Annotated in this window: 46 protein-coding genes (1 of these 46 running past the window's edge); 22 read left to right on the top strand and 24 right to left on the bottom strand. The window is 68.2% G+C overall.

From position 1 onward, the window contains the following. The 3 genes in view from V7Q48_RS13485 to V7Q48_RS13475 are tightly spaced (at most 5 nt apart) and all read left to right on the top strand, a layout consistent with a single transcriptional unit that may run on beyond the window. On the top strand, positions 1-2,206 hold the 3' portion of the coding sequence (locus tag V7Q48_RS13485) for a TonB-dependent receptor plug domain-containing protein (protein WP_333838774.1). 377 nt of this gene lie to the left of the window's left edge; 2,206 of the gene's 2,583 nt are visible here — the last part of the coding sequence; its start codon lies off the left edge, out of view; the stop codon is at positions 2,204-2,206. Further along, entirely contained in the window at positions 2,115-3,743 is a 1,629-nt protein-coding gene (locus V7Q48_RS13480) for a flavin monoamine oxidase family protein (protein WP_333838773.1), read from the top strand. Before V7Q48_RS13485 ends, V7Q48_RS13480 begins: the two co-directional genes overlap by 92 nt. 5 nt (positions 3,744-3,748) lie before the next feature. Then, the gene (locus V7Q48_RS13475; RefSeq protein WP_333838772.1) at positions 3,749-4,327 is read left to right on the top strand and encodes a RidA family protein; all 579 of its coding nucleotides are present in this window, start codon (positions 3,749-3,751) and stop codon (positions 4,325-4,327) included. Positions 4,328-4,370: 43 nt separating this feature from the next. On the opposite strand, the gene V7Q48_RS13470 is transcribed toward V7Q48_RS13475, so the two are convergent. Genes V7Q48_RS13470 through V7Q48_RS13460 form a run of 3 tightly spaced genes read right to left on the bottom strand, consistent with a single transcriptional unit; the run spans position 4,371 to position 9,291 of the window. Then, the gene (locus tag V7Q48_RS13470) at positions 4,371-5,702 is read right to left on the bottom strand and encodes a dicarboxylate/amino acid:cation symporter (protein ID WP_333838771.1); all 1,332 of its coding nucleotides are present in this window, start codon (positions 5,700-5,702) and stop codon (positions 4,371-4,373) included. Between the two features lie 60 nt (positions 5,703-5,762). Next, positions 5,763-6,758 (bottom strand): ABC transporter substrate-binding protein, encoded by a 996-nt coding sequence (locus tag V7Q48_RS13465; protein ID WP_333838770.1) that lies wholly within the window; start codon positions 6,756-6,758, stop codon positions 5,763-5,765. After that, positions 6,718-9,291, bottom strand: coding sequence for a TonB-dependent receptor plug domain-containing protein (locus tag V7Q48_RS13460; protein WP_333838769.1), 2,574 nt, complete (start codon positions 9,289-9,291; stop codon positions 6,718-6,720). The genes V7Q48_RS13465 and V7Q48_RS13460 overlap by 41 nt, the downstream gene beginning before the upstream one ends. A gap of 304 nt (positions 9,292-9,595) precedes the next feature. On the opposite strand from V7Q48_RS13460, the gene V7Q48_RS13455 reads away from it, so the two are divergent. Together V7Q48_RS13455 and V7Q48_RS13450 are read left to right on the top strand one after the other, a co-directional pair. After that, complete coding sequence (locus V7Q48_RS13455) at positions 9,596-10,924, top strand: LLM class flavin-dependent oxidoreductase (RefSeq protein WP_333838768.1); 1,329 nt, start codon at positions 9,596-9,598, stop codon at positions 10,922-10,924. A 122-nt stretch (positions 10,925-11,046) separates the two neighbouring features. Then, positions 11,047-12,426 (top strand): FAD/NAD(P)-binding protein, encoded by a 1,380-nt coding sequence (locus tag V7Q48_RS13450; protein ID WP_333838767.1) that lies wholly within the window; start codon positions 11,047-11,049, stop codon positions 12,424-12,426. Between the two features lie 67 nt (positions 12,427-12,493). On the opposite strand, the gene V7Q48_RS13445 is transcribed toward V7Q48_RS13450, so the two are convergent. From V7Q48_RS13445 to V7Q48_RS13425, 5 genes are all read right to left on the bottom strand, one after another. Continuing rightward, positions 12,494-13,306 carry a class II aldolase/adducin family protein gene (locus V7Q48_RS13445; protein WP_333838766.1) on the bottom strand — a complete coding sequence of 271 codons (813 nt, stop codon included), beginning with the start codon at positions 13,304-13,306 and terminating at the stop codon, positions 12,494-12,496. A 13-nt stretch (positions 13,307-13,319) separates the two neighbouring features. Then, on the bottom strand, positions 13,320-14,405 hold the full coding sequence (locus V7Q48_RS13440; protein WP_333838765.1) for an LLM class flavin-dependent oxidoreductase: 1,086 nt from the start codon (positions 14,403-14,405) through the stop codon (positions 13,320-13,322). A gap of 107 nt (positions 14,406-14,512) precedes the next feature. Further along, complete coding sequence (locus tag V7Q48_RS13435) at positions 14,513-15,466, bottom strand: NAD(P)-dependent oxidoreductase (RefSeq protein WP_333838764.1); 954 nt, start codon at positions 15,464-15,466, stop codon at positions 14,513-14,515. Next, positions 15,463-16,635 carry an acyl-CoA dehydrogenase family protein gene (locus V7Q48_RS13430; RefSeq protein ID WP_333838763.1) on the bottom strand — a complete coding sequence of 391 codons (1,173 nt, stop codon included), beginning with the start codon at positions 16,633-16,635 and terminating at the stop codon, positions 15,463-15,465. Before V7Q48_RS13430 ends, V7Q48_RS13435 begins: the two co-directional genes overlap by 4 nt. 3 nt (positions 16,636-16,638) lie before the next feature. Further along, on the bottom strand, positions 16,639-17,637 hold the full coding sequence (locus tag V7Q48_RS13425) for an ABC transporter substrate-binding protein (RefSeq protein ID WP_333838762.1): 999 nt from the start codon (positions 17,635-17,637) through the stop codon (positions 16,639-16,641). 179 nt (positions 17,638-17,816) lie between these two features. Between V7Q48_RS13425 and V7Q48_RS13420 the strand changes: the two genes are divergently transcribed. Together V7Q48_RS13420 and V7Q48_RS13415 are read left to right on the top strand one after the other, a co-directional pair. Further along, a complete protein-coding gene (locus V7Q48_RS13420) occupies positions 17,817-20,228 on the top strand; it encodes a TonB-dependent receptor (protein ID WP_333838761.1) in 2,412 nt (803 codons plus the stop codon). Between the two features lie 50 nt (positions 20,229-20,278). After that, complete coding sequence (locus tag V7Q48_RS13415; RefSeq protein ID WP_333838760.1) at positions 20,279-21,580, top strand: LLM class flavin-dependent oxidoreductase; 1,302 nt, start codon at positions 20,279-20,281, stop codon at positions 21,578-21,580. 204 nt (positions 21,581-21,784) lie between these two features. On the opposite strand, the gene V7Q48_RS13410 is transcribed toward V7Q48_RS13415, so the two are convergent. Beyond that, positions 21,785-23,392 carry a PAS domain-containing protein gene (locus tag V7Q48_RS13410; RefSeq protein ID WP_333838759.1) on the bottom strand — a complete coding sequence of 536 codons (1,608 nt, stop codon included), beginning with the start codon at positions 23,390-23,392 and terminating at the stop codon, positions 21,785-21,787. A 307-nt stretch (positions 23,393-23,699) separates the two neighbouring features. Here V7Q48_RS13410 and V7Q48_RS13405 point away from each other — a divergent pair, with 307 nt between their 5' ends. Together V7Q48_RS13405 and V7Q48_RS13400 are read left to right on the top strand one after the other, a co-directional pair. Continuing rightward, positions 23,700-24,575: a diacylglycerol/lipid kinase family protein gene (locus tag V7Q48_RS13405; protein ID WP_333838758.1), complete on the top strand. Its 876-nt coding sequence runs from the start codon at positions 23,700-23,702 to the stop codon at positions 24,573-24,575. Next, entirely contained in the window at positions 24,572-25,588 is a 1,017-nt protein-coding gene (locus tag V7Q48_RS13400) for a phosphatase PAP2 family protein (RefSeq protein ID WP_333838757.1), read from the top strand. The genes V7Q48_RS13405 and V7Q48_RS13400 overlap by 4 nt, the downstream gene beginning before the upstream one ends. On the opposite strand, the gene V7Q48_RS13395 is transcribed toward V7Q48_RS13400, so the two are convergent. The 4 genes from V7Q48_RS13395 to V7Q48_RS13380 form a co-directional block, all read right to left on the bottom strand. Next, entirely contained in the window at positions 25,582-29,802 is a 4,221-nt protein-coding gene (locus V7Q48_RS13395) for a translocation/assembly module TamB domain-containing protein (RefSeq protein WP_333838756.1), read from the bottom strand. The genes V7Q48_RS13400 and V7Q48_RS13395 overlap by 7 nt on opposite strands. Further along, a complete protein-coding gene (locus V7Q48_RS13390; protein ID WP_333838755.1) occupies positions 29,802-31,985 on the bottom strand; it encodes an autotransporter assembly complex protein TamA in 2,184 nt (727 codons plus the stop codon). Before V7Q48_RS13390 ends, V7Q48_RS13395 begins: the two co-directional genes overlap by 1 nt. Positions 31,986-32,004: 19 nt before the next feature. Then, positions 32,005-32,904 carry an arginyltransferase gene (locus tag V7Q48_RS13385; RefSeq protein WP_333838754.1) on the bottom strand — a complete coding sequence of 300 codons (900 nt, stop codon included), beginning with the start codon at positions 32,902-32,904 and terminating at the stop codon, positions 32,005-32,007. Between the two features lie 236 nt (positions 32,905-33,140). Further along, positions 33,141-34,394: a threonine ammonia-lyase gene (locus V7Q48_RS13380; protein ID WP_333838753.1), complete on the bottom strand. Its 1,254-nt coding sequence runs from the start codon at positions 34,392-34,394 to the stop codon at positions 33,141-33,143. A gap of 157 nt (positions 34,395-34,551) precedes the next feature. Between V7Q48_RS13380 and V7Q48_RS13375 the strand changes: the two genes are divergently transcribed. Both V7Q48_RS13375 and V7Q48_RS13370 read left to right on the top strand, forming a co-directional pair. After that, positions 34,552-35,454 carry an NAD(P)-dependent oxidoreductase gene (locus tag V7Q48_RS13375; protein WP_333838752.1) on the top strand — a complete coding sequence of 301 codons (903 nt, stop codon included), beginning with the start codon at positions 34,552-34,554 and terminating at the stop codon, positions 35,452-35,454. After that, a complete protein-coding gene (locus V7Q48_RS13370) occupies positions 35,451-37,172 on the top strand; it encodes an amidohydrolase (protein ID WP_333838751.1) in 1,722 nt (573 codons plus the stop codon). The genes V7Q48_RS13375 and V7Q48_RS13370 overlap by 4 nt, the downstream gene beginning before the upstream one ends. An 80-nt stretch (positions 37,173-37,252) precedes the next feature. On the opposite strand, the gene tatC is transcribed toward V7Q48_RS13370, so the two are convergent. The 9 genes from tatC to V7Q48_RS13325 all read right to left on the bottom strand — a co-directional run bounded on the left by tatC (position 37,253) and on the right by V7Q48_RS13325 (position 44,912). Then, positions 37,253-38,083 (bottom strand): twin-arginine translocase subunit TatC, encoded by an 831-nt coding sequence (tatC, locus tag V7Q48_RS13365; protein WP_333838750.1) that lies wholly within the window; start codon positions 38,081-38,083, stop codon positions 37,253-37,255. Continuing rightward, the gene (gene tatB / locus V7Q48_RS13360; protein WP_333838749.1) at positions 38,080-38,523 is read right to left on the bottom strand and encodes a Sec-independent protein translocase protein TatB; all 444 of its coding nucleotides are present in this window, start codon (positions 38,521-38,523) and stop codon (positions 38,080-38,082) included. Before tatB ends, tatC begins: the two co-directional genes overlap by 4 nt. 28 nt (positions 38,524-38,551) lie before the next feature. Next, a complete protein-coding gene (gene tatA / locus V7Q48_RS13355) occupies positions 38,552-38,866 on the bottom strand; it encodes a twin-arginine translocase TatA/TatE family subunit (RefSeq protein WP_333838748.1) in 315 nt (104 codons plus the stop codon). An 82-nt stretch (positions 38,867-38,948) separates the two neighbouring features. Continuing rightward, a complete protein-coding gene (gene scpB / locus V7Q48_RS13350) occupies positions 38,949-39,560 on the bottom strand; it encodes an SMC-Scp complex subunit ScpB (RefSeq protein WP_333838747.1) in 612 nt (203 codons plus the stop codon). Beyond that, the gene (locus V7Q48_RS13345; protein ID WP_333838746.1) at positions 39,557-40,375 is read right to left on the bottom strand and encodes a segregation and condensation protein A; all 819 of its coding nucleotides are present in this window, start codon (positions 40,373-40,375) and stop codon (positions 39,557-39,559) included. The genes scpB and V7Q48_RS13345 overlap by 4 nt, the downstream gene beginning before the upstream one ends. 4 nt (positions 40,376-40,379) lie before the next feature. Beyond that, positions 40,380-41,393, bottom strand: coding sequence for a beta-N-acetylhexosaminidase (gene nagZ, locus V7Q48_RS13340; protein WP_333838745.1), 1,014 nt, complete (start codon positions 41,391-41,393; stop codon positions 40,380-40,382). Positions 41,394-41,585: 192 nt separating this feature from the next. After that, positions 41,586-42,284 (bottom strand): SPOR domain-containing protein, encoded by a 699-nt coding sequence (locus V7Q48_RS13335; RefSeq protein ID WP_333838744.1) that lies wholly within the window; start codon positions 42,282-42,284, stop codon positions 41,586-41,588. A gap of 4 nt (positions 42,285-42,288) precedes the next feature. After that, positions 42,289-44,052 (bottom strand): arginine--tRNA ligase, encoded by a 1,764-nt coding sequence (argS, locus tag V7Q48_RS13330; RefSeq protein WP_333838743.1) that lies wholly within the window; start codon positions 44,050-44,052, stop codon positions 42,289-42,291. 185 nt (positions 44,053-44,237) lie between these two features. Next, positions 44,238-44,912: a hypothetical protein gene (locus V7Q48_RS13325; RefSeq protein WP_333838742.1), complete on the bottom strand. Its 675-nt coding sequence runs from the start codon at positions 44,910-44,912 to the stop codon at positions 44,238-44,240. Between the two features lie 157 nt (positions 44,913-45,069). Between V7Q48_RS13325 and ispH the strand changes: the two genes are divergently transcribed. The 4 genes from ispH to V7Q48_RS13305 all read left to right on the top strand — a co-directional run bounded on the left by ispH (position 45,070) and on the right by V7Q48_RS13305 (position 48,073). Continuing rightward, a complete protein-coding gene (gene ispH, locus V7Q48_RS13320) occupies positions 45,070-46,059 on the top strand; it encodes a 4-hydroxy-3-methylbut-2-enyl diphosphate reductase (protein ID WP_333838741.1) in 990 nt (329 codons plus the stop codon). An 11-nt stretch (positions 46,060-46,070) separates the two neighbouring features. Continuing rightward, positions 46,071-47,060, top strand: a complete 990-nt coding sequence (gene thrB, locus V7Q48_RS13315) for a homoserine kinase (RefSeq protein ID WP_333838740.1) — start codon at positions 46,071-46,073, stop codon at positions 47,058-47,060. Further along, positions 47,057-47,488, top strand: coding sequence for a ribonuclease HI (gene rnhA, locus V7Q48_RS13310; protein WP_333838738.1), 432 nt, complete (start codon positions 47,057-47,059; stop codon positions 47,486-47,488). Before thrB ends, rnhA begins: the two co-directional genes overlap by 4 nt. A 129-nt stretch (positions 47,489-47,617) precedes the next feature. Then, positions 47,618-48,073: a hypothetical protein gene (locus tag V7Q48_RS13305; protein WP_333838737.1), complete on the top strand. Its 456-nt coding sequence runs from the start codon at positions 47,618-47,620 to the stop codon at positions 48,071-48,073. Positions 48,074-48,091: 18 nt separating this feature from the next. On the opposite strand, the gene V7Q48_RS13300 is transcribed toward V7Q48_RS13305, so the two are convergent. After that, positions 48,092-49,189 carry an NAD(P)/FAD-dependent oxidoreductase gene (locus V7Q48_RS13300; RefSeq protein WP_333838736.1) on the bottom strand — a complete coding sequence of 366 codons (1,098 nt, stop codon included), beginning with the start codon at positions 49,187-49,189 and terminating at the stop codon, positions 48,092-48,094. 56 nt (positions 49,190-49,245) lie between these two features. Then, positions 49,246-50,205, bottom strand: coding sequence for an alpha/beta hydrolase (locus V7Q48_RS13295; RefSeq protein ID WP_333838735.1), 960 nt, complete (start codon positions 50,203-50,205; stop codon positions 49,246-49,248). A gap of 101 nt (positions 50,206-50,306) precedes the next feature. Between V7Q48_RS13295 and V7Q48_RS13290 the strand changes: the two genes are divergently transcribed. The 7 genes from V7Q48_RS13290 to V7Q48_RS13260 all read left to right on the top strand — a co-directional run bounded on the left by V7Q48_RS13290 (position 50,307) and on the right by V7Q48_RS13260 (position 57,609). Continuing rightward, complete coding sequence (locus V7Q48_RS13290) at positions 50,307-50,780, top strand: A24 family peptidase (protein WP_333838734.1); 474 nt, start codon at positions 50,307-50,309, stop codon at positions 50,778-50,780. A 64-nt stretch (positions 50,781-50,844) separates the two neighbouring features. Next, positions 50,845-51,873, top strand: a complete 1,029-nt coding sequence (gene cpaB, locus V7Q48_RS13285) for a Flp pilus assembly protein CpaB (RefSeq protein WP_333838732.1) — start codon at positions 50,845-50,847, stop codon at positions 51,871-51,873. Between the two features lie 95 nt (positions 51,874-51,968). Further along, positions 51,969-53,528, top strand: a complete 1,560-nt coding sequence (locus V7Q48_RS13280; protein WP_442947140.1) for a type II and III secretion system protein family protein — start codon at positions 51,969-51,971, stop codon at positions 53,526-53,528. 29 nt (positions 53,529-53,557) lie between these two features. Beyond that, a complete protein-coding gene (locus tag V7Q48_RS13275; protein ID WP_333838731.1) occupies positions 53,558-54,268 on the top strand; it encodes a CpaD family pilus assembly protein in 711 nt (236 codons plus the stop codon). Between the two features lies 1 nt (position 54,269). Further along, positions 54,270-55,550 carry a pilus assembly protein CpaE gene (locus V7Q48_RS13270; RefSeq protein ID WP_333838730.1) on the top strand — a complete coding sequence of 427 codons (1,281 nt, stop codon included), beginning with the start codon at positions 54,270-54,272 and terminating at the stop codon, positions 55,548-55,550. 60 nt (positions 55,551-55,610) lie between these two features. Further along, positions 55,611-56,582: a type II secretion system F family protein gene (locus tag V7Q48_RS13265; protein ID WP_333838729.1), complete on the top strand. Its 972-nt coding sequence runs from the start codon at positions 55,611-55,613 to the stop codon at positions 56,580-56,582. Between the two features lie 16 nt (positions 56,583-56,598). Then, positions 56,599-57,609 carry a type II secretion system F family protein gene (locus tag V7Q48_RS13260; RefSeq protein ID WP_333838727.1) on the top strand — a complete coding sequence of 337 codons (1,011 nt, stop codon included), beginning with the start codon at positions 56,599-56,601 and terminating at the stop codon, positions 57,607-57,609. Positions 57,610-57,671 lie beyond the last annotated feature (62 nt).

Here is a 57,671-nt window from a genome sequence, read left to right as displayed (position 1 = left end):
CACCGCCAATCTCGCGGTCCTGGGTGGGAGCCCCTATTCGGGCGCGGCGACGACCGATCTCAGCTTCATCCCGACCGGCTCGATCGGACGCGTAGAGGTTCTGCAGGATGGCGCGGCGGCGCAATACGGTTCGGATGCCATCGCCGGTGTCGTCAATATCATCCTGCGCAACGATGACCACGGCGGCCAGCTCTCGCTGACCGGCGGGCAGTTCTACAAGGGCGATGGCAAGACCGTCGAAGCCAGCTTCAACAACGGCTTCAAGCTCGGCGATCGCGGATTCCTCAATGTCACCGGCGAGTACCGTTTCCACGACTATACCCAGCGCGGAACCTACGATTATCGCTTCTTCAACCCCGATGGCTCGCTGCGCAGCACGGTCAGTGCCTTGAATGCCGCCGGCCTCAAGGGCGCGCCGAACTATCCCTACGTCAACCGCATCCTGGGCGATGCGCGGTCCCAGCTGTGGAACCTGGCGTTCAACGCCGGCTACGACGTGACGGATGGCGTCCACGCCTACGCTTTTGGCAATTACGGCCGCCGCACCGCCTCTGCCCGGCAGAACTATCGCGCGCCCAGCCGCTACACCGGCACCGATGCCAACGGACAGACGGTCGTGCCTTTCCCGAACGGCTTCACCCCGCGCATCGCGCTCGACGAGGAAGATTTCTCGTTGACCGCGGGGCTGTCGGGTGAAGCGGATGGCTGGACTTGGGACGGCTCGCTGACCTACGGCCGCGTGGCGGACGCGCTCTACACCCGGGACTCGATCAATGCCGCGGTCTGGCTTCCCGTGCAGAAGGCGAGCGCCGCGCCGGTACGCCCGCAGACCAACTATTACGATGGCACGCTCACCAACAGCGAGTGGGTCGCGGACCTTGGCCTCACGCACGAGGTCGACCTCGGGCTGGCCAAGCCACTGACGCTGGCGATCGGCGGGCAGTACCGCGACGGCAAGTACGGCATCCAGAACGGCGAACTGGGCGCCTATTACCAAGGCGGTCCTGCAGCTTACCCGGGTTTTGGCCCGAGTGATGCTGGCACGAACGGGCGCCGGACTTGGGCCGGATATATCGATGCCGCCCTTGACCCGGTCGAGGGGCTGCACGTCGACCTGGCCGGGCGCTACGAGCACTATTCCGATTTTGGATCGGTCTGGACCGGCAAGGCGACGGCCCGCTACGATTTCAGCCCCGCGTTCGGTCTGCGCGGTACGGTGTCGAACGGCTTCCGTGCCCCCACGCTCGCCGAGCAATACTATTCGTCCACCAACGTCAGTCCGAACTCGATCTACGCGCAACTCGCGCCGAATTCGCCGGCGGTGGCGGCGCTGGGCTTCGGCAAGCTCAAGCCAGAGAAATCGACCAACCTGTCCGCCGGCTTCGTCGCTCATCCCGGTGGCAGTCTGCAGCTGACGGTCGATGCCTATCAGATCAAGATCACCAATCGCATCGTCGCCTCGGGCGGGATCGTCGGCTACTCGGCCGGCTTCGGCAGCAACGGTGTCGTAGCGCCGGCGGTCCTTGCGACCCTGGCGGCGCGCGGTCTCATCGCCAGCACCGACCCGGCGGTCGTGGCGGCCAGCGGCTACAGCTTCTTCGGCCTCAACCTCTTCACCAACGGCGCCGACACGCGCACCCGCGGGATCGAGGCGACGCTGAACGCGACCACCCGCCTCGACGGCGGCGATCGCATCGACTGGTCGCTCGGGTTCAATTACAACCGGACAAAGGTCACGCGCGTCGCCAGCCTCCCGGCGGCGGTCTATAACGCCGCTTTCGGCCAGACCACGCTGCTCACGCGTAACGCCCTCGACGCACTGACCACGGCGACGCCGCGGGTGAAGGTCATCGCCGGCGCGCTGGTCAATCACGGCCCGCTGTCGTTGAACCTGCGCGAGACGCTCTATGGCGTCACCCGCCAGCATGTCAGCCTGGATGGCACGGGTTCGGGCAACACCGTCGTCGGGACGCCCACGACGCTGATTACCGACATCAACCTGGGGTGGAAGGCCACGTCTGCCTTCCGCATCGACGTGGGTGCCAACAATCTGCTCAACCACAAGGCGACCACGGCACCTTCGGTGGTCAACGGCGGGGTGGCGCAGCCGGTCGATGGCAGCAACGTCCTGGAACGGCCGCTGTCGCTGGCGCCGTGGGGCATCAACGGGGGCTATTACTACGCCCGCGTCACGCTCTCGTTCTGATCCCTCGCAGCAAGGACAAGACGCCATGATCGACCGGCGATCCCTGTTGACCGCGCTGGGCGCGGCCACCGTCACGCTCGGCCTGCCCGGCCGCAGCCTGGCCAAACCGCTCGTACCCGGCAAGGCACCACCGCGGGTGGTGGTGCTGGGCGCAGGGATCGCCGGCCTCGTCGCCGCCCGGGAACTCGAACGGTCGGGTGCCAGCGTGACCGTGCTCGAGGCGCGAAGCCGCGTCGGCGGACGCGTCTGGACCGTTCGCGGCGGCGACCGATTCACCGATACGGACGGCAACACGCAGACCGTCGGCTTCTCGCCCGGTCTGTACCAGAACGCCGGCGCGGCGCGGTTGCCCAGCCATCACGAAGGCGTCCTCGGCCTGATCCGCGAGCTTGGCGTACCGATCGAACCCTTGGTCAACGCCAGCCGCAGCGCGTACCTTTCCGACGAGCACGGCACCTTGCGTCTGCGCGAGGCAAGCTACGACTTGCGCGGCCACCTCTCGGCGCTGCTGGAGCAGGCGCTGCGCAAGGGCACGTTCGACGTCGATCTCGATACCCCCACGCGCCAGGCGCTGGCCAAGTTCCTGACGGCCTATGGCGATCTGGGTGACGATGGCCTGTTCCACGGGACGGCGCGCGCGGGCCTGCTCAGCCCGCCCGGGGCCACACCGCGCGACCTGCAACGGGCCGTCGCACCGCGCAGCCTTGACGACATTCTGGCTCATCCGGCCTTGCCGTTCATTCTCTTCGACGACGACATCCTGATGCAGACCACGATGGTCGCGCCGCGCGGCGGGATGGATGCCTTTCCCAAGGCGCTGGCCGCCAGCCTGCGCCATCCCGTGGTGCGCGAGGCGCAAGTCACCGCGATCCGGCGTGCCGGAGATGGCGTGCGTATCGAGTGGCGCGACGCAGCCGGCCGAGCGCAGGCGACGCTGGCGGATCGCGCCGTTGTCACGCTGCCACTGCCGATCCTCGCGGCGATCCCCTCGGATTTCACAGCGGCTGTCAGCGCGGCGATCTCCGGCGTGCGTCTGGCCGATTCGGTCAAGGTGGCCTTCGAAAGCACACCATTCTGGGAGGCCGACCAGATCTATGGCGGGCTGTCGTTCGTGGGCGGAGAGACCGGCGTGATCTGGTATCCCTCCGACCGGTTCCAGGCGCCCAGGCAGGTCCTGCTCGCGGCCTATACCGCGACCCCGGCTGGTGCCCATGCCTTTGCCGCGCGCCCTGTCGCAGAACAAATCGCGCTTTCCCGCGCGGCGGTCGAGAAACTTCACCCTGGCCATGGCAAAGACCTCGTCAACCCCGTGGTGATCAACTGGCGCAAGCAACCCTTCAGCCTTGGCCCGTGGCTCGAATGGGGACGCGACGGCAACGATCCCGCAATGCTCGACCGCCTGAACCAGGGCGATGGTCCCTTCGTTTTCGCCGGCAGCCACCTGTCTGCCTATAGCGGTCACTGGCAGGAGGGCGCGGTATTGTCCGCCCGGCGTGCGGTGGGCCTGCTGACCAATCCCGTTTCCCAGGCATCGTGAAGGAGATGACGACCATGCCGATCCTGAAGTTCGCCCGCAAAGTCTGGGCCTTGCCCGCACTGATCCTCCCGCCCCTGGCGCTCGCCGCGCCGCTCGCGCCTGCTGCGGCGGCCGAACGAACGGCTCCGCCTGCAAAGACGGGAGCACGCGCTTCGATCGTGCGCCATCCCGCCGCCGATCCCGCCGCGCCGATTTTGGTCGGCGTAACCCTGCCCGCCGGCGCCGAGACGCTGCTGTTGAGCGGGCAGGTCCCCGCGCCCGTCGCAGCTGGAGGCGACCCTGTCGCGATCGCGACCTATGGTGACACACAGACGCAAACAGTCAGCGTTTTGCGCAAGATCGAGGCTGCCTTGAAGGCGCAAGGCTACGGCTTGGCCGATGTGGTCAAGCTAACGGTCTATCTTGTCGGTGACCCGGCCAAGGGCGGGAAACTGGATTTTGCCGGATTCTCGCAAGGCTATGCGCAGTTCTTCGGCACGCCTGGCCAGCCCAACAAGGTTGCGCGCACCACCGTGCAGGTGGCGGCGCTGGCCAATCCGGGCTTCCTGGTGGAAATCGAGGCAACCGCATCTAAGGCGCCCTGACGCCGACTTGCCCAATCGGTCGATCTGGACCCCGGTGCCGCTTTTACGGTGCCGGGGTCGGTTTCTGTGCATTGGCTGCGGCATACAGTTTCGCATCGAGAAGCCCCTCGCGCCGGGCGACGATGACCGGCACCAGAATCTGACCCGCGACGTTCACCGCCGTGCGCCCCATGTCGAGGATCGGATCGACCGCGAGCAGCAGGCCGACGCCGTCCAACGGCAGGCCGAGGGTAGACAGCGTGAGCGTGAGCATCACAGTAGCACCGGTCACGCCGGCCGTGGCCGCTGAACCCAGCACTGACACCAGAACGATCAACAGATAATCGCTGGGCACCAGGGGCAGATGGTAGAACTGCGCGATGAAGATCGCCGAAACCGCGGGATAAACTGAGGCACAGCCATCCATTTTCGTCGTGGCCGCGACTGGCACGGCAAAGGCGGCATAGGCTTCGGGAACACCGAGCCGGTCGACCGTCACGGACTCGGCCAGCGGCAGCGCCGCGATCGACGAGCGCGACACGAAGGCCAGTTCGATGGCTGGCCAGGCCTTGGCGAAGAAGCGCAACGAGTTCAGCCCGTGCGCCTGCAGCAGCAGGGGATAGACGACGAACAGCACCAGGCCGAGGCCAATGTAAAGCGTCAGCGCGAACTGGCCGATGCCGACCAGCGTTCCCCAGCCATAGGTCACCACGGCATTGCCGATCAGCCCGGCGCTGCCGATCGGCGCGAGGCGCACGACCCACCCCAGCAGCCGGCGCAGCACGACGAGGACATGGCCCGCGCCGCGCAGCACCGCATCGCCGGCCTCCCCGCTCGCCAGTGCCGCAAAGCCCAGCGCAAGGCCGATGACCACGAGCTGCAGGATATTGAACCCGATGCTCGTCTTCGCGGCATCCCCGTCGACTTGAGTCGATGCGGTAATGCCGAGGAAGTTGGAAGGGATCAGCCCCTTGAGAAAATCCAGCCAGCTGCCGACCGTATGCGGCGGAGCCGCGTCTGCCAGAGAGACGCCGGTGTGCTCGCCGGGCCTTATGACGAGGCCCAGCGCGATCCCGATCGACACGGCAATCAGCGCCGTGATGGCGAACCACAGCAAGGTCTGCCCCGCCAGCCGCGCGGCATTGTTGAGATCGCGCAGCCGACCGATGCTGGCCATGATCGCGGCCAGAACCAGGGGGGCGACCAGCGCCTTGAGCAACTGGACGAAGCTCGAGCCGACGAGCGCCAGGGTGAGCGAAAGCGCATTGGGGGCACCGGCGGCGTCCGTGCCGATGGCCCGGGCGACGAAGCCGAGAGCAAGCCCCACCCCCATCCCGACGACGACCTGCAGACCAAAGCGGCCGCCCGCCGCGCGTCTCGACGAGGAACTGGTCATGGATGCTTCTCCGTAGCGGCTGCCAAGGTACCGACTGGTCGCATGTTCGTCTCCTCCACCTTACGCCGCTCGCGCAGTCAGCAAGGTGGAATCGCAGAAATCGGGGACATGCACGCGCCGGGGCAGCATGCCGTATTCGGCGAAGCGATCGGCGGCGTGCTGCACCGCGCTGAGGAACGCGTCGTCCGGCGCGGTCAGGGCCGGGCGCTCGCGGGCGACCAGTGTCCGTGCGAGCGCGCCGTCCACGCCGGTCTGGCGGGCATAGACCTGCGCATATTGATCGAGGTGGCCCCGCGCCCAGGTGTTGGCGCGCTGCAGGCGGATCAGAACATCGCCGATCGCCCGGCGCTTGTCGGGATTGGCCAGCGCTGCGTCAGATGCCGTGACGAGGGTATAGCCCGGCCCGATCCCGCGTCCGTCGCGCAGCACGCGTGCCCCGGCGGCTTCGGCACGCGCCTGGAACAGGCCAAAGGTTGCCCAGGCGGCGATCTGGCCGCTGGCGAATGCTGCGCTCGCCTCGGTCGGCAGCATGAAGCCGATCTTGACCTTGTCGAGCGGAACGTCGGCCTCCTGCAGCGCCTCGAGCAGAAGATAGTGCGCGATGCTGCCGCGGGCGCTCGACACGATGACCTGCTTGCCCGCAAGGTCGGCAATGCGGCGGATCGGCGAATTGCCCGGCACGATCACGCCCATGCTTTCGGGCGCATTGCTGCTGACGGCGACGACCTTGAGCCGGCAACCCGCCGCCACGGCGAGCACCACGGGCAGGTCTCCCGCCGGCGCAGTATCGACTGCCCCGGCGTTGAGCGCCTCGAGCAACGGCGCTGCACCGGGAAAGCTGGCCCAGGTGTAGCGGTATGATACGCCGTCGAGCGCATGCGCCGCCTCGAGCTTGGCCTGCATCAGGTGGACCTGGTCTCCCAGCACCAGACCGCCGCCCGACGTAGCGCGGCCGCACCCGCCGAGCGCGAGGGCGCCGAGGCCGGCAACGGCCCCGGCAAGCACGCCACGCCGATCAGAACTGAACGGAAATCCGGCCATAGTAGTGTCCGCCATCAGGGTTGAAGGGCGAGGGACCGTAATACCCCTGGCCGGTCTGCGGGCTACCCGGGCCATTGGTCTCGGGTCGCACGTTGAACAGGTTGGTCGCGCCGGCTTGTGCCGTGACGAAGTCGGTCACGCCCAGGCTCACGCTGGCGTCCGTGATCCACTTGTCGGCAAAGCGGCGATCGTCCCCTGCCGCGGTCCGCTGGACATAGGCGCCATACCGGGTGACCGTGGTGGACAGCCCGATGCGGCCACGCATCCAGCTGCCATTGAGCACCAGCTTGGTCGTCGGGTTGATGACGGTCAGCTCGCCCTGCTTGTCGCCGCCGAAGAAGGCCGAGCCGGCCCCCAGCAGCGACGCGCCACCCGCGCCGAACAACTGCGCCGGGACCGTGGGCAGGCGGTCGAAATGGGTCTTGTTGTAGTTGAGTGCCGCGCTGAGGTCGACGTCACCCCAGGTGCCGAGACCGTGATGATACTGCGCCACGGCGTCGAGGCCCCAGGTCGAAGTATCGGCCGCGTTGAAGAAGTATTCCACCTGCTCCACGCCGGTCAGGCCGTTCGCATTGAGGATCGCGGTGATCCCGGCGCCGAACAAGCGGCCGGTCCGCTCGATCCGATCCCGGATCTTGATGTAGTAGCCATCGACCGTCAGGTTGAAGCCCCGACCGGGATTGACCACGAAGCCCAGCCCTGCGTTCCAGCTATGCTCGGCCTTGAGGTGGCGTGCCCCCAGCAAGCCACCCAGCCGCGAGTCCGGCGTCACCAGCTTTGCGACCGTCGGCACGGCCTCGGTCAGCCCCGTCGCGGGATTGAGCACCAGCGCGGTGCGCCCGTCCGTCTGGGCATACGCGGATTGCGTGAGGGACGGCGCGCGGAAGCCCGTGCCGACCGTGCCGCGCAGGGCGAAGACCGGGCTCAGGTCCCAGCGCGAGTTCAGCTTGACGCCCACCGGGCTGCCCGAGCCGTCGCTGTAGTGCTCGGCGCGGATCGCGAGACCGAGATACCAGTCCTCGAGCGGGTAAAGCCCGAGGTCGACATAACCGGCATAGACGCGGCGCTTGGCATCGGCCTGGTCGGCGGGCGACAGCACGATGGCCCCCTGCACCACCGGCGATGCCGCCAGCCCGACGTTCCAGTCGTATTGCTGGTCACCGGGCTTGATGATGTAGCTGGCGGTCTTCCACGCCAGTTCCTGCCCGGCGAAAGTCTGGAAGCGATCGAGCCGGTATTCCGCCCCGAACGAGAATTGCAGCGGCTTGGCCAGCCCCAGATCCACCTCGCGCGTCACGTCGAGGTTGTGCGTCCATTCGGTGAAGCGGAAATTGGCAAGACTGTCCCACGCGCTCGGGCTGGTCGGGCCGAGCGCGGGGCGGATCGAGAGCTTGGAATACTGCCGGCTGCGGTTGCGGCCAAAGCTGCTCGAGGCGTCGATGTGCCAGTCGCCGATCAGCCCCTTAAAGCCGGCCGTTGCCTGGACATCGTTTTCGGAGATGTTGTTGACCGGGTAATAGCCGTTCGGAAATAGGGCGGTGAAATCCGCCGTGCCGTTGGGCCTGCGGAAATTGTTGCCGATCTGCACGTCGCGGTGGCCGAACGTTCCGAACGAGTAAAGCGTCCAGTCGGTGCCCAGCGGCAATTCGCCATTCCAGCCTGCATTCCAGGCGTGGACCTGCGGATCGCCATTGTGCGCGCCGTCCTTGTTCCACGCCGCATTGCGGGCATTGGCGGCGGTGATGTTGGCTTGGACCTGGTCGAGCGACAGACCGCTCTTGGCCGCGACCTGCGCCGGCGTGCGGTTCGAGGGGATCGAGTAGATGTTGGTGTCGGTGGCCGGCAGGTTCCACCAATTGCCGCCGCGCTCGCGGTATTCGGCCGAGAGGCGCAGGAACCCGCCGTCTCCGACTTTGAATCCATAGCCGCCCTGGATACGCCAGCTGGTGCGGTCCCCGTTGCCGATGTACTGCCGGCCATACTGCGCCGTGGCATCGAAGCCGATGCGCTTGTCCAGCTGGACATTGACGACGCCGGCGATCGCATCGGTGCCGTATTGCGCCGCGGCGGAATCCTTCAGCACCTCGATCCGCCCGATCGCACTGGTCGGGATCATGTCGAGATCGACCGCGTTCACGCCGCTCGTGTCCTGCACGGTGTTGGTCATGAACGCGCTGTTGTGCCGGCGCTTCCCGTTGACCAGCACCAGCGTATAGGCCGGGCTCAGACCGCGATTGCTGACCGGGCGCACGACCGAGAAGATGCCCGCATGCGTGCTGGCGAAGTTCATCGAGGGCAAGACGCGGGTCAGGGCCTCGCCGAATTCGGCCGCACCCGTGGTCTTGAGCTTGTCGGCGCTCACCACGTCGATCGGCGCCGGACTTTCCGCGACGGTGCGCTGCGGCCCGCCACGCAGGCCGGTGACGATAATCGCGCCGGCACCGCCACCGCTGTCGCCTATGCCGCCTTCGGCATCGGCCCCCGTCACGGCTGGTGTGCCCGGCACCGACTGTGCCCAGCTGTCCTGAACCCCCACCAGAAACGCCATGGCCGCCCCGCTCCCCAGCAGGGCCGCCCGAATTCCCCCATTACCCATGTCAAACTCTACTATATTAGTTGATAATGCCGCATCGCAATACGAAGCGTTGCGGGCCGGCACCAATGATTTGCGCACGAGGATGATTGAGCATCGCCAATGTGTGCCGTTCAGGCTGCGCGGGATGGTGAGCGCCTTGCCATCGGCGACCGTTGCGGCGGAGACCTGTCAAACTCGATTTGCTTGGCGATCGATCAAAAAGTCTCAAGGGCGCGCTTGGTTGAAATGACACCGGCCCCGCCGCACCTTCGGCGGCATGACAGCACCTCGGCAACTGCATCTCGGCGCCTTCATGCGCCCGATCTCGATCCACACCGGCGCATGGCGCTATCCGGGTGCGGTTCCGGACGCGAACTTCAACCTGGGGTTGCAGGTAGAGCTCATCCGCCGGCTCGAAGCGGCCAAGTTCGACGCGTTCTTCATGGCCGATCACCTTGCAGTGCTGAACATGCCGATCGACGCGCTCAAGCGCAGCCATACGGCCACCTCGTTCGAGCCGTTCACGCTGCTCTCGGCCCTTGCCATGGTGACCGAGCGCATCGGGCTGGTCGCCACGGCCTCGACGACATACGACGAGCCCTATCACATCGCGCGCCGCTTCGCCTCGCTCGATCACATTTCCGGCGGCCGCGCCGGGTGGAACGTGGTGACCACGGGCAACCCCGATAGCGCCGCCAATTTCGGGCAGGACGACCACCTCGAACACGCCACCCGGTACGCCCGCGCGCGCGAGTTCCACCAGGTCGTGACGGGCTTGTGGGACAGCTGGGCGGACGATGCCTTCGTGCGCGACGTGGACAGCGGCGTGTTCTTCGATCCCGGCAAGGTCCACACCCTCAATCACCAGGGCGACTTCCTGCGCGTCAAAGGCCCGCTCAACATTGCGCGACCCGTGCAAGGGTGGCCGGTGATCGTTCAGGCCGGTGCTTCGGACGCGGGCCGCCAATTGGCGGCGGAAACCGCGGAAGTCATCTTCGGCGCGTCGGACAGCCTTGCTGCCGGGCAGGAATTCTATGCCGACGTCAAAGGCCGCATGGCGGCGATCGGCCGCCACCCCGACAGCCTCAAGATCCTGCCGGCCGCGTTCGTGGTGGTGGGCGACAGCCTCGCCGAGGCCGAGGACAAGCGCGCGCGGCTCGACAGCCTCGTGCATTACGACAGCGGCATCCGCTCGCTGTCGATCATGCTCGGCCATGATGTCTCGGGCTTCGATCCCGACGGCCCCTTGCCCGATATTCCCGAGACCAACGCCAGCAAGTCGGGGCGTGAGCGGACCATCGCGCTGGCCCGCCGCGAAAACCTGACGATCCGCCAACTGGCCGCCCGCGCCGGCAGCTACGCCGGCCTGGCCTTCGTCGGCACGGCCACAACCATCGCCGATGCCATGCAGCAGTGGCTCGAGGAGAAGGGCTCGGACGGGTTCAACGTGATGTTCCCCTACGTGCCCGAGGGGGTGTTCGACTTCACCGACAAGGTCGTACCCGAACTGCAACGCCGTGGCCTGTTCCGGACCGAATACACCGGCACGACCTTGCGCGATCACCTTGGCCTCCGCCGCCCCGCGAACCGGTTCTTTCCCGGCTAGCCTAAAGAGGCCTTCGGCGGTGGACTCCGGTGACCTGCCTTGCCGAGGCCACCGGCTAAAGAAGGGCTATTGACCACAAAGGACAAACTTGTCAGCCTCAACTCAACTGGAAGGGTTGAGTTATGACGAAGTCGGTTCCGCATGACGGTATTCGCCCGGATGATCGCCCGATTGCCGTCATCGGCGGCGGTTTCAGCGGAACCCTGCTGGCGATCCATCTCGCCCGGCGGGGATCACGAGTCGTGATCGTCGAGCGGGACCCGCAGGCGCTCGGGCACGGTCTGGCCTACGGCACATGCGGGCCACAGCACCTGCTCAACGTCCGCGCCGGCAACATGAGCGCGTTTGCCGACGATCCCGGCCATTTCCTGCGCTGGCTGGGGGTGGACGAAGCCGACGCCGCCAATCGCTTTGCCACGCGCGCCACTTACGGGACGTATCTGTCGAGCCTGCTGGCGACGGCGCGCGCGACGATGCCCGATCGCATTGCGGTGGCCATCGCTGTCGCCCGCGATATCGCCCCGGCGCCGGGCGGGACGCTGGATGTCCAGTTGGATGATGGCACCATCCTGAACGCTCGTGCAGTGGTGCTGGCACAGGGCAATCTGCCGCCGCAGCGCCATCGCGCGCTCGACGGACTGGCAGGATCCGATGTGGTGCCCGATCCCTGGGCGCCGGGCGCGCTCGATGCCGTCTCACCGGACGCGCGGGTGCTGCTCGTGGGTACCGGCCTCACGGCGGTCGACGTGATCCAGACCCTGCAGGCGCGGGGACACAAGGGGCCGATCATGGCTCTGTCGCGTCGCGGGCTGATGCCGCGCGCCCACGCCGCCAGCGGGCCCAGCGTGACGCCGCAGCCGATGCCGACGGCGCGCGGCAGCGATCTGTTGCGAGCCATCCGCGCGCGCGCCACGCAAGTCGGCTGGCGCCATGCGATCGACGAACTGCGCCCGCATACGCAGGCGCTGTGGCAGGCCCATGATGGTGCGGCGCAGGCGCGCTTCCTGCGTCATGCGCGGCCATGGTGGGATGTGCATCGCCACCGCATGGCGCCGGCGCTCGCCACCCGGATCGAGAGCCTCAGGGCGCGAGGCGACCTGACGGTCGTGGCCGGCGATTTGCGACGGGTAGAGCGCGCCGCCGACGGCACGCTCGACGTAGATTGGCGGCGCCGCGGCACGAACGGGTCCGTCCGCACGGCAGTGGATGCGGTCGTCGTCTGCACGGGCCCTGGTGGCGATCCCTCGCGCAGCCGCGATCCCTTGCTGCAGACGTTGCTGGGGAAGGGATTAGCCCGCCCCTGCCCGATGAATCTCGGACTGGATGTCGACGCGCACTGGACCTTGCGCGATGCCGGGGGACAGGCCGCACTGCCCATCCACGCCATGGGCGCGCTGTCGAAGGGGCTGAACTGGGAAATGGTGGCGGTGCCCGACATCCGGCTTCAGGCGCAGCGGCTGGCCGAGCACTTGTGCCGCACCCAGGGCGCGGTTCCAGCATGAGGCTTCTAGCCCCGCCGCGTGCCGCTGTGGCACCCGGCGGGACCCGAAGCCGCACGCCGTGGATCGATCAGATGGCGTAGCCGGGCAGGTCGCGGCCGACGCGGCGCAGGACCGCGTCCCAGGCGAGCTGGTGATGCGCCTTGCGCCCCTGCGCGGCGCGGGCGACCGAGGATTGCTGGGCGATCTGGCGCAAGGCTTCCTGCTGCGCCTCTTCTGGCGCCAGCAGCACATGATCGCGCCCTCCGGCCAGCGCCGCCACTTGTGCGGAGCAGGCTTCCTCCAGCTGGTAGATCGCGGCCCATGCCTCTCCCGGCGTGCGGCCGAGTGCGAGGGTGCCGTGATTGCGCAACAGCAGGAACTGCTTGTCGCCCAGGTCCGCCACCAGCCGTTCGCGCTCGTCGAGATTGAGCGCCACGCCCTCGTAGTCGTGATAGCCCAGCCGCGGGATTATATAGAGCGCGCGCTGCGACAGCGGCAGCAGCCCTTCCTTGTGCGCCGAGGCGCCCATGCCGTCGCGGGTGTGGAAATGCGCGATCCAGTGCGCATCGTCGCGCGCGGCATGGATCGCCGAGTGGATCACGTAGCCGGCATAATTGATGCCCCACTCGCTCTCGCCGATGATGTTGCCATCGAGATCGACCTTGACCAGGCTCGAGGCGGTGATCTCGTCGAAGGCCAGGCCGAAGGGGTTGATAAGGAAATGCGCGTCTGGCCCCGGCACGCGCGCGGTCACGTGGGTGTAGAGGAAATCGTCGTAATCATAGATCGCGGAGATGCGGTAGAACGCCGCGAGATCGACCCGCGTTGCCCACTCGGCGTCGGAAATGCCGTGGGGGCGATCGTTGGCGTCCGCGACCGGACGCTCGAGGACCGAAGCCATCTTGGTTGTTCCTTCAGCTGGCCAGCGCGACGGGCGCGGCCTGGCGCTGCGCGTGCTTGGCATGGACGAGCGGGATCAGGTGTTCGCCATAGGCGATGGCATCGCCCAGGGGATCGAACCCGCGGATGAGGAAGTGGTCGATGCCGAGGTCGGCATAGGCCAGCATGGCATCGGCCACCTGCTCGGGCGTACCGACGAGGCCGGTGCTGTTGCCCTGCGCGCCGGTCAGCGCGGCAACGCCGGTCCACAGCCGCGCGTCGCGGCGATTGCCCGAAGCGGTGTCGAGCAGGCGCAGCGAGCCGGCGTTGGGCGGACGATGGCCGCTGGTCGGCAGCCCCGCCGCCTCACGCACGGCGCGCACCTGATCCTCGATTTCGCGCGCCTTGGCCCATGCGGCTTCCTCGGTATCGGCGATGACCGGGCGCAGCGACAGCGAGAAACCCGGCTTGCGCCCGTGCCCGGCTGCGGACTGACGCACCTGGCGGACGGCGTCGGCGACTTGCGGCAGCGTCTCGCCCCACAGCGCATAGACGTCGGCGTGGCGACCGGCGACGGTGATCGCCTCGGGCGACGAACCGCCAAAGAAGACCGGCAGGTTGCTGGGCTTGATCGCGCTGAAACCCTGGCGCACCTCGAAGAAGCGGCCCTTGTGATCGAACGGCTGGGCCGAGGTCCATTCCTGCTTGAGCACGTCGAGATATTCGTCGGTGCGCGCGTAGCGTTCCGCCTTGGTCGGGCCGACGTCGCCGTCGCGCGCCATTTCCTCGTCGGCACCGCCCGTGATGATGTGCACGGCGACGCGCCCGCCCGACAGCTGGTCCAGGGTTGCCAGCTGGCGCGCGGCGAGCGTCGGCTGGGTGAACCCCGGCCGATGCGCGACGAGGAACCCGAGCTTCGTGGTCAGCGCGGCGGCATGCGCGGCGACGATCTGGCTTTCGGGCGAGTTGGAGCCGAAGGGGATCAGGACGCGGTCGAACCCGCCCGCTTCCTGCGCCCGTGCCGCATCCTCGACATAGGCACGGTCGAGCACGCGGCGGACCGGTCCGTGGATTTCGGAGGTATTGTTGAAGCCGATATAGCCGATGAACTTGATGGCCATGGCATGATGCCCCTTGTGGCTGAAACACGTGGCGGACGTTGTCCGCCCTCATGTCTATCTAATCAATTGACTTTTGAGCCGGACCTATTGGCATTGCTCAACACCACTCAATAGCCGCGCGCCGGCTCCACCAGATCGCGCGGCGCCTGCCCGCCGGCGAACAGCGTGATATCGTCGAAGATCTTGGCCATCAGCTTGTCGCGGGCCACCAGATAGTTGGCCGACAAGTGCGGGGTAAGCCGCACGCGCGGATGGCTGTAGAGCCGATGACCGGCAGGCAGCGGCTCGGGGTCGGTGACGTCCAGCGTCGCAAAGCCCAGGTGCCCGCGGTCGAGCGCCTCGAGCAGGGCGGCCTGGTCGACGACGCTGCCCCGCGCCACGTTGACCAGATGCGCCCCCGGCTTCATCCGCGCCAGCAGCGTCGCATCGATCATGTGCCGGGTTTGCGGGGTTGCCGGCACCGCCAGGACCAGGTGGTCGGCACGCTCGGCGACGGCCTCGACACGGGTGACCAGTTCGATCCCTTCCAGCCCCGGTGGCGGCGGCCCCTCGCTGCGGCGCACGGCGACGACGCGGGCTCCTAGGGCCAGCATCCGGCGCGCCACCGCCTGGCCGATCGCGCCGAGGCCGATGAGCCCTACCGTGCTGCCCAGCACTTGTCCGAGCTGGGTATAGTGCCAATCCTCCGGCCCCTTCGGCGCAACCGAATCGAGGTCTTTCGCCTGCCGATAGATCGCGGTGACGACATAATCGGCGATCTCTTCCGACGCCGTGCCGCGCGCACAGCTCACCAAGGGTCCGTCGAGCAGCCAGCCGGGGTAGAAATCGATCCCTGCCGACGCACTGCAGACCCAGCGCAGCCGTCCGGGCCAGATCGCCGGTGCCGGCGCCGCGCGTGCCGGCGCCCAGGCCGGCGACGGGCGGATGACCAGCACGTCGGCATCTGCTGCCGCCTGCCATGGCTCGTGCTCGGGCGCAGCAATGACCTGCGGGCGCGTGGGATGTTCGGCCAGCAGCGCGTTCAGCCGCGGCTCGAGCTGGCTGGCGATGACCAGGCTCACTGGCCCAGCCCCGCGCGGCCGGCGGCCACCAGTACGGTATCCGCCTGTGGCGAATGGATGCGCGAACACAATACGTCGCGGTAATGCCGCTCGAGCGGGTTGGCCCGGCTGATCCCCGGGTTGCCGGTCAGTTCCAGCCCCAGTTCGACGGCACGGATCGCATTGGCATTGGCCAGATGCTTGATGAGGTTGACCTCGCTGGCGGTCACCGGCAGCCCGGCATCGGCGGCACGCGCGGCGGTTTCGATGAGCACGCGATTGGTGAGCAACAGGCCTTCGATCTCGCCGAACTTTTCCTGCACGCGCGGCAGCGTGGCGAGTGCCGCCCCCAGGTTGGCCGGCTTTCGCGCATTGAGATACCCGGCCAGCCAATCGCGCGCCGCGCGGGCGACGCCGTCGTAGATGGTCGCGATCGCCAGCGCGTTCCACTGGAAGGCACTGGTGTCATCGCCGGGGCGCGGCGCCCAGTCCTCCGGTGGACGCAGATCGACGGCAAGCGCGGCCGGCACCGGGGTGTCGGTAAAGACCACCTTGTGGCTGACGGTCGCTCGCATGCCGAGATGGTCCCACTCGGGCACGATTTCGATCCCGGCGCTGTCGGGCCTGACCAGGAACAGGCCGAGGCGCAGCGGCGTCTCGTCGGTCTTGGCCCAGACCGCGAACCAGTCGAGACCCGACGAGCCGGTCGAATAGATCTTTTCGCCCGAGAGCGACCAACCGTTGTCGGTCTTGCGCGCCGTGGTGGCGGGCAAGCCGCCGCGCACCGGCGTCCCCAGTTCCGGCTCCACACGGAAGGTGCCGACCAGCCCGTTTCCGGCGACTGCTTCGCGGGCGAGGCGTTCGTAGATGGCCCGGTCCCAGCGCCGGCCCTTTTCCGGCGCGGCGTGGAACGCGTAAGTCATGAACAGGATCAGCGCGGTCGAAGGCTCGCCCTTGGCGACGGCGCCGAGCACGCGCAAGGCATCGACGAAGCCGGCCCCGCCACCACCCAGCCGGCGATCGACGGTCAGCCCGATCAGCCCTTCGCGGGCGAGGATGTCGAAGTTCTCGCGCGGGAAACGCGGGTTTCGATCATAGTCCTGCGCCCGGTGCGCGAGCTCGCGCGTCAGCCGATCGAGTGCGACATCGGACAGATCCGGGAAATCCTCGGCAAGCACGTGCGTGGCCATCGCTCAGGCCTCCTTGATCTTCGGGTTAAAGCGGTTGTCCCACAAGGGGCGCATGTCCACGCGGCGGCCGATCAGGCCGGCCTTGGCGAAGACGTCGGCGACTCCCTGCTGCGATGCGATCGCATCGTCGGTGACCCGGCGCAGCGTGAACGGGTCGCTGCGCCGCGCGAACTGGTCGTTGACCAGAGCGACGGGCACTCCGATCGATTCGGCGACCTTGCCCGCCCAGACGTCGCGGTTGGCCGTGGTCCAGGCATATCCCTGCTGCGTCAGCTGCAGATAGCGCCCGATCCATTCGGCGCGGACGGGATCGGCGATGGCGTCGCGATGTGCGGAGACGACGTAGTTGCCCGAAAGGAAGCCCAGCGCGGTGCGCAGGATGCGCGCCCCCTGCGTGGCCATGGCGCGCTGGATCGGAAACCCGTAGATGGCCCAGGCATCGAGCGAGCCATTCCCGAACGCCGCCGCCCCATCGGCCACGGTCATCGCGACAGGTTCGATATCCGCCCAGGTCAGCCCGACGGACTCCAGCATCCTGATGAGGAAGTATTGCGTCGTCGTCGCCCGCACATAGCCGACACGCTTGCCCTTGAGATCCGCCAGGCTGCGCAGCTTCGATCCGCGCGGCACCAGCACGACCTGGTTGTTCACGTCGCCATGATAGACCGCGATCTGCCGAAAGCTCTGGATCGTCGAGGCGGCCGCGAACACCGGCGGAATCTCGCTCATTCCTCCGAAATCGATCGCCCCCGAATTGAGCGCCTCGACCACGAGGTGGCCGGACTCGAATTCCGAATACTGGATCGGAAAATCGGGCTCGATCCCCGCACTCTTGAAGATGAGCCGGCTGTCGCTTTCCCCGCGGCCGGTGATGGCGACCCGCAGCGCGGCAGGCTTGGCCTTGCCCGCGCAACCGGCGAGCAGCGCTGCGCCCGCTCCTGCGAGGAATGTCCGGCGCGGCACGCTGGCGCGTTGAAAAGCGGGATCGGTCGGTGTCGTCATATACTCAACCATAAATGTTGAGTTTGATGCCAACCAATGAGATTTGCTTCACCCGCATGAGCATCGCCAATGCGATCGCGCCCTGCCTTGACGATAACTCAATTCATTAGGTTGAGTTTAAATAGGACGAACGGCTGGCACGCGCTTACCCGGTGGATAACGAACACTGAGGGAAAATCATGAACCGCACTGCCCTGCTGCTCGGCCTCTCGGCCGGCGCCATCGCCCTTGCCGGCACGTCGGCCCGTGCCGCCGAAGTCCCTGCATCCGATGCGGCGCCGGAAGCAGCGGCAGATGCGGCTGCCGACGCCGGCCCCCGCGAGGACATCGTCGTCACCGCCACCCGCCGCGAGACCCGCCTGCAGCAGACGCCCGTCGCGGTCAGCGTCATCGGCACCGAGTTCCGCGCCCAGCAGAATGTCGTGACGACGCGCGATCTCGCCGGCCAGATCCCCGGCCTCTACACCGCGCCCAGCGGGATCACGCCGCTGACCAACACCTTCTTCATCCGCGGCATCGGCAACAGCGACCCCATCTTCGACCCGACCGTCGGCACATATATCGACGATGTCTACCAGGCGCGCGCCATCAACGGCATGTCGGACCTGACCGACGTGGAGCGGGTGGAAGTGCTGCGCGGCCCGCAAGGCACGCTGTTCGGCGCCAACTCGGCAGGCGGCGCCATTCGCTATGTCACGCGCAATCCGGGCGAGGCGCTGAGCCTGCGCGGCGATGTCGGCTACGGCAACTACAACACGGTCAATGCCCATGGCTACGTCGCGGGGGCCCTGGTGCCCGGCACCGTGCTGGGCAGCGTGGCGATCGCGCACGACCAGCACGACGGCTATACCTGGAACCCGTCGCAAAACCGCTACGTCAACAACCAGAACACCACCGGCGGGCGGGTGAAGCTGGTGCTGACCCCTGCTGCTGGCCTGAAGGTCACGCTGACCGGCGATGGCACGATCGACCATTCGCAGGCGGCGCAATATGTGCCGACGACCTATAACCCGACCAACCCGGCATTGAGTGGCCTCGGCGCGATTACCGGCGGCACGCTCTACAACCCGACCTCGTTTTCGCGGTATCAGGCCAACACTAGCTATGCCGGCCGCTATCCCGTCAACACCTCGCGCAGCGGCGGCGTGACCGCGCGGATCGACTACGACATCGACGCGCACCTGGCATTCCACAGCATCAGCGCGCTGCGCGCGTTCAGCCAGAACCCGGTCAACTACAACAACGACGGCCAGGCCAAGCTGCCCTACAATGCGGCACAGCCGCGGGCGATCGACCTGTCGGACAATTACATCACGTATCGCCAGCACCAGTTCACGCAGGAGTTGCAACTGCAGGGCACATGGACGGCGTTCGATTTCACCGGCGGCCTCTATTACCTGTTCGAGAATTTCCAGAGCGACCGCCTCGGCTACGTGACCGGCCTGCCGCAATCCGACACCGCGCTTCCCGCCGCGCCGTTTGACCAGATCGGCCGCACGCGCAGCTTCAACTATTCGGCCTATCTGCAGGGCAACGTTCACGTGACCCCGCGCCTGACGCTCACCGTCGGCGGGCGCTATATCATCCAGCGGCGCGCCTTCGCGTTCCGCGGGGTCAACTACGATCTCGATGGAAACCCGATCAACCCGGCGCTCTACCCGCAAGTGCTGACCGGCGGTGCCATCCCGGCACTGGGCGTCAGCGTCTCTGCCGCACAGGTCAACTTCACCAATGCAGCCATCCTCAACCGCAAGACCTGGCGCACGTTCACGCCCAAGGTCGGCGTATCGTGGCGGGCGACCGACGACGTCTTCCTGTTTGCCAGCTACGCCAAGGGGTTCGACGCCGGCGGCTTCAACAATCGCGCGCTGAACCTTGCCACCGCACTGCCCTATGATCCGGAAACCGTGAATACGTACGAGGCCGGCATCAAGACCGAGTGGCTGAACCATGACCTACGCGTGAACCTCACCGGGTTCTATAACGACTACAAGAACCTGCAGACCGCGGTAAGCGCCTTCAGCCCGGTGTCGGGCACGTACGTCAGCACGCGTGGCAATGCCCCGTCGGCACACACCGAGGGTTTCGAACTGGAGACCGCTGCCCAGCCCTGGCGCAATCTCGCACTCGTGGCCAACGTGACATATCTCAAGACCCGCTACGACGACTATGCTGCCCCCGCCTATGGCACCGTCCCGGCCTATACCTACACCGGCAACCAATTCCCCTTCCAGCCCAAGTGGCAATACTTCGCCTCGGCCACCTGGACCGTGCCGGCCAGCATACCGGGCGAGATCAAGATCGGTGCCAGCGGCAATTTCCAGACCTCGCTGTTTTCCAACCAGCTCAACAACGTGCAGTACCAGATCGCAGCGCACGGCTACGCCAATGCCTTCCTCAGCTACACCACCCAAGACCAGCGGTGGACCTTCACGCTGACGGGCCGCAACCTGACGAACTCGTTCTTCTACTCCGCGCTGTCGCCGGTCGGCTCCTCGATCAAGGCCGGCCCTTACGCGGGGACCGTGCTGCTACAGGGCGCGCAGAATCCGCCGCGCACGGTCTTCCTCAAGGCGGCCTACGGCTTCTGAGGGGAGCCGGGCCCGCCGCGCTCGCTTGCCCCTGTCATACGGAACACTGCATGCACCTGGCCCTGTTCGTCACCGCCGACGGCATCCACCACGGCGGCTGGCGCCATGCCTCCGCCAGCCCCGGCCGCGCCGGCTTCGGCTTCTACCGCACGCTCGCGGCCGCCGCCGAAGCCGCCTGCCTCGACATGCTGTTCGTGGCCGACAAGCTGGCGATCGACGCCATCCACGGTGGGGATTACCGGCACACGCTGCGCCATCGTCCGGCCAACTGCGTCGAGCCGCTGACATTGCTGTCCGCGCTTGCACCGGTCACGCGCCACATCGGCCTCGCCGGGACGCTGTCGACGTCCTACGCCGAACCGTTCCACGCCGCGCGCCTGTTTGCCGGCCTCGACGAGATCAGCGAGGGCCGCGCCGGCTGGAACGCCATCACCTCGGTCAGCGACGCCGAAGCGCGCAACTTCGGCCGCGCCGAACACTACGGCCACGACGAGCGCTACGATCGCGCCGATGAATTCATCACGGTCGTGAAGAAGCTGTGGGACAGCTGGGAAGACGGCGCCATCGCGCCCGACCCGGCCAGCGGCCGCTTCGCCGATCCGGACCGTGTTCACGCGATCGATCATACGGGCCGCTGGTTCACGGTCCAGGGTCCGCTCAACGCCCCCCGCCCGCCCCAAGGACGCCCGGTCATCATCCAGGCTGGTGCGTCGGGCGTGTTCCTCGATCTGGCCGCACGCCATGCCGAAGTCGTCTTCGCCGTCGCCCCCGACCTGGAGCGCGGCCAGGCCTTCGCCTTCGATTTCAGGGCGCGCCTGGCGGCGGCCGGCCGTACCGACAGCGCCGCAAGGATCCTGCCCGGCATGGTGCCGATCGTCGCGCAAAGCGATGGCGAGGCGCAGGACCTGCTCGGCGAGCTCGATGCCCTCGTCACCGAACAATCCGGCCTCGGCTTCATGTCGGGCAGCATGAACCTCGACCTCGCGCCTTATCCGGTCGATGGTCCCGTGCCCGATGTGCGCGACCAGATCCGTGGCAGCAAGGGCCGCTTCCACCACGTCATCGGCCATGCGATCGAGCAGGGCTGGACGCTGGGCGAACTGGGTCGCTGGTACGGCTCCAGCCTGTCGTTCGCCAAGTTCGTCGGCAGCCCCCGGCGCGTGGCCGATACCATGGAACAGTGGGTGACCGAAGGCGCAGCGGACGGCTTCGTCGTCATGCCGGCTTCGATGCCCCTCGGGGCCGAACGCTTCTTCCAAGACGTCGTGCCGATACTCCAGCGCCGCGGCCTGTTCCGCGCGGGCTACACCGGTTCAACCTTGCGCGACCATCTCGGGCTGGCGATGGCGTGACAGCTCATCGAGGTTCTATCAGCGGCAGTGAAGGCGGCGTCGGCAAAAAGTCCAGACTTCCCAATCACCGGCGCAGTTCCGGCGCCGGGTGCCCTTTGCCCGAAAGCATATGTTCCGCCCCTGCCACCCGCGTCTCGCGCGCCTTTCACGTAAGCGGCCGTGTCGTAAGGCTTGCAGGCGCCATGATCCGCGTGACAGGCCCGGTCAGGCGCCCTGCCCGCGGATCGCCTGCAGGTTGCGCAGGACGCGGTCGATCTCGTTGATGCCGTCGGCGATCGCGGCATCGGTTTCCATCGTCCGGGTGATGTCGAAACCGCAGGCGATGACCTTGAGCAGCCGCCCGGTGGTGTCACGCACGGGGCTGTAGCCGACCTGCAGCCAGATGACCTCGCCGTTGGCGCGCTTGCGGCGGATGCGCGTGCTCACCGGTTCGCCGCGGGTCAGCGGCTCCCAGATCGTTGTCAGCAGCATGCCATAGGCCTCGTCGGTATCGAACAGCAGCGAATGATGCTGCCCGACCAGTTCCTCGCGCGTGTAGCCGATGGCATCCAGGAAACGGTCGTTGACCGCGAGGATCGTGCCGTCCTCGCCGAACTCGGCGCGCGCGAAGGCGGCATCCATCGCGAAGTTCTGCGCCATGGCCTCGTTGGCGAGGCGGCGTTCGGTGGTGATGTCGGTGGCGGTGACGACAATCTTGACCGGATCGCCGTCCCCATCGCGGATCACGGTGAACCCTGCGCGCCACCACAGCACCGCCTCGCCCGGATAGACCATGGCGAGGTCGTACGTCACCGCAGTGCCGCCGATGATCTGCGCCCAGACTTCGCCGCGCGGATCGAGCAGGTCGGCAGCGTCGTGGAACAGGTCGGCCACTGGCTGGCCGACGATCTCGTCGAGCCGGCGCCGCGTCCGGCCGAGGAAGATGGCGTTCGCATCCATAGTGCGGCCGGTGAGATCGCAATCGATGACCGCCTGCGTGGTCATCAATGAGGCGATCTGCTGCACGCTGGCTGTGGCGCGTTCGTAGTACTCGGTGACGTTCTGCGCGAACTTGACGACCTTCACCACGTTGCCGGTAAGATCGGTGATCGGATTGTAGCTGGCCGACAGCCAGATCCTGGCGCCGTCGCGGTGGCGGCGCGGGTAGACGCCGGTATGGAAGTCGCCGCAGCGCAGCCGCTTCCAGAACAGGGCGTATTCCTCGCTCAGCACATAGTCGTCGTCGCAGAGCGCCGAATGGTGCTCGCCGACGATTTCGTCTGACGCGTAGCCAAATATCTCGAGGAAATTGTCGTTCGCGGAGAGGATCTTGCCGTCGACACCGAATTCGATCGTGGCGATCGAGCGGCCCAGCGCGGCCATCTGGTTCTCGGCATCGAACTTGGCGAGCTGCGCGGTGGTGATGTCCACCGCCACCTTGAGCACGCGGTCGACCTTGCCCTGGGCAGTGAAGACGGGGACGTAGACCGCCTGGAGCCAGACCGGCTGCCCGTCGGCGCGGCGGCGCAGCTGCTTGTCGTCGACGTGTTCCCCCTTGAGCAGGCGCGCCCAGAACTTGTGGTAGCCCGCCTGTTCGGCGAATTCGGGGAAGCAGAACATCTTGTGATGCCGGTTGCGCACGTCCGGCATGGTGTAGCCCATGATCTTGAGGAAGATCGCATTGGCGTGAATCACGCGCCCGTCGGGCGTCAGCTCGACGATCGCAAAGCTGCGGCTGATCGCGGCGAGACGGCTGGCGACCGACCAGTCGCCCCCCAGCGCCTCGTTGAAGGATCGCACGGCATTCGAATCGCCGCCGGAGGAATCGGGCATGGAAGAAACGTCCACATTCAAAGGGTGCCATCGCGCTGTGGCGGGAAGGACGGCCCCGCGCCGCCGACTTTAAGTGCCGCTGCCGAAGCCATTGTTACATCTTCGTGAAACGGCTATCGGCATGGCCGGGGATCTGACAGCAAGGCTTGGACACATAGCTTACGAAACGAGGGAGGTTGCGCGGCCGGGAACCGTCGCGACCGCGGCCAGCCGGCGTGGACCGGCTCCGGGCCTGTCGATCATCCGGGATGGATCGAACGAGAGAACGACACCCGATGGACGGAGCATTCCGGCCAGGCGGGTCGTCTTGGCCTGCAACCCGCGCGCGGGCCACTACCGCGCGTCGGAGGTCGAACGCCTGCGCCACGACCTCGCAGCACGCGGCCATACGGTCAGCGTGGTCGACAGCCTTGCCTATGCCGCCGCTCCGGCCCGGTGGCCGGCCGATTGCGTCGCCATCGTCGGCGGCGACGGCACCGCCCGCATCGTCGTCGGCGCGGCCCACGACGCCGGGCTCGATCCCGCGTTCTGGGTCGTGCCCGCCGGGACCGTCAACCTCATCGCCCGCGAGACGGGGAGCGACCGCGCCAGAGCCGACACCGTCGCGCGCATCCTGTCCGAGGCCGGCGACCGCGCGGCGCATTACCGCGCGCGCATCGGCGACACGACATTCCTGTGCTGCGCCTCGATCGGTCCCGACAGCATGATCGTCGACCGGGTGACACCGGCGCTCAAGAAGCGCTGGGGCCGCATGGCCTATGTGCTTGCCTGCCTCGCGCAATTGCGGCGCTGGCCGCGCACGGACCTGCAGGTCACGGCCGACGGCCGGCGCCACGCCGCCGAGGCGGTCTTCGTGCTGAAGGGGCGGTTCTATGCCGGGCCCTGGACCCTCGATGCGTCCGCCGCGCTGACCACGCCACATCTCCACCTCGTGCTGCTCCCGCGGGCGCGCCGCCGCGACATCGCGCGCCTTGCGGCCAGTGCACTGCTGGGCGGGCGCTTCGACGATCCGGCGTGGATACGGCTAAAGGCTAGCGACGTCGCCGTGGAGGCGGCGACATCGCTGGCCGTCCAGGCCGATGGCGACGTGGTGGCCCGAACGCCGGTGCGGTTCAGCATCGTGACAGACCCCGTCCGCTTTATCGCTGCCGATGCACGCCACAGGGACCGGGGCGCGGCATGACCATCGCTGTGAAAGACCCTGCCGTCGTGACCGATCCCGCCTGCCCGCCCTCCTCGTCGTCCCCTGCCGGTGCCGGGCGCACGCCTGCCGATCCCGGCCTCTGGGCCATTACCGGCGTGTCGGCGCTCGCCGTCCTTGCGCTGATGATCCACAACGGTCTGACCGTGCTCGTCGCTAGCCCGGCGTTCTTCGCCCTGGCGGGGGCGCTCGCAGCCATGGCCTTCGGGATGCGCCGCGGGAGCCGCCGGGCAACTCCGGGGCAGTGCCGGATGCATGACCTGTGCGAGGTCGGGCTGGTGATGACCGCGCTCGTCGCGCTGGAGGCGGTGGCCAGTTACCAGCTGGCAGCGATGAGCGAAGGATTCCACGACGCGACGCTGCAGCGCTGGGACGAGGCCATGCACTTCGACTGGCTGGCCCTGTATCGCTTCGTGGTGCGGCACCCGGTGGTGCAATATGTCGGCTCGGCCGCGTACAATTCGGCGTTCCTCTCGCCCTGGACGATCGTGATCTGGCACTGCTGGCGCGGCGAGCGCGCGGCGGCCCGCGAGTTCGTCATCACCTTCTGGTGCGCGATCGTCCTGACGCTGGCCCTGTTCCCGCTGTTTCCGGCGCAGGGTGCACTGGATTACCTGTGGCACGGGGTCGTGCCCTATTCGCCCAGCAACGGCCTCGACCAAGGGCTGGTGATCACCGGACTGCGCAGCCATGCGATCACCACGATCGACCTGGCCACGGTGACCGGGCTGGTCTCTGCGCCCAGCTTCCATACTGCCTGCGGCGTGCTGTTCATTGTCTTCGGCTGGCGGATCAGGCCCTTGCGCGGCGTGATCGTCCCGCTCAACGTGCTGCTGCTGCTGGCCACCCCGGTCGAGGGATCGCATTACGCCAGCGACATGGTGATCGGCGCGCTGGTCGCCCTGATGGCAATCCTTGCCGTCGCGATGCGCCAGCCGATCCTGGCGCGGCTGAAACGGGCCGGTTTTACCCGGCCCGTCCCGCTCGCTCAGTAGTCCTTGCTCGCCTTCACGCTGATCTGTTCGTCACCGATCGTCGAGATCGTGCCGAGCAGCGCCAGCCAGCGGGTGATGCGGAACTCGATCGAGGTGGCGTTGTAGCCACGCCCGTCGGTGACGAGCTCGAGGTAGAACCGCCGCCCCAGGTACTTGCCCACCGCGATCGATGTGCCGCGCCCCGTGGCCGCATCTGCGCCGACGATGCGCAGGCGATCGAGGCCGATGGCGCTGCGCACCTTGTTGATCGGATCGCCCCCGCCGCCGCCGCGCAGGCTGGCCAGCGCCGAGGCCAGCTGGACGGCCTCGGGCGCCGAGATCTGCGTGATCGAAGTGCCGAACAGCAGGCGGCTGAGCAGTTCTTCCTCGGGCAGTGCCGGGGTCGAGCTGAACGCGATCGAGGTATGCGCCGCGGTCCCGGTGATCGAGATCGTGGCATTGACGCCATTGGCATCGCCGGTGGCGACGATGTCGAGCTGCGGGTCGATCGGAGTGCCGCCGGTGAAGCGGATCTTGCCGCGCGTCAGGTCGAAGCGCTTGCCCGCGAATTCATAGGCGCCGCGGATGACTTCGGCGGTGCCGGTGATCTGCGGCGCAGCGGTCGTGCCGCGCAGACGGATGTCCGCACCCCATTCGCTGTCGAGGCCCATGCCGCGCACGTCGACCCGGTTGGGGGCCAATGCGTCGATCATGAAGCTCCACGGTGCGCTGGGTGCGCGGGCCGGCGCGATATCGGCGGGCGCATTGATTTCGCGCGTCTTGATCGAGGGCAGTTCGGTCGCCGCGCTCGCCTTGCCAAGCGCCCAGCTGGCCTGGTCGATGCGCACGCGGCCCGCGATCGTCCCGCCATTGCCGTCGCTGATGACGCGCAAAGGACCGGTCACGGTCGCCGACATATCGTCGCGGCGGATCAGCTGGGCATTGGTCGCCGCGAGCCTCAAGTCGATGCCTACGCCCTTGGTCGCGATCGCCGAGAGGTCGATCGTGCCGCTGCCCACGACCTTGCCGCCGTTGCTCGTCGTACCGGCGAACTTCTGCAGCGACAGGTGCGAGGCGTCGAAACTGCCGGTCGCCTCGATGTTCTGGATGTCGGCGCCGACCAGCGAGGAGCGCATGCGCAGTCCCTTGGCGGCCAGGGCACCGGTCAGCACTGGGTTGTCGAGCGTGCCGGTGACGTTGGCGGTCGCCCCGAGCGGGCCGGTGAAGTCGAATGCCTCGACCGCGGCCAGGCGCCACAAGGCCTCGGCCGGGCCGCTGTAGCGGACCTGCGCCTCGAGCCGCCCGGCGCGCAGGCGTTCGGACACCGTGCCTCCCGCCGGCATGTTGGAGATCGCGGCCTGCAGGCGCCCGCGCACCGCGCCCTGCTCCTTGATGACCGCGCGGGTCTGGAGCGCAGAGGCGTCGAGCTGGCCGACGAGGTAGAGGTCGACCGGCTGCGAGGTCAGCACCAGGCCCGACCGCGAGAAGTTGGTGACCTTGACCGCGACGCGCGCCTGCGGCTTGCCCGTGCCGTCGTCGGCATAGTCGACGATGCCCGATGCCGCGCCGCCGAGGCCCAGATCGGCCACGACGATGTCGAGCACCGAGAGCGGCATGCGCGCGACCTTGAGGTTGAGCTGCGTCGGCCCGCCCAGCAAGTGGCCCTCGGCGATGACGATGCCACGGCCGAAGGTGACTTGGGTGGGTTGCAGGCGCCAGCCCTCGCCCTCGCGCTCCATGACCATGCGGCGCGGCATGTCGACCGTGCGGCCGGCGTAATTGCCTGCGACATAGGCGATGATCTTGTCGGGCGCGAAGGCGGCGGTGCCCTGCAGCGCGAACTGCGTGCCGCGGCGGCCCTCGATCGAGGCCGTGACCGAGCCCGAGCCGTTGACCAGCGTGGCGCTCGCCGCCATGCGGCCGATGAACACCTTGCCCGCAGAGATCCCCTCGGCGCTGACGTTGGCGGTCAGCGTGCTGTTGCCCTTGGCGAACAGGCCGTCGACGTCGACCTTGGCGTTGCCGATCGACAGCGGCATGTCCCCGCCGAAGCGGGCGTTGCGCGCCGTCAGCAGCGCCTTGACCATCTGCCCGCCATCCTGCGGCGCCAGATGGACCGTACCGTCGAGCCCGCCGCCGTGCAGCGCGAGATCGCCGCTGACCGCGCCGTCCGCCAGGACGACGCCGCCAGTGATATCGGTCTGCGACACGCGCAGCGACTGGATGTCGATCCGCGTCGGCCCGTTCTTGGGCGAATAGAGCCCCAGCGTCCCGGCGAACGGTCCGAGCCGCGACTGGCCATTGGTGGTGATGCCGATACCGTCGGCGATCGGCGCGACCGAGACGTGGACGTCCTTGAGGCCGGCGGCCGGCAGCGGGCTGGCGAAGACCAGCTCGGCATGCGGGCCGTCCTTGGCGAGGCGCGCATCGACGGTGAACGGTCCGTAGTCGGTCGAGCGTCCCTGCCCGACGACACTGGCGGTGCCATCGTTGGCGACCTTGCCGTCCATGCTGAGCGTGAGCTTGGGTGCGGTGATCTGCACCTTGCGCAGCGTCAATGGGATCGCCCCGCCCATCATCGCGCTGCCCCTGAACCGGACATCGCCGCCCGCAAGGTTGGCGAGCGTTGCATTGCTGATGCGGCTGAGACGGCCGGCCGCATTGGCCTGCACCGACCACGGCATGCGATCGCCGAACTTGATGAGCACCTTGGCGGTCCCGTCGAGAACGCCGGCATTGGGAATGGGGAAGCCGCGCGCGACGATCGGCCCGGCGAGCGCATAGCCGCCGCGCGCCATGTCACCGCGCAAGGTCAGCCGCGCATCGAGGCCCTTGAGGCGGATCGCCAACGGGTCGGCGGAGATGGCATTGCCATCGACCACCAGATTGCCCTGGATACGCGCGCCGACGAGGTGCGGATCCAGCATCGGCTGGCCGCTGCGCGCACTGCGGGCCGTGACATCGAGCGGCAGGACGAGCTTGCGGCCGTCCCAGTGCGCGGTACCCGCGGTTCGCAGACCTTGTGCCACGTAATCGCCCGAGCGCGCCTGCGCCACGGTCAGGACATGCTGGAACGACAGATCGGTGAACTTTCCATCGAGCGTACCGTCGAGCCGTACGCCGGTCAGTTCGGGCGTGGCGAGAAGGCGCTGCGGCTGGAGCACTTGCGCCTTGATGCGCAGGCCTTGTGCCGCGTTGGCCGACAGGTCGAGACCGCCCTGCGCCATGGCGCGCAGCGCCGGGGTCACGGCAAAGGCCGTCCCTTGCGCGCGGCTGTTGGCGAAGGTGCCCTGATAGACCAGCGAGACCTTGCCGCCCGCCGCCGCTGCGGCCGTGCCCTGCACCAGATCGGCCGGGAAGACCTGCCCAGCGAGACGATAGGCGCCGTTGCGGTTGTCGAGCAGGAAGGCGCCGAGTGTCTTGCCGTTCTGCTGCGCCCAGCCGAAGCCATGCCAGTCGGCGAACCGGCCACGGCCGCCGACGCGCATGTGGATCTCGCGCTTCACACCCGAGAGGCCCGCCAGCACGCCGTCCTTGGGTGCGTCATAGGCACCACCGAGTTCGAAGCGATCGCGATCGGGTTCACTGTCGAGGTGGAAGACGAGGCGGTCGCGCCCGCCGAGCTTGCCGGTCACGTCGACCAGCGCGCGGCCCTGGCGGATATCGGCCCGCGCCTTCACGTCGATCCGACGACGTTCGCCGACGATGCCCTTGGCCAGCGTCAGGTTGTCCAGCTCGAAGCGGTCGATGCGGATGTCGAAATTGGGCAGGATCGGCGCGTTGGGATCGCCGGGGTTCATCTTGGGCGTGCGCCACAGCGTGCCGCGATGCAGCACGAGCGTGCGGATATCGAGGCCCTTGCGCAGCCACGACAAGGGCCGCCAGTCAAGCTCCGCCTCGGGAATGGTCATGAACCGGCCCTGCGGGTCGCTCAAGACCACGTCGCGCAGCGTCGATGTGCCGAACAGCGAGCCGTCGATGCGGCCGATCTTGACCCTGAGGCCCGAGCCCGGGGTCACTTCGGCGATGCGATCGATGACGAAGCGGTGACCGATCGAGGAATCGAGGATTACGAACAGCGCGCCAAGCCCGGCGAGCAGCAGCAGCACGGCGGTCAGCAACCGGCGCGACCACCGCGCGGCAAAGCCCCGCTGCGCCGGCGGGGTCCGTCCGGCGCGTGAGGTCTCGGGAACGCCCGTTTCGGAAGGCGTTTCGGAAGGCGTTTCGTCGGTCATCAGAAAGCCTGTCCCAGCGCGATATAGACGCCCAGCCGGCTATCGCCCGGCCGCCGGTTGATCGGCGTGCCGACGTCGATGCGGATCGGTCCGAAGTTGGTCTGGTACCGCAGGCCCAGGCCCGCACCGATGCGCATTCCGTTCAGGGTCGGCGTTTCCTTGGGGCCGATGGTACCGGCATCGACGAAGGGCACCACGCCCACCGCACCGCCGAACAGCCCGGTCTTGATCCGCGCCTCGAGCGAGAATTCGGTCAGCGAGCGGCCGCCGGTCGGCTCGCCGGTCGCGTCGAGCGGGCCGACGCGCTGGTACGAGAAGCCACGGATCGAGGCGCCGCCACCGGCATAGAAGCGCCGCGACGGCGCGATGTTGTCGAGGCTGGTGCCCTGGATCGACCCCAGCCGCGTGCGCGCCGCCAGCACGACGCGGCTGCCGACGCCCTGGTAGATGCTGGCATCGACCTGGCTCTTCACATAAGTCGACTTGGTGCCGTTGGTCGTCGAGATTTCGGGCGACACGCGCAGCGACAGGCGCCAGCCGCGCGTGGGATCGAGCAGGTTGTCGCTGGCATCGTAGGCCCCGCGCAGCGGCAGCGCGGCGATGACGTAGGTCGCCTTGGGCTTGGTCGCGGTGGTTTCCTGCGTGCCGACGAGTTCGAGCCCGAACGAATAGGTCCACGGCTTCTGGAAGATCAGCGTCGACTGCTTTTCCAGGGTGACGAGCGCCGACAGCGTGTTGGCGTCGTAGGCCGGGTTCTTGAGCGTCTGCGCATAGAGGTCCGCGGTGAGCACCTGGTCGCGCTCGCGGAAGTTGTTCTTGCGGAAGGTGACGCCCGCCAGCTGTTCCTGCGTGCCCGCGACGCCGCGCACGCGCAGCATGCCTTCAGGCGGGAACAGATTGCGGTGTTCCCAGCTGCCCTCGAGGCGGAAGCCCTGCCCGCTCGAATAGCCGATGAGGCCCGCGAGCGTGCGCTGCGGCGCCTTGGTCAGCGTCACGTCGACATCGACGACGCCAGGCTCGCCATTGGCGGGGGGCGAGACCTCGCGCGTTTTCACGCCGACGGTCGAGACGAGGCTGGTGGCGAGCAGGCCCTCGCGCAGGTCGTCCATCTCACTGCGCTTGTAGAGATCGCCGGGCCGGAAGCGGGCGATCCGCTCGAGATGGCGCGACGAGAGATAGGCCGGGTCGCTGCTGGTGACGTGCCCGAAGCGATAGATGCCGCCGGTGGTCACCGGCTGGTCGAGGTCGCCGGTGCGTGGCTCGTGGTCGATCACCAGCGAGGGATCGCCGAGCGTGGCGAAGGCGTAGCCGCGCTCGCCCAGTTCCTTGGACAGGCTGTCCTTCTCGAGCAGGATCTTGTCGCTGTTGATCGGATCGCCGGGCTGGATGTGATAGGCGGCGCGCAGGGCCTGCGCGTCACGCGAGGCCATGACGTCGCCCAGCGTGATCTTGGCGAAGGTATATTGCGGGCCGGGCTGGATATCGAACCTGACGATCGCCGCCGCAGCCTCGGCAGCGCGGCGCGCGGCGCGGGCGGCGGCATCGTCGTTCTCGGGGATCGTGCCGCCGGGCTCGGTCGGGCGATCGGTCGAGGGGATGACGTCGGGGTCGTAGTAACCGTAGACGCGCAGGATCTGCTGCAGCAGTTCGGCATCGGCCTTGGACCGGCGGGTCAACTGCGCGAGATTTTCCTCGTCGTTCTTGAGCGTGCTGAGCGCGGACAGGCCCTTGAAGCGTTCGACGATCGCGCTGCGATCGGGCATCTTCACGTCGGGCGGGAATGCCAGGATGACGTTCTTGCCGACATTCACCAGCGTTGCATTGGCGATGCGGGTGCCCTGTGCGCCCTCGTCCTTGTCGAGCAGTTCGCCGGCCGCCTCGGCCTGCGCGCGCGCATCGGCGATGTCGGGATCGGGGGACAGCGGCTCGATCGTCGGCAGTTCAGCAGCATCGGGCCAGTCGAGGGTGATCGCCGGCATCGCGGGCAGCGGCGGCAGCGCTTCGGGCGTCAGCAGTGTCGAGACGTCGGGCGCGGGCGTGCGCGCGGCGTCGGTATCGAGCGCCCAGGCCTCGGGATTGTCGAGCGCGGAATCGGGGATCAGCGCTTTCAGCGCATCGTCGGCATCGCGCGACTGGGCCGCAGCGGCGACCGGCGACAGCACGATCCCGATGCCGGCAAGCATCGCCAGCACCGGGCCGAGATCATAGCGGAGGGAAACCTTCGCGCGGGGTGCGCGGCGCCATACCACTGCCGGCAAGATCGGTCCCGGCCAGCTCGGGCTTGGATGACGCAGCGCCCGATGCGACAGCTTCGTCGGCAGAGCCGCCGACACGTCTGCTTGCATGGGCGATGGCATGGGCTTGGTCATCGGGTTCGAACGCATGCCAGCCATCGCGGCCCAGCCGCTCCAGCGGGCGATAGCGGACCTTATATTGCATCCGGGGCGAGCCCTCGACCCAATAGCCGAGATAGACGTAAGGCAAGCCGATCCTCTGTGCGTGGAGGATGTGATCGAGAATGATGAAGTTTCCAAGCCCGCCGCGCGTTTCGTGATGAGGATCGTAAAAGCTGTATACCATCGAGAGCCCGTCACCCTGCTGATCCGTCAGGCAGGCCCCCACCAGTTTGCCCGGGCTGCCATCGGCAGTAGGCTCCCTGTATTCAATCACATAGCTTCTGACCGCGGTGTGCTCCACCATGTCGGCGAAGTCCATCTCGTCCATCGTCGCCATGCCGCCCCCCGGATGTCGGGCGGACAAGTAACGCTGCAATAGCGCGAATTGTTCCGCCGTCGACCACGGTTTGCATGCCGTCACGACAAGATCGCCGTTTCGCTTGAGATCGCGGCGCTGCGTGGCCGAGGGCCGGAACGCTCCGGCCACGACCCGCACGGACACGCAGGCCTGGCAATCGCCGCACGAGGGGCGATAGGCCACGGTCTGGCTGCGGCGAAATCCGATGCGGCTGAGCGCGTCGTTGAGATCGTCGGCGCCCGGCCCCTTCAGCTCGGTAAACACCTTCCGCTCCTGCCGGTCGGGCAGGTAGGGGCATGGCGCCGGGCTGGTCACGAAGAAGCGGGGGAAGCGGACAGGCGCAGTCACGGCCGAGGGATGATCCTTGTCGCCGCCGGTGGATCCGGCTGGGGCGTCGGGCAGACCCTGCCCGGCCCTGCATCACAGTCAACGCGCGTTAACCACGATGATCGGCCGGATCGCGCGCTTGCCCGCTTCTTTCCTGCGACCACGCTAACGCACCCGGCGATGCGTGCCAAGGCAGGACAAGCCACCCGGAAGACGTTAACACACGCCAGCCCGGGTGGGCTTGCCCCTATGCCCGATCAGGCGAGCTCGACCTGGGTCACGTCGTACCCGCGGTTGCGCAGCGCGCTGACCAGCAGGTCGATCTGCTCGCGATTGCGCGCCTCGCACTCGATCTCCGCGGTCAGCCCCTTGGCCGGCAGGGAGGTGAAGATGCGCTGGTGCCAAACCTCGAGGATGTTGACCTGATGGCGGTTGAACTCTTCCACTACGCTGTAGAGCGCGCCGGGGCGATCCTGCAGCACGATGCGCAGGCGGCCGAGACGGCCCGAACGCGCGAGGTCGCGCAGCAGCACGTTGGCGAGCAGGCGCGTGTCGATGTTGCCGCCGGTCAGCACGATGCCGACCTTGCGACCCTCGAACATGGCGCGGTTGGCGATGACCGCGGCAAGCCCGGCGGCGCCAGCACCCTCGACCACGGTCTTCTCGATCTGCAGCAGCAACGCCACCGCCGATTCGAGCGCGGCCTCGTCGACCAGCACGACATCGTCGACGATCTCGGCCAGCACAGCCGAGGTGAAGCGGCCCGGCTCCTTGACGGCGATGCCCTCGGCCAGTGTATCGCCGCCGCAGGGCAGCGTCTGGTGCTTGAGCTTGTCGTACATCGAGGGGAACAGCGCAGCCTGGACGCCGACCAGCCCGATCTCGGGCTTCATCGCGCGGGCCGCGGTGCCCATGCCGGTCAGCAGCCCACCGCCGCCGATCGGCACGACCAGCATGTCGATCTCGGGCACGTCCTGCAGCATTTCGAGCGCCACGGTGCCCTGCCCCGCCGCGACCGCCGGCTCATCGAACGGATGCACGAAGGTCAGCCCGCGCTCGGCCTCGAGCAGGCGGGCATGGGCATAGGCCTCGTCGAACGTCTCGCCCTCGAGCACGACGTTGCCGCCGACGCTCTCGGTCTGCATGATCTTCACCGCCGGCGTGGTGCGCGGCATGACGATCGTGACCGGCACGCCGAGCCGCGTGCCGTGGTACGACAGGCCTTGCGCGTGATTGCCGGCCGAGGCGGCGATGACGCCGCGTGACCGCTGCTCCTCGGTCAGCAGAAGCAGGGCATTGAGCGCGCCGCGTTCCTTGTAGGCGGCGGTGAATTGCAGGTTTTCGAACTTGAGATAAATCTCGGCGCCGGTGATCCGGCTCAGCGTCTGGCTGCGCAATGTCGGCGTGCGCACCACCTTGCCCATAATTCGCCCGGCCGCCGCGTGAACGTCGGCGAGGGTCAGCAGGGCTTCGGCCGGCTGCGGGGCGAGCTTGTGGACAAGATTTTCCATGGTGTTTTTAGGCCCTAGTGCAAAGGGACCGGCAAAGGAACCTTTTCCGCGCGGTCCGTGCAGGTGTTGGCGGTGTTGCGCTGGTCGCACAACGCATGAAACCATGCCCCCACGGCAGGGCTGGCGCGCGCGGGCAAACCGGGTAAACACTCGCGCCATGACCCAATCCCTCACGATCGCCTGCATCGGCCTTGGCACCATGGGCGGCCCGATGGCCCGCCACCTCGGCCACGCCGGACACTCGCTTGTCCTGTTCAATCGCAGCGCCGGCCGACGCGAGGCCTGGCTGGCCGCGAATCCGGACCTCGACGCGCGCATCGCCGGCAGCCCGGCCGAGGCCGCGGAAGGTGCCGATGCGGTGATCACCTGCGTTGGCAATGACGACGACCTCGCCGACGTCGTTCTCAGCCCCAATGGCGCCTTCGCCACGATGCGCCCAGGCGCTGTGCTGATCGACCACACCACGGTTTCGGCGCGGATCGCGCGCCAGATCGCGGTCGAGGGCCGCGACAAGGAAGTGCTCTGCGTCGACGCACCGGTCACCGGAGGCCAGTCGGGCGCCGAGAACGGCACGCTGTCGATCATGTGCGGGGGCAGCGACAAGGCGATCGAGGCGGCCCGTCCGATCCTTGGCGCCTATGCCAAGCGGGTGGTCCACGTCGGCAAGTCGGGCGCGGGCCAGACCGCCAAGATGGTCAACCAGATGTGCCTTGCGGCCACCATCGCCGGGCTTTCCGAAGGGATGCGCTTCGCCCAGGCCGCGCATCTCGATCTCGACAAGGTGTTCGAGGCGATCTCGGGCGGCGCGGCGCAGTCGTGGCAGATGGACAACCGCTGGGACACCATGGCCCGCGGCGAGTTCGATTTCGGCTTCGCGGTCGACTGGATGCGCAAGGATCTCGGTCTCGCGATCGAGGAAGCGCGCGGGCTCGGTGCCAGCGTCCCGACCACGGCGCTGATCGACCAGTTCTATGCCGACGTCCAGGCGCTTGGCGGTGGCCGGCAGGATACGAGCGCGCTGATCCGCCGCCTGCCGCTGCGCGGGCAGAAGCCGGCATGAGCGGGCGGTCCATGGCGCGCCGCCTGGCAGCCGTCTCCGCGATCGCCCTCGCTGGCAGCGCCCTGCCCGCGCTGGCAGATACGCTGGTCGACAACGTCCACGGCACCACGATCGGCGCCGACGGCCAGCCCGAGGCTGTGACCGGGCTGATGTTCAGCGACAGCGGCGTCATCACCCGCGTGTTCCATCCCGGCGAGAAGATGCCCAAGAAGGGCTTCGCCTATCACATCGACGGCAAGGGCCAGGTGATCCTGCCCGGCCTGATCGACGCGCATGTCCACGTTATGGAAGTCGGCCTCGCCGCGCTCTCGCTCGACCTGTCGGACACGCGCACGCTGGCACAGGCGCTCGACAAGGTCCGCGCCTTCGCCGCAGCCCACCCCGATCGCGCCTGGATCACCGGCCGCGGCTGGAACCAGGAGCAGTGGGGCCTCAAGGACGCCTCGGGCGCCAGCCGCTTTCCCACCGCAGCCGAGCTCGATTCGGCGGTGGGAGACCGGCCGGTCTGGCTGGAACGCGTCGACGGCCATGCGGGCTGGGGCAACTCCGCCGCGCTCAAGGCCGGCGGCGTCACCGCGCAGACCAAGGCCCCGGCGGGCGGCGCGATCGACAAGCGCCCCGACGGCACACCCGCCGGCGTGCTGGTAGATGCCGCCCAGGCACTGGTCGGTGACAAGATCCCCGCCCCCCGCGCCGCCGATCGCGATGCGGCCCTGGCCAAGGCGCAGTCGCTGCTGTTCCAGCGCGGCGTCACTGCCGTCGCCGACATGGGCACCAGCATCGAGGACTGGCAGGCCTACCGCCGCGCCGGCGATCGCAACCAGCTCTACGTGCGGATCATGGCCTATGCCTTTGGCGTCGACCAGATGGCGCTGATCGCGGGCGGTGAACCCACGCCCTGGCTCTATCAGGATCGCCTGCGCCTCGGCGGGGTCAAGCTGTTCATGGACGGCGCGCTCGGCTCGCGCGGGGCCTGGCTCAAGGCGCCCTACGCCGATGCCCCGGCCACGCGCGGCCTGCCGCGCATGAACGACACCCAGCTCGGCAACCTGATGAGCCGGGCGGCGATGGACAACTTCCAGGTCGCGGTCCATGCCATCGGCGATGCCGCCAACGCCTCGGTTCTGCACACGATCGACGACCTTTCGGCGACGTACAAGGGCGACCGGCGCTGGCGCGTCGAGCATGCCCAGATCGTCGATCCGGCGGACCGCGCGCTGCTGGGCCGCAATGGCGTGATCGCGTCGATGCAGCCTGTCCACGAGACGTCGGATCGCCTGATGGCCGAGGCGCGGCTTGGCCCGCAACGGCTGGCCGGCGCCTATGCCTGGCGCTCGAATGCCGCGGCCGGTGCCCGGCTCGCGTTCGGCTCGGACGCGCCGGTCGAGCAGGCCGATCCCTTCGCCGGTTTCGCCGCCGCGATCAGCCGCGAAGGCCCCGATGGCCAGCCGGCCGGTGGATGGCAGCCGCAGGAAGTGGTCACACGCGCCCAGGCCCTCGCCGCCTATACCACGGGCGGTGCCTATGCCGGCTTCGCCGAGGCGCGCTTCGGCCGCCTTGCCCCGGGCCTGCGCGCCGATTTCGTGCTGGTCGACACCGACCCGATGACCGCGACCCCGGCACAGATCCGCGCCACCCGCGTCAGCGAGACGTGGATCGGCGGCGGCAAGGTGTGGTCGGCAGCTGCGCCCGAGGCGGCGCCCGAAAACAAGCGCTGAGCCAGGCTTCCACAACCTCCAACCCCCTCCGCTGAAGAGGAGGGGGTTTGGGGTGGTGAAGGCCTAAGCAGAACCAGGCGTCAGGGCAGCAACTCGGTCGGAACGCCTGCAGCGGCGGCCGCCGCAGCCTCCTCAGCTTCGAGACGCGCCTTTTCCTCGGCGTCCTTGCGCTCGACGATGCGCATGAGGATCATCGTCCCCTCGAACAGGATCAGCAGCGGGACGGCGAGCATAAGCTGCGAGACGACGTCGGGCGGCGTGATCACCGCGGCCAGCGCGACGATGCCGACGATCACGTAGCGGCGCGCCTTGACCAGCGCGTCGCGGCTGACGATCCCTGCGCGGTTGAGCAGCATCAGCAGCACCGGCAGCAGGAAGCTGACGCCGAAGGCGAGGATGAACTGCATCACCAGCGAGAGGTATTCCTCGATACCCGGCAGCGCCTCGAGCTTGAGGCCGCCCTTGTCGCCCTGGAAACCGACGAACCATTTGAAGGCCGTGGGCATGACGACGAAATAGGCCAGGCTCGCCCCCATGCCGAACAGCAGCGGGGTTGCGATGAGGAACGGCAGGAACGCGCGCTTCTCGCGGGCATAGAGACCCGGCGCGACGAACGCCCAGAGCTGGTTGGCGATGACCGGGAAGCTCAGCAGGAAGCCCGAGAACAGCGCGACCTTAAGGTTCACGAAGAACGCGGAATAGAGCTTGGTGTAGATCAGCTTGCCGTGCCCGGCGGGAAACGCCTCGCTCAGCGGATGGACCAGGATCGCAAGGATCGTGTCGACGAAGTAGTAGCTGAGCGCCGAGGTGATCGCCAGCGCATAGACGCAGCGCAGCAGCCGGGTGCGCAGCTCGATCAGGTGGTCGAGCAGCGGGGCCTGGGTTTCGTCGATGTCGCGGATGGAGATCACGGGGTCACGTCATGGCTGGAGTGTGCGGCCGCCGGAGCGCTCGCCGGATGCTTGTCCGCCTCGACCGGCGCCGGTTGCGGCTCGGCCGGGGGCGGAAGCAGCGGCTCAGTCGGCGCATGGGCGGCGATCGCCGGGTCGATCGGATGCATCAGCTGGTCGGCGGCGTGAGCCGGCGTCTGCCCCTCGGCCGCGGCTGCCTGCGCAGCGGCGCTTTCGGCCATGATCTTGGCGTTCTGCTCCTGCCACTTCTTTTCCATCTCGGCCAGTTCCGCCTCGCGGATCATGGTCTCGAGGCCGGCCTTGAAGTGGTTGGAGATGCGCCGCATCTTGCCGATCCACCGCCCGGCGGTGCGCAGCGCGAGCGGCAGGTCCTTGGGTCCGATCACCACGATCGCCACGATGACGATCACCAGCATCTCGGACGGGTCGATATTGAACATCGGCAGTCAGCCCGGCGCGGTCAGCGGATCAAGCCTGCGGACCCTGGTGGTCGGCGGGATTGTGGACCGGGGCGGCGGGCTGCACCGGCGCGGCCGGCACCACCGGTGGGACGGGGGCTGCGACCGGCGCCTGAACCGGGGGCTGAACCGGCGCCTGAACCGGAGGCTGGATCTGGGCCGGCGGCGGCGTCACGGGGTGATCCGCGTCTTCGTGCATGCCGGCCTTGAAGCTTTTGATGCCCTTGCCGAAGTCGCCCATCATTTCGGAAATGCGGCCACGTCCGAACAGGATCAGCACGACCAGCGCGAGGATGATGAGGTGCGGAAGAGAGAGGCCACCCATTGCAAAATCTCCTTGTTGCCGCCCAGATAGGGCATGTCCGCGCTCTTCGCCAGCACACAGTGGTGTTTCTTGTCGATGCCCCTCACCCTTCGATAGAATCCTCCGCCCCTTCCCCCAGCCCGTCCGGTGGCTCGTCGCTGCCGCCGGTCAGGATGGCGAAGGCCTCGTCCACGGGATCGAGCAAGCCGGCCGCACGCAACTCAGCCATGCCGGGCAGGTCGGAACGGCTCGCGAGGCCGAAGTGGGTCAGGAAATCGGGCGTGGTCGCATAGATCGTCGGCCGCCCGGGCACTTCGCGGCGCCCGGCGATGCGGATCCATCCCGCCTCCAGCAGCACGTCGAGCGTGCCCTTGGCGGTCTGCACGCCGCGGATCGCCTCGATCTCAGCGCGGCTGACCGGCTCGTGATAGGCGACGATCGCGAGGGCTTCGGTGGCGGCGCGCGAGAGGCGGCGCACCTCGTCCTTCTCGCGGCGCAACAGATGGGCCAAGTCGGCAGCGGTCTGGAAATGCCAGCGCCCGCCGCGCTCGACCAGCTGAACTCCGCGCCCGGTGTAATGCGTGGCAAGTTCCTCAAGCGCACCGCGCACCCGCGCGCCGCCCAGATGCCGCGAAATGTCTTCGGCGCTCATCGGTGCCTCGGCGGCGAACAGCGTCGCCTCGACCGCGCGGACGAGATCGTCGGGGACGCTCATCGCACCGCCCGCAGCAGCAGTGGACCAAAGCAGGTGTCCTGCGCCAGTTCCGCCCTGCCCTGCTTGGCCAGTTCGAGGCAGGCCAGAAAGCTGGACGCCAGCGCCGAGCGGGCGAGCTGACGGTCCATCGGCGTATCGTGTGCCAATGGCGGCAGAAAGGTGCGCAACTCGCGCCATTCCAGCGACGTGCCGAGCAGCGCCGCCAGTCGCGCCAGTGCCGCCTCGAGCGTCATCACGGGGCGATGCTGCACCATGTGCACCACAGGCCGGTTGCGATGCTGCACCTCGCCATAGGCGCGGATCACGTGGAACAGGTCCGCCTGCCAGCGTGCGCGGCGCGCGATGCTCAAGCCTTCGGGTGCACCCCGCGCGAAGACATCACGGCCGAGGCGGTCGCGCGCCATCAGCCGCGCCCCGGCCTCGCGCATCGCCCCCAGCCGTTGCAGGCGCAGTTGCAGCCGCAGCGCCAGTTCCTCGGGGCTGGGCTGCATCTCGGGATCGCGCGGCAGCAGCAGCAGCGACTTGAGATAGGCCAGCCACGCCGCCATCACGAGGTAGTCAGCGGCGAGTTCAAGCTTCAGCGCCTCGGCCCGGTCGATATAGCCGAGGTACTGGTCGACCAGTTCTAGGATCGAGATCCGCCGCAGGTCGACCTTCTGCCGCCGTGCCAGGTCGAGCAGCAGGTCGAGCGGGCCTTCCCAGCCATCGAGCTCGAGATAGAGCGCGTCATCGCTCGCCGCGGGTGCGGACGGCGGGAGCGTGTCCCAGCCGGGATCGGCGGGCGCCGCTCCACTCGTGTCCCCCGCCCCCGTCACGGCGTCAGGCGAGCGCCAGCAGGGCGTCGCGCCGGGCGAAGAGGTCCGCCTGCGCGGCCGCATTCAGGCCGACCGACGGCGCCGTGTCCGCCAGGGCGCGATCGAGACGCGCGGCGGTCCTGGCGCTCATCGGCGCAAGGCCCTCGGCAATGCCGATCATGTCGGGCATCTTCGCCCAGCAATTCAGCGCGATGTCGCACCCGGCGGCCTGCGCGCGCACGGCGCGCTCGGGCACCGTGCCGTCGAGCGCCTGCATGTCGAGGTCGTCGGTCAGCAGCAATCCGTCGAACCCGATGCGGCGGCGGATCACCTCGCCCACCACGAAGGCAGACAGGGTGGCCGGGCTTTGCGCATCCCAGGCGGTGTAGCGGACGTGCCCGGTCATCGCCATCGCGCTGCCGGCCAGAGTGCGGAATGGCGCGAGATCGCGCTCGAGTTCGTCCTCGCCGGCGGTGACGGTGGGCAATTCCTTGTGGCTGTCGGCCATGGCGCGGCCGTGGCCCGGCATGTGCTTGATGACTCCGGCGACCCCGGCCCGCGCCAGGCCATCGAGCGTGGCGCGACCGAGCGCGGCGACGCGCTGCGGCTCTGCGCCCAGCGCGCGATCGCCGATGACGTCGTGCGCGCCGGGCTGGCGCACATCGAGCAGCGGCAGGCAATCGACCGTCACGCCGGCTTCGGCCAGGTCCATGCCCAGCGCCTCGGCATTGGCGCGCGCCGCCTCGATCGCACTGGCCGGCGCGATGTCGTAAAGCCGGTCGAACGCCTCGCCCGCCGGATAAGCGGCCCAGACCGGCGGCTTCATCCGCGCGACGCGGCCGCCTTCCTGGTCGATCGAAATCAGCAGGCGGTCGCGGCCGTGCAACGCGCGCAAGTCATCGGTCAGCGCCCGCACCTGCGCGCGGCTTTCGACGTTGCGGCCGAACAGAATGTAGCCGGCCGGGTCGGCATCCTTGAAGAACGCGCGCTCGTCGGCGGTGAGGGTCAGGCCGGAGAGGCCGAAGATGGCAGGAAGCATTGCGACGCCATCCCGAAATTCGGCGCGGATGGCAAGGGTCGGTCTTAGAACTGGCTTTCGGCAGTTGCCCCTCCACCACCGGCTTTGCCGGCGGTCCCCCTCCCCACAACGTGGGGAGGACCTAAGATCCTCCCCACGTTGTGGGGAGGGGGCAGGCCGCAGGCCTGACGGCGGGGCTTGTGCCTTAAAGGCTCAGCGCTTGACCTGGCACTTCACGCCGGCGGCCTGCAGCTTGTTGCACAGCGCGCTGGCGGCGCCGGCGTCGCCGGGGACGGCCTGGAGGCGATAGACGGTGCCGATGTCGGCCTTGCCCTCGAGAATGCGGTGGCTCACGCCCTTCAGCTCCTCGTGCGCGACGACCAGCTTGTTCCAGCCGGCCTCGGCCAGTGCCTGGCTGGAGAACGCGCCGACCTGGACGCCCACGCCGCTGACGACGGGGGCCGGCGCGGCGGCTCCAGCAGATGCAGAGGCCGACGGCTTGGGAGCCGGCTCGGCAGGCTTGGCTGCGGGCGCCCCGGTGGGCGCGAGCGCCGCGGTCGGGCGCTCGCCCTCGCTGACCTTGAAGCTCGAATCGCCGGTACCCTGAAAGGTCTTGCCGCCCGGATCCTTGGGCGCGACCTTGTACGGTTCGCGGCTGGCCTCGATCAGGCTGCCGTCGGCGACGGCGGGCGCCGCGTTGCGATGCGTCATCCAATAGATGCCGCCGACGATCGCGGCGAGCAGGATCAGCGCGACGATGCCGAAGCCGACCAGCCGGCCGCTGTCGGAGCCTTCTTCCTCGACGTCGACGTCATCGGCGCTTTCAAGCCAGGGCAGCCGCTCCTCGGCACCGAGGTCGAGCGCGTCGCCCTCGCCGGGAATGCGGTCATCGTGCGGCGGCGTATTTACCATGGCCTCAAAGCTCCTCGGCGGCCTCGACACCCAGAATGGCCAGCCCGTTCTTCACAACCTGCCCGATTTGCGCGGCGAGGAAAAGGCGAGCCTCGGTCAGAGCCTTGTCCTGTGCCACAATGAAGCGCTTTTCGGGACGGTCGTTGCCGATGTTCCAGTAAGCGTGGAACGCCGCGGCCAGGTCGTAGAGGAAAAACGCGATGCGATGCGGCTCGCGCGCCAGCGCGGCACCTTCGACGATGCGGGGCATCTGCGCGGCCAGCTTGAGCACGGCCAGTTCTTCCTCGCCCAGGAGGTCGAGGGTCTCGGCCGATGGCGCGAAGCCTTCCGCCGCGCCCTTGCGCAGGGTCGAGCAGACGCGGGCATGCGCGTACTGCACGTAGAACACCGGGTTGTCCTTCGAGGCCTCCACCACCTTGGCGAAGTCGAAGTCCATCTGCGCGTCGGGCTTGCGCGTGAGCATGGTGAAGCGCACCACGTCCTTGCCCACCTCGTCGACCACGTCGGCCAGCGTCACGAAGTTGCCGGCGCGCTTCGACATCTTGACCGGCTGGCCGTCGCGCAACAGCTGGACCATCTGCACCAGCTTGACCTCGAACGGCTTGGGCGCGGCACCTTCCGCGCCGGTCAGCGCGGCGACCGCGGCCTTGATCCGCTTGACCGTGCCGGCATGGTCGGCACCCCAGATGTCGACCAGTGCGTCGGCGGTCTCGGCCTTCTGGAAATGGTAGGCGAGATCGGCGCCGAAATAGGTCCAGCTGCCGTCCGACTTCTTGATCGGGCGATCCTGGTCGTCGCCGAAGCGGGTCGAGCGGAACAGCGGCAGCTCGACCGGCTCCCAGTCCTCGGGTGTCTTGCCCTTGGGCGCCTCGAGATGGCCGTCATAGACGAGATCGTGCGCGCGCAGCCAGGCCTCGGCGGCCTCGGGCTTGCCCGCCGCCTGAAGCTCCGCCTCGGACGAGAACAGGTCGTGGCGGATGCCGAGCTTGGCGAGATCGTCCTTGATCATCACCAGCATGGCCGCGACCGCCTTCTGGCGGAACGGCACGAGCCATTCGGCCTCGGGCGCGGCGGCATAGCGATCGCCGTATTCAGCGGCGAGCTGCTGGCCGAGCGGCACGAGGTAGTCGCCCGGATAGAGCCCCTCGGGGATCGCGCCGACGTCTTCGCCCAGCGCCTCGCGGTAGCGGACATGCGCCGAGCGGGCGAGCACGTCGACCTGCGCGCCGGCATCGTTGACGTAGTATTCTTTGACGACCTTGTGCCCGGCAAACTCGAGCAGCGCGGCGAGCGCATCGCCCACTACTGCACCGCGGCAGTGGCCCATGTGCATCGGCCCGGTCGGGTTGGCCGAGACATATTCGACGTTGACGGTCGTGCCGCCACCCAGCGTCGAGCGGCCATAATCGCCGACGCGCGCGGCGATCAGGCGCAATTCGTCGAGCCAGGCAGCCGCATCGAGGCGCAGGTTGATGAAGCCGGGGCCGGCGATTTCCGCCGAGGTCACCCGCGGATGGCGCGCCAGTTCCTCGACCAGGAGGCCCGCCAGCGCCCGCGGGTTGGTACCCGCCGGCTTGGCCAGCACCATCGCCGCGTTGGTGGCCAGATCGCCATGCGACGCGTCACGCGGCGGCTCGCAGGTCACCGCGCCGCGCGGCAGGCCATCGGGCAGGCTGCCCGCCGCCACGAGGGCGTCGAGCGCGGCATCGATCACGCCGGCATAGTGGGCGAAGAGCGTCTGGGCGGAAGGCGTGCTGTCGGTGGTCATGCCGCGCCGATAGCGAATATGCGCGATGTTGCAAACGGCCCTGTGCGGCGGTGGCGCTCTGGCTCGCTCCAGCTTGGCCCTTCGACAGGCTCAGGGCGAACGGGTGTGAAGAGCGGCCGACCCAACCACCGTTCGCCCTGAGCCTGTCGAAGGGCGCTAAGGCGCGACGGTCACCGTAAAGCCAATCAGCGCCGGGCGTTGTATTCCAGCTGGCTGGGCGAGAGCTGGAAGCCGACCAGGTGCTCGAACGTGGCGGACGCGATCGCCTTGCGCACTTCGGGGAGCGAGAGCGGGTCGACCGCTGCGTCGGCCTGGCCGGCGCGGCGCTTGCGCGAGAGCTTTTCGCGGACGCTGGCGGGCAGGCTGGCGGCGGCGCGATCGACGAAGGCGCCGGCCTTGGCGCGCGCGGCGGCGCGGTCCTGCCCATCGGCGAAGTCGATCGCAACGGTGCCGAGGCGCTTGGCCACGACCGCGGTGCCGCCGCGCATCACGATCGAGAAGTAGGGCAGCTCGACATGGCGCGCACCCCGCGTATCGGTGCGGCGGGCGAGGACGTCAAACGTCGCCTCACTGCTGACGGGATCGACGGTGTCGTTGCAGGTGGCGCGCAGGTTGGTGATCGTCGCGACCATGTCGATCGCCTGCGAATCGGTGCGCGAGGGATCGGTGAACAGCGTCACGTCGCCGGTGTTCTCGGCCACTTCGACCGTCGGGCAGGCGGTGCGCAGCGCGGTCACGCCGACACCGTCTTCCAGCACCAGCTCGCCCTTGTTCTTGGCGCAACCGGACAGCGCGCCGGCCATGAGCGCGGTGCCGATCACGGCCTTGGCAAAGGTCAGGCGACGGGGCTGGACAGACATCAGGGCAAATTCCTTAGCAGCACGCGGCGAGGCCGGCGGCGAGCCGCGGCCTCGAAAGACAGAGCCATCCTCTAGCCAGCACGGCATGGTTGGGCAATGGCGCTACCGGCCCACGGCGCGTTTTACCTTGGGCCGAGGTGCTGCTAAGGCCGGGGCCATGAACGCCAGCTTTCCCACGCCCGCCGCTGCCGACACCGCCACCGCGGATGCGCTGCCCCCGCTGCACCTGCTGATCGCCGCGCCGCGCGGCTTCTGCGCCGGTGTCGACCGGGCTATCGAGATCGTCGAGCGGGCGATCGATCGCTATGGCGCGCCGGTCTACGTGCGGCACGAGATCGTGCACAACCGCTTCGTGGTCGACAGCCTCAAGGCCAAGGGTGCGGTCTTCGTCGAAGAGCTGGACGAAGTGCCCGACGGCAAGCCGGTGGTGTTCTCCGCCCACGGCGTGCCCAAGGTGGTGCCGGCGGCCGCGACCGAACGCGGGCTCGACTGGCTCGATGCCACATGCCCGCTGGTCAGCAAGGTTCATCGCCAGGCCGAACGCAAGGTCGAGGCCGGACGCCACATCCTGTTCGTTGGCCACAAGGGCCATCCCGAGGTGATCGGCACGATGGGCCAGGTACCCGAAGGCGCGATGACGCTGGTCGAGACACTCGACGACGTCGCCACGCTCAACTTTCCTGAAGGCACCCCGCTGGCCTTCCTGACGCAGACGACGCTGTCGGTCGACGACACCGCCGAGATCGTCGCAGGCCTCAAGGCGCGCTTTCCCACCATCGTCGGGCCGCGGGCCGAGGACATCTGCTATGCAACCTCGAACCGCCAGGCCGCGGTCAAGGCGATCGCGCCGCGCAGCCAGCTGGTTCTGGTGATCGGCGCACCCAACAGTTCCAATTCGCTGCGCCTCGTCGAAGTGGCCGAACGCGAAGGCACGCCCTCGCGCCTGATCCAGCGCGCCAGCGAGATCGATCCCGCCTGGCTCGACGGCGTGGAGACCTTGGGCCTGACCGCCGGCGCCTCGGCCCCCGAAGTGCTCGTGCGCGAGGTCGTCGCCCGTATCGGACAGTGGCGCACGGTCAGCGAGGAGCCGGTAACCACGACCGAGGAACACATGGTGTTCAAGCTGCCCCGCCAGCTCGTCGGCTGAAGGCAGCGATCATGGCGGTTTATACCCACCTCGGCGCGGAAGACATGGCTGCGCTGCTGGCGCCCTATGGCGTCGGTGCACTCGTTTCGGCCAAGGGCATCGCCGAGGGCGTGTCGAACAGCAACTGGCTGATCGAGACGGCGGGCACCGATGGATCGGGCGCGCGCTTCATCCTGACGATGTACGAGTTCCGCATCGAGATCGCGGACCTGCCCTATTTCCTCGGGCTGCTCGACCATCTCGCGGCGCGCGGCTGCCCGGTGCCGCGCACGATCCACGATTCCGAGGGCGCCCTCTATCGCGTGATCGAGACACCGCGCGGCGAAAAGGCGCTGGCGCTGATCGAGTTTCTCCCCGGCGTTTCGCTGGGTGAGCCGACCGCCAGCCAGGCGCGTGCGGTGGGCGCCGCGCTCGCCGAGATGCACCTGGCGGCAGCCGATTATCCCGCCATGCGCGAAAACGGCATGGGTCTGGCCGAATGGCAGCGCCTGGCCGATGCTTGTGGCGCGCAGGGGCTGGCCAGCATCGACCCGGCGCTCGCGACCTGCGTGGCGGAGCACCTGCCCCGCCTGGCGCGCGACTGGCCGCGCGATCTGCCGCGCTCGGTCATCCACGCCGATCTCTTTCCCGACAACGTGCTGATGCAGGGCGATACCGTCACTGGCATGATCGACTTCTACTTCGCCTGCAACGACATCACCGCCTACGATCTCGCGGTGACGCACGCGGCCTGGTGCTTCGATCCCACTGGCGCGCGCTTCCTGCCCGACCTGTCCGCCGCCCTCGTCACGGGCTATGAAAGTGTACGGCCGCTGAGCGAGGCGGAGCGCGCCGCGCTGCCGCTGCTGGCGCAAGGCGCGGCGATGCGCTTTGCCATGAGCCGCGCCTTCGACTGGCTCAACACCCCCGCCGATGCGCTGGTGACGCGCAAGGACCCGCTAGCCTTCGCGCGGCGGCTGGCCTTCTATGCCGATCCCGCCAATGCCGGGGTCTTCGTATGAAGCACGTCCAGATCTTCACCGACGGTGCCTGCAAGGGCAACCCCGGCAAGGGCGGCTGGGGCGCACTGCTGCGCATCGGCGAGCACGAGAAGGAGCTCGTCGGCTCCGACCCCGAGACGACCAACAACCGCATGGAAATGACCGCGACGATCCGCGCGCTCGAGGCGCTGACCCAGCCCTGCAAGGTCACGCTGCACACCGACAGCAAGTACGTGATCGACGGCATTACCAAGTGGGTCTTCGGCTGGCAGCGCAAGGGCTGGAAGACGGCCGACAACAAGCCGGTCAAGAACGAGGACCTGTGGCGCGCACTGCTGGCCGCCGCCCGGCCGCACACGGTCGAGTGGGTCTGGGTCAAAGGTCACGACGGCCACGTCGAGAACGAGCGCGTCGACAAGCTGGCCAGCGACGCGGCGCGCGCGGCCTGAAGCCACGCACCACGGCCTGCCCCGGATCGGGACAGATGGCCGATTTCGGGACACGTCCGCCAAGGGGAGGATTGGGGTCTCGCCCCCGGCGATGGTAAACCACGCCGCAGCACCCGGGGGAGAACCGTCATGCTGCGTACCACGTCCTGCCTTCTGACCCTTGCCGCCGCGGCCCTGCTGTCGGGATGCGCGCAAGATCGGCCGCGCGCCTATGCGCCGCCGGGTGCCTATGGTTATCCGCCGAGTGATTACGCCGGGGGCTATGGCTATGCCCCGCCGCCCCCGCCGGGTGGATGGGCACCGCCGCCTGCCCCCTGCGCCTCGGTCAACGGCGCGGCCTGCGCCGCCGCGCCGGGAATGCCCCAGCCGTTCGTCGCGCCGCCGGGGTACTATGTCGCCGGCGTCACCTGGGTTCCGGTGCCGGTCGCCGGCCAGCCCTGCCAGCCCTGTGGCGAGACTACCACGACGACGACGCGGATCGTCGAGGCGCCGGCGCGCCGCGTGATCCGCCGTGCGCCGCCCCGCGTGATGCACGACAAGCGCGTGCGCGAGATCCCGGTCAAGGAGAAGCGCGTCCGCGAATAGCTGCGCGACGCTTAGGCCTCACCCGGCCAGACGCGCCGGCGCATAGCGCACAGCGTCGAGCGCCTCGGTCATGGCGTCGCGCGGCAGGCCCAGCGCCAGTTGCGTCGCCAGCCGGGCCGCAGCCGGCGCGGTTTGGATGCCGAAGCCGCCCTGCCCGGCAAACCAGAAGAAGCCGGGCACGCCCGGATCGTAGCCATAGACAGGGGCGCGATCGGGCGCGAAGTTGCGCAGACCCGCCCAGCGCCGCTCGACCCCGGCGATCTGCCAGTCCACCACGTTCTCCAGCCGGTCGAGCGCCAAGGCCACGTCGATCTCTTCGGGCGCGACATCGTGCGGCAGGTCGCGTGTCTCGTCGTGCGGCGAGAGCCAGAGCCGGTCCCCCGATGGCTTGAAATAGAAATCGCCGGCCACGCCGAAGGTGAGCGGCAGGTCCGCCGGGACCGGCGGATCGACGCGCACTTGAACGATCGTGCGGCGCAACGGCGTGATCCCAAGCGGCGTAGCGCCCGCCATCTGCGCCACCGTATCGGCCCAGGCCCCGGCTGCGTTCACCACGATCGCGGCGCGCGCGGCCCCGCTCTCCCAGGCGATATGCCAAGTATCGCCGGCCTCACGCTCCAGCGTGGTGACTTGCGCGCGCACGCGCAGAACCGTCTCGCTGCGCCGGGCCCGTGCCAGATAGTGCTGGTGCAGCGCGGCGACGTCGATGTCCGCGCAGCCCGGCTGCCACACGCCGACGGTCCAGTCCGGTCGCAATCCGGGAACGCGCTGCGCCATGGCCGACCTGCCGACCAGTTCGACCCGGGCCCCGAGGCCCGCATAGTCCTGGGTGAACTTGGCCAGCGTCGCTTCGTCGGCGTCGCGCCCGATCACCAGCGAGCCGCGGCGGCCGAGAAAGCCATGCTCCTCCAGATAGCCGCCCGAGGCGAGCGTCAGCGGGACCACGGCCGGACCACCATAGACCTCGTCCCAGAATGCAGCAGACCGGCCGGTGGTGTGATAGCCCGGCACGCTTTCCGCCTCGACCAGCAGGACCCGGGCATGGCCTGCGCATTCGGCCGCCAGGCTGGCACCGGCCATGCCGGCGCCGATGATGGCGATGTCGAACTGGTTCATTGCGATTCCTCAGGCATTGCGCCCCCACAGGGCCGGTCGCAGCGCGCCCGGCAAGGTCAGCGGATGGGCGCTTCCCGTTCGAGGAATTCGTCGATCGTGGCAAGTACCTGATCGCGCACAGCATCGGCCTCGCGCAGCAGTTCATGGCGCCCCTCGCTGCCCCAGGCCGCCAGATGGGCTCGCGGCAGGCGCGCCGCCGCGCGTGCGATCGCGGGCCATGAAACCAGCTTGTCCGCGCGCGTCCCCAGCAAGAGGATCGGTGTCTGCAAGGTTTCCAGCCGGCCTGCCGCATCGAGCCGGTCGAACGATTGGCTGGCGCGCAGCAGCCAGCGCCAGCTGGCCGGGCCGAGTTTCAGGAACGGTCGTTCGACCTGCCACCACTGCTCGTCGGCATAGCGGCGCAGGTCGTGGGTCAGGAGGTTGGCGCGCGCCGCCTCGCGCGCACCGGGCTTTTCGCTGTGCTTCCATGCCGGCCGCCCCGGATCGCCGAGGCGGTTCATCACGCGCGCATAGACCCGCTGTAGCGCGCGCGGGATCGGGGTCGCGAATCCGAGCATCGGCGCGCTCAGCACCACGGCGTCGGGATCGATTCGCCGCTCGGCCAGCGCGCGCAGCACGAGATGCCCACCCATCGAATGCCCGACCACGACGTGCGGCCCGGGCGTTGCCGCGCGCCACGCCTGCCAAAGGCCGGCGAGGTCGTCGATCCAGTCCGCGAAGTCGGCGATGTCGCCGACCAGCGGATCGGCCGTCGTCCGGCCCGAGCCGGCCTGCCCGCGCCAGTCGGCGGCGGTTACGTGCCACCCCTGAGAGGCCCAGTAATCCAATGTTTCCACATACTTTTCATAAAAGTCACCACGGCCGGGCAGAAACAGGATCGAACCGCGCGCAGCCTCGTCTGTACGGCGCCAGATCACGCGGCGGATCGCGGTGCCATCGGCGGCATGCCAGACCGCCTCGATCGATCCGGGCGCGATCGTGCGGCCGTCGATTGCCTGCCAAACAGCCTTAACCATTGGTTGCCACGCTCCGTTTTCGCGCCGTTCCCGCCGCCAGACTTGGTTACCGTTTGGTAAGTGGTTGTGCGGTAATCATGGCCCCGACCAAGGGGGAATTCATGGTTTACGGACTGGCCGGACTGTTGGCAATCGCGCTGCTGATCGCAGCCTTCACCGACGTTCGCCGCCGGCAGATCGACAACTGGCTCAACGCCGCGATCGCGCTGCTGGCCCCGGCCTATTGGGCCGCGCAGGGGCTGCACCTGTGGCCCGACGTGGCGCTGCAGCTGGGCGTCGCCCTGGCCGCGTTCGTCGTGCTGGCCGGATTGTTCGCGCTGCGCATGATGGGCGGCGGCGACGTCAAGCTGCTGACCGCACTGGCGCTGTGGCTGCCGGCGATGCTGTTCCTCAAGCTGTTGCTGGTCATGGCGCTGGTCGGCGGTGTGCTGACCATCGTGATGGGCATGTGGCACGTCATGCGCCGCCGCAAGGGCCACCTCAAGATCCCCTACGGCGTGGCGATCGCCACCGGCGGGCTCTGGGTTCTGGCGGGCGTCTATGGCCCGGCGCTGCAGGCCGCGACGGCCGGCTGAGGTCATTTTTTAACCATTTTGTCGGATGGCTGACGGCTATTCTGTAAGGGCGGGATATCAGGCGATGGACAAGAGAAAGCTGATGCTGCTGGTGGGGGCGCTGGTCATCGCGATCGGCACGGCCCTTGCCGCGCGGAGCCTCATGGGTGGCGGGGGATCGCCCCAAGCCGTGGCGGCCGCCAAGGTCGAGACGGGCGCCAAGGTCCTCGTCGCCCAGCGCGCCCTGCCCGTCGGCACGATCATCACCGCCGACGCCATCGGCTTCAAGGCCTGGCCCAAGGAAATGGTGCAGGACGCCTACTTCCTAGAGGGTGAGGCCGATATGCAGAAGATGCTAGGCACCGTCGTGCGCAACCCGATCACTGCGGGCGAGCCGATCACCCAAGGCTCGCTCGTCGCGCCCGGCGACCGCGGCTTCCTCGCTGCCGCCCTCGGGCCGGGGATGCGCGCCGTAACCATTCCGGTTTCCGCCCGCACCGGCGTTGCTGGCTTCGTCTTTCCCGGCGACCACATCGACCTGGTCCTGACACAAAGCGTCAAGGGCAACGACTCGCAGCCGCTCAAGGCCTCGGAAACGATCATCCGCAACCTGCGCGTGCTCGCCACCGACCAGTCGGCGACGCAGGAACAGGTCGAGGGCAAGACCAAGGTCAAAGCCTTCAGCACCGTCACCGTCGAAGTCACGCCCAAGCTCGCCGAGAAGATCGCGGTGGCGCAGACCATCGGCCAGATCAGCCTGTCGCTGCGCTCGCTCGCCGACAACTCGGCCGAACTCGAGCAGGCCATTGCCTCGGGCGACGTGAAGGTGCCGGCCGGCGCCACGCCGCAGGACGAGGAAAAGCTGCTCAAGCAGGCGCTGGCCCACCCGCTCGACGGCGGCACCAGCTTCGTCACCGGCGGCGACGTCTCGCGCTTCCAGCGCAAGTCGATGCCCGCGCTCGGTGCTGCGAACCCCGGCATGGCCCCGCCGCCCGCACCGGCACCCGGCCCGGTCATGGCCGGCCCCGCCGCCCCGCCCCGCCCGCGTGGCCCAGTGATCAACATCACCCGTGGCAAGGACACCGTGACCGTCAGCGTCGGGGGGGCACACTGATGACCGCCCGCACACTGAGCCCTCGCGCCGCCACCCAGACCGCTCGCGCCGCCGGCTATCCCGCCGCGCACCAACCGCTCGCCAAAGGCCGGATCATGACCGCACGCCTTCTCCACCGCGCCTCGGCCAAGCTGCTTTCCGCAGCGATGCCAGGCTTGCCGCTCGCCGGCGCGCTCGGCTGCCTTGCCGTGTTTTCGGCAACGCCAGCCGCCGCACAAACCGTCACCAGCCCGGCCCGCTCGATCGCGGTCGGCATCGGCCGCGGCCAGCTGGTCACCCTGCCCGGCCGCATGAGCGACGTGTTCGTCGCCAACGACCAGATCGCCGACGTTCAGGCCAAGTCGACCAACCAGCTCTACGTCTTCGGCAAGGGGCCGGGCGAGACCACGGTCTATGCCAGCGATGCCAAGGGCAACGTGGTCTGGTCCGCCAATGTGCGCGTCGGCACCAACATCGACAGCATCGACCAGATGCTGCGCCTCGCCATGCCCGAGGCGAAGATCCAGACCGCAACGATGAACAACACCGTGCTGCTCACCGGCACCGTCGCGGCGCCCGAGGATGCCGCGGAGGCCGAGCGCCTGGTCAAGGCCTTCGTCGGCGACAAGAGCCAGGTCATCAGCCGCCTCAAGATGGCGACACCGCTGCAGGTCATGCTGCAGGTGCGGATCGCCGAGGTCAGCCGCACGCTGACCCGCTCGATCGGCGTCAACTGGGCGAGCGCGGACGCAACCAACGGCTTCAAGTTCGGCATCGGCCAGGGCGCCTCGTTCTTCAACCAGTATGCCCCCGGTGGCCCGATCGGCTTCGGCACGCCGTCGACCACGACCATGACCGGGCTCAACCTGCCCTCGAGCGGAACGCGCCTTGTCGGCAACACCAAGCTGTTCGGTGTGGACCTGCTCGGCGCGCTCGACCTGGGCGAGACGATCGGACTTGCCACCACGCTGGCCGAACCCAACCTCACCGCACTGTCGGGCGAGACCGCGCAGTTCCTGGCCGGCGGCGAATTCCCGATCCCGCTGTCGCAGGGTCTCGGCACGACGGCGATCGAATACAAGAAGTACGGCGTCAGCCTGTCCTACACGCCGACCGTGCTCGCCAACGGGCGCATTTCGCTGCGCGTCGCGCCCGAGGTTTCGGAACTGACCTCGGACGGGGCGATCGTGCTCAGCGGCATGTCGATCCCCGCGCTCAAGGTGCGCCGCGCCGAAACCACGATCGAGCTGGGCTCGGGCCAGAGCTTCATGATCGCCGGCCTGCTCAGCAATTCGGCGCAGAACACGATCACCAAGATGCCGGGCGCCGGCGACCTGCCGATCCTTGGCTCGCTGTTCCGTTCGACCGCGTTCAAGAAGGGCGAGACCGAGCTGGTCATCGTGGTCACGCCGTACCTGGTCAACCCGGTCAACGCCAAGGACATCAAGCTGCCGACCGACGGTTTCCGCACCGCCGACGCGTTGCAGCAGGTGCTGGGCAACCAGGAAAGCGCAGCTCCCAAGGGCGATCCGCGCCCAGGCCCGACAGAGCGCGAAGGAACCACGCAGGCCGGCCCCCAGGGCCCGCGCATCGGTGTCGCCGATCCGCAGCCTGCTGCTACCGGTCGCGCCCGCCAGGCCCGCGCCGCCGATACCAAGCCGGGCTTCAGCCTGTGACCAAGGCCAGCGAAACAAGGATCTCCACGATGTCGCACATCTTGACCGCTTCGCCGGCTACCGGCGCCGCCACGCCTTCGCTGCGCCGCATGATGCGCGTGCTCGGCCCGGCCATGTTGCTCGCCGCCGGCCTCTCGGGCTGCGTGGGCGGCATGCCGACCAACCAGTCGCTCAACAGCATTCACCAGCCGGTGATCGAGCGCTCAAGCTTCACGCTCGACATCGCCACTATGCCCGGCGGCGGCGTGCCGGTGAACGAGCAGCGGCGCCTTGCCGGCTGGTTCCAGTCGCTCGAGCTGGGCTTTGCCGACAAGGTCGCGCTGGACGATCCGGCCAACGATCCCGCAACCCGCGATGCCGTACGAGCGGTCGTTGCCGGCCAGCGCCTGTTGCTGGCCGATGCGGCGCCGGCCACAACCGGCCCGATCGCGCCCGGCACCGCGCGCATCGTCATCACCCGCACCGTGGCCTCGGTGCCGGGTTGCCCCGACTGGTCGACGCACAACGATGGCAACCTGCGCAACGCGACCTCGACCAACTATGGCTGCGCGGTCAACAGCAACTTCGCCGCCATGGTCGCCGACAAGGAAGACCTGGTGCGCGGGCAGACCGGCGATGGCCAGACCTCGGTGATGAGCTCGAACAAGGCGATCGCCGCGTTCCGCGATGCCACGCCCACCGGCGGCGGCGGCACGACCGTGCGCAAGGTCGCCACCTCGAACAGTGCGGGAGGCAACTGACATGGCCGGCATCGCCAAGAACCGCGACATGTTCGCTGCCTTCTGCTGCGACGACGCCACGCTCGACATCGTGCGCGCAGTCGCCGCCGACATGGGCTGGCAGCCGGAGAAATGCGCGCGCGGCGGCCTGCGCAATGCGGTGCAGTCGCTGTCGATCAGCGCCAGCCCCTCGATCCTCCTCGTCGACCTGTCGGAAAGCGGCGACCCGCTCAACGACATCAACGCGCTCGCCGAAGTGTGCGAGCCGGGCACGGTCGTCATTGCGGTCGGCCAGGTCAACGACGTGCGCCTCTATCGTGACCTTGTCGCCTCGGGCATCCAGGATTACCTGCTCAAGCCGCTGTCGATCGGCCAGCTGCGCGATACGCTGGCGCAGGCGCAAGCGATCTTCAATGCGCCGCGCGGAGGGGATGGCGTGGCCACGCGGCGCCATGTCGCCACCGCAGTGGTCGGCACGCGCGGCGGTGTCGGCGCATCGACGCTGGCGACCTCGCTGGCCTGGGCCTTCAGCACCGATGCCAAGCGCCCGACCGCACTGCTCGACCTCGACGTCCATTTCGGCACCGGCGCGCTGACGCTCGACCTCGAACCGGGCCGCGGCCTGACGGACGCGATCGACAACCCCAGCCGCATCGACGGCCTGTTCATCGAGCGCGCGATGATCCGCGCCAACGACAATCTCGCGATCCTCTCGGCCGAAGCGCCGATCAACGCCCCGCTGATGACCGACGGCAGCGCCTTCGTGCAGTTGCAGGAAGAGTTCCGCCACGCTTTCGAGATGACCGTGGTCGACATGCCGCGCAACATGCTGATCAACTTCCCCAACCTGATGGCCGATGTTGGCGCGGTGGTGGTCGTGACCGAGCTGACGCTGGCCGGCGCGCGCGATGCGATCCGCCTGCTCGCCTGGCTCAAGGGCAATGCGCCCCAGGCGCACGTCCATGTCGTCGCCAACAAGGTCCAGGCCGGCGTCGGCGAGATCAGCCGGCCGGACTTCGAGGCCTCGATCGAACGCAAGCTGGGCTTCGTCATTCCCTTCGATGCCAAGGCCGCCGTCAATGCCGCCAAGCTTGGCCAGACCTTCATCGCCGCCAACCGCACGAGCAAGGCGGGCACCGTGATCAAGGACATCGCCGCAGCGATCGCCAGCCTGGCCGACGACGGCGCTGCGGCCGCCGACGCCAAGCCCGGCGGCAAGGGCGGTGCCAAGGCCTCGCTGCTCGGCAAGCTCGACCTCAAGAAGATCCTGCCCACCAAGGCGAAGGCCGGCGCACCGGTCTGACCGGCGCCTCGTTCTCGCCCCCTCCCCGTAACCAGCCTCAACCGGAAAGCCGACCGCGCCATGCTCACCCCCCAGCTGATCGTCATTCTCGGCGGGGCCGCGGCGGCGATTATGCTGCTGTTTGCCGCGCTGTCGGGCCCCAATGCCTCGAAGCAGAGCACCCGCCGGTTGCAGCAGGTGCGGTTCCGCCATTCCGAAAGCACCACGGCCAAGGTCGAGGCGCAGTATCGCAAGGCGATCGCCGCACGCACGCCGCGTTCCTATCGGGTCGCAGGCTCGGGCTCGCGCCGTGAGGCGCTGGCTTTGCGGCTGCACCGCACCGGCAAGGGCTGGACGCTGACGGGCTACCTCTATGCATCGCTCGGCATCGGCTTCGGGGTTCTGTTGCTGGTGTTTTTGCAGTCGCATTCGCTGCTGCTGGCGCTGCCTGCCGGGATGCTGGTCGGCGCGGCGGTCCCGCATGTCGCGGTCAACTGGGCGATCAGCAAGCGCACCAACGCCTTCGTCGCGCGCTTTCCCGACGCGCTCGAGCTGCTGGTGCGCGGGTTGCGCTCGGGCCTGCCGATTACCGAGACGCTCGGCGTCGTGGCCACCGAAGTGCCCGGCCCGGTCGGCCAGGAATTCAAGCTGGTGACCGACCGCATCAAGGTCGGCCGCACCATGGAAGAGGCGCTGCAGGACACCGCCGACCGGCTCGACATGGCCGAGTTCAGCTTTTTCTGCATTACGCTCGCAATCCAGCGCGAGACCGGCGGCAACCTCGCCGAAACGCTCGCCAACCTTGCCGACGTGCTGCGCAAGCGCGCGCAGATGAAGCTCAAGATCCGGGCGATGAGCTCGGAATCCAAGGCCTCGGCCTATATCGTCGGCGCGCTGCCGTTCATCGTCTTCGCGCTGCTCTACTCGATCAACCCGGGATACATGGGCAAGTTCTTCGTCGACGAGCGCCTGATCATCGCCGGCATCGGCGCCTTCTGCTGGCTGAGCATCGGCGCCTTCATCATGTCGAAAATGGTCAGCTTCGAGATCTGAGGCGAGGATACCCACGATGGAACAGACCCACGCCCCGACGCTGCTCGGCATCAACGTCATCCATGCCGGCTCCTTCCTGATGGTCGTGGCGGCAGGCTTCGTCCTGCTGGCGATCTATGCCGCGATTACCGTCCGCGATCCGATGGCCAAGCGCGTCAAGGCGCTGAACGAGCGGCGCGACGAGCTCAAGGCGGGCATCATCGTGCCCACCGCGCGCAAGCGCAACTCGATCGTCCGCCGCAACCAGACCACCGACAACATCCGCACCGTGCTGGAAAAGCTGCGCGTGCTGCAGGACAGCCAGCTCGCGGTGGTCCAGCAGAAGCTGGCGCAGGCCGGCATCCGCAAGAAGGAATGGGCGGTCGCGGTGATCTTCGGCCGCATGATCGGCCCGATCGTGCTCGGCGGCCTGGCCCTGCTGTGGATCTACGTCCTCCAGTTCTTCCCCGAATGGGGCGCGTTCAAGCGCTTCATGGGTTTCGCCGCGATGGTAATCTTCGGCTACAAGGCGCCCGACATCTGGGTCGCCAACCTCGTGGGCAAGCGCACCAAGGAAATCCGCAAGGGCCTGCCCGATGCGCTCGACCTGCTGGTGATCTGCGCCGAAGCGGGCTTGACCGTCGATGCCGCCTTCAACCGCGTCGCGCGCGAGCTAGGCCGCGCCTATCCCGAGCTGGGCGACGAATTCGCGCTGACCGCGATCGAGCTGTCGTTCCTCACGGAGCGGCGCCAGGCCTTCGAGAATCTCGCCTATCGCGTGAACCTGGAATCGGTGAAGGGCGTGACCACCACGATGATCCAGACCGAACGCTATGGCACCCCGCTCGCCTCGGCGCTGCGCGTGCTCTCGGCTGAATTCCGCAACGAGCGCATGATGCGCGCCGAGGAAAAGGCCGCGCGCCTGCCGGCGATCATGACCGTGCCGCTGATCATGTTCATCCTGCCCACGCTGTTCGTGGTCATCCTCGGCCCGGCCGCCTGCTCGATCAGCGACCAGTTCATCAACCGCAAGGGCCCGACGCCGTAAGGGGGCACCGGGGCTTCGGGTTATTCCTGTTGCGATGATGTGCTGATCGAGCTGGCCCCCGG

Source organism: Novosphingobium sp. (genome assembly GCF_036803765.1).
Taxonomy (GTDB): domain Bacteria; phylum Pseudomonadota; class Alphaproteobacteria; order Sphingomonadales; family Sphingomonadaceae; genus Novosphingobium.
Note: the sequence above shows the minus strand (reverse complement) of the source record. Positions and strands in the feature narration are given on the sequence as shown.

Bases quoted from the DNA above. Each gene is read 5' to 3' on its own strand.
- V7Q48_RS13390 (WP_333838755.1), bottom strand. From the start codon at position 31,985: ATGCTTGCCGGCATCGGGATCGTGCTGTCGCCGGTCGCCGCTGCGGCC.
- V7Q48_RS13370 (WP_333838751.1), top strand. From the start codon at position 35,451: ATGAGCGGGCGGTCCATGGCGCGCCGCCTGGCAGCCGTCTCCGCGATC.
- V7Q48_RS13400 (WP_333838757.1), top strand. From the start codon at position 24,572: ATGACCATCGCTGTGAAAGACCCTGCCGTCGTGACCGATCCCGCCTGC.
- cpaB (WP_333838732.1), top strand. From the start codon at position 50,845: ATGGACAAGAGAAAGCTGATGCTGCTGGTGGGGGCGCTGGTCATCGCG.
- V7Q48_RS13445 (WP_333838766.1), bottom strand. From the start codon at position 13,306: ATGGCTTCGGTCCTCGAGCGTCCGGTCGCGGACGCCAACGATCGCCCC.
- V7Q48_RS13290 (WP_333838734.1), top strand. From the start codon at position 50,307: ATGGTTTACGGACTGGCCGGACTGTTGGCAATCGCGCTGCTGATCGCA.
- V7Q48_RS13415 (WP_333838760.1), top strand. From the start codon at position 20,279: ATGCACCTGGCCCTGTTCGTCACCGCCGACGGCATCCACCACGGCGGC.
- V7Q48_RS13395 (WP_333838756.1), bottom strand. From the start codon at position 29,802: ATGACCGACGAAACGCCTTCCGAAACGCCTTCCGAAACGGGCGTTCCC.
- V7Q48_RS13470 (WP_333838771.1), bottom strand. From the start codon at position 5,702: ATGACCAGTTCCTCGTCGAGACGCGCGGCGGGCGGCCGCTTTGGTCTG.
- V7Q48_RS13335 (WP_333838744.1), bottom strand. From the start codon at position 42,284: ATGGTAAATACGCCGCCGCACGATGACCGCATTCCCGGCGAGGGCGAC.
- V7Q48_RS13325 (WP_333838742.1), bottom strand. From the start codon at position 44,912: ATGTCTGTCCAGCCCCGTCGCCTGACCTTTGCCAAGGCCGTGATCGGC.
- V7Q48_RS13410 (WP_333838759.1), bottom strand. From the start codon at position 23,392: ATGCCCGATTCCTCCGGCGGCGATTCGAATGCCGTGCGATCCTTCAAC.
- V7Q48_RS13280 (WP_442947140.1), top strand. From the start codon at position 51,969: ATGACCGCACGCCTTCTCCACCGCGCCTCGGCCAAGCTGCTTTCCGCA.
- V7Q48_RS13455 (WP_333838768.1), top strand. From the start codon at position 9,596: ATGACAGCACCTCGGCAACTGCATCTCGGCGCCTTCATGCGCCCGATC.
- rnhA (WP_333838738.1), top strand. From the start codon at position 47,057: ATGAAGCACGTCCAGATCTTCACCGACGGTGCCTGCAAGGGCAACCCC.
- ispH (WP_333838741.1), top strand. From the start codon at position 45,070: ATGAACGCCAGCTTTCCCACGCCCGCCGCTGCCGACACCGCCACCGCG.
- V7Q48_RS13460 (WP_333838769.1), bottom strand. From the start codon at position 9,291: ATGGCGTTTCTGGTGGGGGTTCAGGACAGCTGGGCACAGTCGGTGCCG.
- V7Q48_RS13375 (WP_333838752.1), top strand. From the start codon at position 34,552: ATGACCCAATCCCTCACGATCGCCTGCATCGGCCTTGGCACCATGGGC.
- scpB (WP_333838747.1), bottom strand. From the start codon at position 39,560: ATGAGCGTCCCCGACGATCTCGTCCGCGCGGTCGAGGCGACGCTGTTC.
- V7Q48_RS13305 (WP_333838737.1), top strand. From the start codon at position 47,618: ATGCTGCGTACCACGTCCTGCCTTCTGACCCTTGCCGCCGCGGCCCTG.
- tatA (WP_333838748.1), bottom strand. From the start codon at position 38,866: ATGGGTGGCCTCTCTCTTCCGCACCTCATCATCCTCGCGCTGGTCGTG.
- V7Q48_RS13265 (WP_333838729.1), top strand. From the start codon at position 55,611: ATGCTCACCCCCCAGCTGATCGTCATTCTCGGCGGGGCCGCGGCGGCG.
- argS (WP_333838743.1), bottom strand. From the start codon at position 44,052: ATGACCACCGACAGCACGCCTTCCGCCCAGACGCTCTTCGCCCACTAT.
- V7Q48_RS13275 (WP_333838731.1), top strand. From the start codon at position 53,558: ATGTCGCACATCTTGACCGCTTCGCCGGCTACCGGCGCCGCCACGCCT.
- V7Q48_RS13475 (WP_333838772.1), top strand. From the start codon at position 3,749: ATGACGACCATGCCGATCCTGAAGTTCGCCCGCAAAGTCTGGGCCTTG.
- tatB (WP_333838749.1), bottom strand. From the start codon at position 38,523: ATGTTCAATATCGACCCGTCCGAGATGCTGGTGATCGTCATCGTGGCG.
- V7Q48_RS13480 (WP_333838773.1), top strand. From the start codon at position 2,115: ATGGCAGCAACGTCCTGGAACGGCCGCTGTCGCTGGCGCCGTGGGGCA.
- V7Q48_RS13425 (WP_333838762.1), bottom strand. From the start codon at position 17,637: ATGACGACACCGACCGATCCCGCTTTTCAACGCGCCAGCGTGCCGCGC.
- V7Q48_RS13430 (WP_333838763.1), bottom strand. From the start codon at position 16,635: ATGGCCACGCACGTGCTTGCCGAGGATTTCCCGGATCTGTCCGATGTC.
- V7Q48_RS13270 (WP_333838730.1), top strand. From the start codon at position 54,270: ATGGCCGGCATCGCCAAGAACCGCGACATGTTCGCTGCCTTCTGCTGC.
- V7Q48_RS13450 (WP_333838767.1), top strand. From the start codon at position 11,047: ATGACGAAGTCGGTTCCGCATGACGGTATTCGCCCGGATGATCGCCCG.
- V7Q48_RS13380 (WP_333838753.1), bottom strand. From the start codon at position 34,394: ATGGAAAATCTTGTCCACAAGCTCGCCCCGCAGCCGGCCGAAGCCCTG.
- V7Q48_RS13300 (WP_333838736.1), bottom strand. From the start codon at position 49,189: ATGAACCAGTTCGACATCGCCATCATCGGCGCCGGCATGGCCGGTGCC.
- thrB (WP_333838740.1), top strand. From the start codon at position 46,071: ATGGCGGTTTATACCCACCTCGGCGCGGAAGACATGGCTGCGCTGCTG.
- V7Q48_RS13465 (WP_333838770.1), bottom strand. From the start codon at position 6,758: ATGGCGGACACTACTATGGCCGGATTTCCGTTCAGTTCTGATCGGCGT.
- V7Q48_RS13420 (WP_333838761.1), top strand. From the start codon at position 17,817: ATGAACCGCACTGCCCTGCTGCTCGGCCTCTCGGCCGGCGCCATCGCC.
- V7Q48_RS13295 (WP_333838735.1), bottom strand. From the start codon at position 50,205: ATGGTTAAGGCTGTTTGGCAGGCAATCGACGGCCGCACGATCGCGCCC.
- V7Q48_RS13440 (WP_333838765.1), bottom strand. From the start codon at position 14,405: ATGGCCATCAAGTTCATCGGCTATATCGGCTTCAACAATACCTCCGAA.
- nagZ (WP_333838745.1), bottom strand. From the start codon at position 41,393: ATGCTTCCTGCCATCTTCGGCCTCTCCGGCCTGACCCTCACCGCCGAC.
- V7Q48_RS13260 (WP_333838727.1), top strand. From the start codon at position 56,599: ATGGAACAGACCCACGCCCCGACGCTGCTCGGCATCAACGTCATCCAT.